At 64.4% G+C, this 55,841-nt stretch carries 54 protein-coding genes and 1 pseudogene; 28 read left to right on the forward strand and 27 right to left on the reverse strand.

What is annotated here, in order from left to right; genetic code table 11:
- A partial coding sequence (locus tag UB31_RS01195) for an IS5/IS1182 family transposase (protein WP_045009489.1) occupies positions 1 to 560 on the reverse strand: 560 nt, incomplete at its 3' end.
- A 214-nt stretch (positions 561 to 774) separates the two neighbouring features.
- On the opposite strand from UB31_RS01195, the gene UB31_RS01200 reads away from it, so the two are divergent.
- Together UB31_RS01200 and UB31_RS01205 are read left to right on the forward strand one after the other, a co-directional pair.
- Complete coding sequence (locus UB31_RS01200) at positions 775 to 1,692, forward strand: SDR family NAD(P)-dependent oxidoreductase (protein ID WP_045009510.1); 918 nt, start codon at positions 775 to 777, stop codon at positions 1,690 to 1,692.
- Positions 1,689 to 2,909, forward strand: coding sequence for a BaiN/RdsA family NAD(P)/FAD-dependent oxidoreductase (locus UB31_RS01205; RefSeq protein ID WP_082078368.1), 1,221 nt, complete (start codon positions 1,689 to 1,691; stop codon positions 2,907 to 2,909). Before UB31_RS01200 ends, UB31_RS01205 begins: the two co-directional genes overlap by 4 nt.
- 100 nt (positions 2,910 to 3,009) lie before the next feature.
- Here UB31_RS01205 and UB31_RS01210 read toward each other — a convergent pair whose 3' ends face one another.
- The 3 genes from UB31_RS01210 to UB31_RS01220 are packed head-to-tail and all read right to left on the reverse strand — an operon-like array spanning position 3,010 to position 6,404.
- On the reverse strand, positions 3,010 to 4,089 hold the full coding sequence (locus UB31_RS01210; protein WP_045009512.1) for a D-TA family PLP-dependent enzyme: 1,080 nt from the start codon (positions 4,087 to 4,089) through the stop codon (positions 3,010 to 3,012).
- 3 nt (positions 4,090 to 4,092) lie between these two features.
- Positions 4,093 to 5,898, reverse strand: a complete 1,806-nt coding sequence (locus UB31_RS01215; RefSeq protein ID WP_045009513.1) for an ABC-F family ATP-binding cassette domain-containing protein — start codon at positions 5,896 to 5,898, stop codon at positions 4,093 to 4,095.
- Positions 5,899 to 5,906: 8 nt separating this feature from the next.
- Positions 5,907 to 6,404 (reverse strand): YaiI/YqxD family protein, encoded by a 498-nt coding sequence (locus UB31_RS01220; protein WP_045000530.1) that lies wholly within the window; start codon positions 6,402 to 6,404, stop codon positions 5,907 to 5,909.
- A 155-nt stretch (positions 6,405 to 6,559) separates the two neighbouring features.
- Here UB31_RS01220 and UB31_RS01225 point away from each other — a divergent pair, with 155 nt between their 5' ends.
- Positions 6,560 to 7,360, forward strand: coding sequence for a hotdog family protein (locus tag UB31_RS01225; protein WP_045009514.1), 801 nt, complete (start codon positions 6,560 to 6,562; stop codon positions 7,358 to 7,360).
- A gap of 156 nt (positions 7,361 to 7,516) precedes the next feature.
- Here the strand turns inward: UB31_RS01225 and UB31_RS01230 are convergent, their stop codons facing one another.
- Complete coding sequence (locus tag UB31_RS01230; RefSeq protein WP_045009515.1) at positions 7,517 to 9,889, reverse strand: xanthine dehydrogenase family protein molybdopterin-binding subunit; 2,373 nt, start codon at positions 9,887 to 9,889, stop codon at positions 7,517 to 7,519.
- 212 nt (positions 9,890 to 10,101) lie between these two features.
- Here UB31_RS01230 and UB31_RS01235 point away from each other — a divergent pair, with 212 nt between their 5' ends.
- The gene (locus UB31_RS01235; RefSeq protein WP_045009516.1) at positions 10,102 to 11,175 is read left to right on the forward strand and encodes a Ppx/GppA phosphatase family protein; all 1,074 of its coding nucleotides are present in this window, start codon (positions 10,102 to 10,104) and stop codon (positions 11,173 to 11,175) included.
- A 1-nt stretch (position 11,176) separates the two neighbouring features.
- A complete protein-coding gene (locus tag UB31_RS01240; RefSeq protein ID WP_045009517.1) occupies positions 11,177 to 11,863 on the forward strand; it encodes an RlmE family RNA methyltransferase in 687 nt (228 codons plus the stop codon).
- Between the two features lie 155 nt (positions 11,864 to 12,018).
- On the opposite strand, the gene UB31_RS01245 is transcribed toward UB31_RS01240, so the two are convergent.
- On the reverse strand, positions 12,019 to 13,509 hold the full coding sequence (locus UB31_RS01245; RefSeq protein ID WP_045000520.1) for an MFS transporter: 1,491 nt from the start codon (positions 13,507 to 13,509) through the stop codon (positions 12,019 to 12,021).
- A gap of 404 nt (positions 13,510 to 13,913) precedes the next feature.
- On the opposite strand from UB31_RS01245, the gene guaB reads away from it, so the two are divergent.
- Entirely contained in the window at positions 13,914 to 15,404 is a 1,491-nt protein-coding gene (gene guaB, locus UB31_RS01250) for an IMP dehydrogenase (RefSeq protein WP_045000518.1), read from the forward strand.
- 12 nt (positions 15,405 to 15,416) lie between these two features.
- Here guaB and UB31_RS01255 read toward each other — a convergent pair whose 3' ends face one another.
- Positions 15,417 to 17,546, reverse strand: coding sequence for a methyl-accepting chemotaxis protein (locus tag UB31_RS01255; RefSeq protein WP_245305929.1), 2,130 nt, complete (start codon positions 17,544 to 17,546; stop codon positions 15,417 to 15,419).
- 137 nt (positions 17,547 to 17,683) lie between these two features.
- Here UB31_RS01255 and curA point away from each other — a divergent pair, with 137 nt between their 5' ends.
- Together curA and UB31_RS01265 are read left to right on the forward strand one after the other, a co-directional pair.
- Positions 17,684 to 18,706 (forward strand): NADPH-dependent curcumin/dihydrocurcumin reductase, encoded by a 1,023-nt coding sequence (gene curA, locus UB31_RS01260; protein ID WP_082078373.1) that lies wholly within the window; start codon positions 17,684 to 17,686, stop codon positions 18,704 to 18,706.
- 151 nt (positions 18,707 to 18,857) lie between these two features.
- Positions 18,858 to 19,169: a hypothetical protein gene (locus UB31_RS01265; protein WP_082078374.1), complete on the forward strand. Its 312-nt coding sequence runs from the start codon at positions 18,858 to 18,860 to the stop codon at positions 19,167 to 19,169.
- Between the two features lie 14 nt (positions 19,170 to 19,183).
- On the opposite strand, the gene UB31_RS01270 is transcribed toward UB31_RS01265, so the two are convergent.
- Together UB31_RS01270 and UB31_RS01275 are read right to left on the reverse strand one after the other, a co-directional pair.
- Complete coding sequence (locus UB31_RS01270) at positions 19,184 to 20,026, reverse strand: metallophosphoesterase family protein (protein WP_045009520.1); 843 nt, start codon at positions 20,024 to 20,026, stop codon at positions 19,184 to 19,186.
- 68 nt (positions 20,027 to 20,094) lie between these two features.
- Positions 20,095 to 20,730 (reverse strand): acriflavin resistance protein, encoded by a 636-nt coding sequence (locus UB31_RS01275; protein WP_045009521.1) that lies wholly within the window; start codon positions 20,728 to 20,730, stop codon positions 20,095 to 20,097.
- Positions 20,731 to 20,881: 151 nt separating this feature from the next.
- Here UB31_RS01275 and UB31_RS01280 point away from each other — a divergent pair, with 151 nt between their 5' ends.
- Together UB31_RS01280 and UB31_RS01285 are read left to right on the forward strand one after the other, a co-directional pair.
- Entirely contained in the window at positions 20,882 to 21,304 is a 423-nt protein-coding gene (locus UB31_RS01280; RefSeq protein ID WP_045000510.1) for an MAPEG family protein, read from the forward strand.
- Positions 21,305 to 21,339: 35 nt separating this feature from the next.
- The gene (locus UB31_RS01285; protein WP_045009522.1) at positions 21,340 to 22,641 is read left to right on the forward strand and encodes an RsmB/NOP family class I SAM-dependent RNA methyltransferase; all 1,302 of its coding nucleotides are present in this window, start codon (positions 21,340 to 21,342) and stop codon (positions 22,639 to 22,641) included.
- Between the two features lie 208 nt (positions 22,642 to 22,849).
- On the opposite strand, the gene UB31_RS01290 is transcribed toward UB31_RS01285, so the two are convergent.
- The 3 genes from UB31_RS01290 to UB31_RS01300 form a co-directional block, all read right to left on the reverse strand.
- Positions 22,850 to 23,059 (reverse strand): cold-shock protein, encoded by a 210-nt coding sequence (locus tag UB31_RS01290; RefSeq protein ID WP_045000506.1) that lies wholly within the window; start codon positions 23,057 to 23,059, stop codon positions 22,850 to 22,852.
- Positions 23,060 to 23,300: 241 nt separating this feature from the next.
- Positions 23,301 to 23,633: a DHCW motif cupin fold protein gene (locus UB31_RS01295; RefSeq protein WP_045009523.1), complete on the reverse strand. Its 333-nt coding sequence runs from the start codon at positions 23,631 to 23,633 to the stop codon at positions 23,301 to 23,303.
- A gap of 70 nt (positions 23,634 to 23,703) precedes the next feature.
- Entirely contained in the window at positions 23,704 to 24,990 is a 1,287-nt protein-coding gene (locus UB31_RS01300) for an MFS transporter (RefSeq protein WP_082078369.1), read from the reverse strand.
- A gap of 98 nt (positions 24,991 to 25,088) precedes the next feature.
- Here UB31_RS01300 and UB31_RS01305 point away from each other — a divergent pair, with 98 nt between their 5' ends.
- Complete coding sequence (locus UB31_RS01305) at positions 25,089 to 25,541, forward strand: winged helix-turn-helix transcriptional regulator (protein ID WP_045000502.1); 453 nt, start codon at positions 25,089 to 25,091, stop codon at positions 25,539 to 25,541.
- A 132-nt stretch (positions 25,542 to 25,673) separates the two neighbouring features.
- Entirely contained in the window at positions 25,674 to 27,269 is a 1,596-nt protein-coding gene (gene guaA, locus UB31_RS01310) for a glutamine-hydrolyzing GMP synthase (RefSeq protein WP_045009524.1), read from the forward strand.
- Between the two features lie 6 nt (positions 27,270 to 27,275).
- Here guaA and UB31_RS41115 read toward each other — a convergent pair whose 3' ends face one another.
- Complete coding sequence (locus tag UB31_RS41115) at positions 27,276 to 28,214, reverse strand: NHL repeat-containing protein (protein ID WP_156175127.1); 939 nt, start codon at positions 28,212 to 28,214, stop codon at positions 27,276 to 27,278.
- 121 nt (positions 28,215 to 28,335) lie between these two features.
- Positions 28,336 to 29,244, reverse strand: a complete 909-nt coding sequence (locus UB31_RS01315; RefSeq protein WP_045009525.1) for a TIGR02391 family protein — start codon at positions 29,242 to 29,244, stop codon at positions 28,336 to 28,338.
- A gap of 394 nt (positions 29,245 to 29,638) precedes the next feature.
- Between UB31_RS01315 and UB31_RS01320 the strand changes: the two genes are divergently transcribed.
- From UB31_RS01320 to UB31_RS01355, 8 genes and pseudogenes are all read left to right on the forward strand, one after another.
- Positions 29,639 to 30,124 (forward strand): hypothetical protein, encoded by a 486-nt coding sequence (locus UB31_RS01320; RefSeq protein WP_045009526.1) that lies wholly within the window; start codon positions 29,639 to 29,641, stop codon positions 30,122 to 30,124.
- A gap of 107 nt (positions 30,125 to 30,231) precedes the next feature.
- Positions 30,232 to 30,414 (forward strand): annotated as a pseudogene (locus tag UB31_RS01325) (GMP synthase (glutamine-hydrolyzing)); the annotation flags it as partial.
- A 79-nt stretch (positions 30,415 to 30,493) separates the two neighbouring features.
- A complete protein-coding gene (locus tag UB31_RS42990; RefSeq protein WP_045009528.1) occupies positions 30,494 to 30,646 on the forward strand; it encodes an integrase in 153 nt (50 codons plus the stop codon).
- Complete coding sequence (locus UB31_RS01335) at positions 30,646 to 31,029, forward strand: hypothetical protein (RefSeq protein WP_045009529.1); 384 nt, start codon at positions 30,646 to 30,648, stop codon at positions 31,027 to 31,029. Before UB31_RS42990 ends, UB31_RS01335 begins: the two co-directional genes overlap by 1 nt.
- Before the next feature lie 77 nt (positions 31,030 to 31,106).
- Positions 31,107 to 31,517 (forward strand): SMI1/KNR4 family protein, encoded by a 411-nt coding sequence (locus tag UB31_RS01340; RefSeq protein WP_045009530.1) that lies wholly within the window; start codon positions 31,107 to 31,109, stop codon positions 31,515 to 31,517.
- Positions 31,518 to 31,615: 98 nt separating this feature from the next.
- Positions 31,616 to 31,915, forward strand: coding sequence for a PIN domain-containing protein (locus UB31_RS01345; RefSeq protein WP_045009531.1), 300 nt, complete (start codon positions 31,616 to 31,618; stop codon positions 31,913 to 31,915).
- A 93-nt stretch (positions 31,916 to 32,008) separates the two neighbouring features.
- Positions 32,009 to 33,262, forward strand: coding sequence for a serine hydrolase domain-containing protein (locus tag UB31_RS01350; protein ID WP_045009532.1), 1,254 nt, complete (start codon positions 32,009 to 32,011; stop codon positions 33,260 to 33,262).
- 203 nt (positions 33,263 to 33,465) lie between these two features.
- Positions 33,466 to 34,344, forward strand: a complete 879-nt coding sequence (locus tag UB31_RS01355; protein WP_045009533.1) for an AraC family transcriptional regulator — start codon at positions 33,466 to 33,468, stop codon at positions 34,342 to 34,344.
- 24 nt (positions 34,345 to 34,368) lie between these two features.
- Here the strand turns inward: UB31_RS01355 and UB31_RS01360 are convergent, their stop codons facing one another.
- Positions 34,369 to 35,283, reverse strand: coding sequence for a LysR family transcriptional regulator (locus tag UB31_RS01360; RefSeq protein ID WP_045009645.1), 915 nt, complete (start codon positions 35,281 to 35,283; stop codon positions 34,369 to 34,371).
- Positions 35,284 to 35,496: 213 nt separating this feature from the next.
- Here UB31_RS01360 and UB31_RS01365 point away from each other — a divergent pair, with 213 nt between their 5' ends.
- Complete coding sequence (locus UB31_RS01365; protein ID WP_045009646.1) at positions 35,497 to 35,859, forward strand: hypothetical protein; 363 nt, start codon at positions 35,497 to 35,499, stop codon at positions 35,857 to 35,859.
- Positions 35,859 to 36,989 (forward strand): alpha/beta fold hydrolase, encoded by a 1,131-nt coding sequence (locus UB31_RS01370; RefSeq protein ID WP_245305930.1) that lies wholly within the window; start codon positions 35,859 to 35,861, stop codon positions 36,987 to 36,989. The genes UB31_RS01365 and UB31_RS01370 overlap by 1 nt, the downstream gene beginning before the upstream one ends.
- 15 nt (positions 36,990 to 37,004) lie before the next feature.
- On the opposite strand, the gene UB31_RS01375 is transcribed toward UB31_RS01370, so the two are convergent.
- Positions 37,005 to 37,514, reverse strand: coding sequence for a GFA family protein (locus tag UB31_RS01375; protein ID WP_045000479.1), 510 nt, complete (start codon positions 37,512 to 37,514; stop codon positions 37,005 to 37,007).
- Between the two features lie 2 nt (positions 37,515 to 37,516).
- Positions 37,517 to 38,014 carry a peptide deformylase gene (locus UB31_RS01380; RefSeq protein ID WP_045000477.1) on the reverse strand — a complete coding sequence of 166 codons (498 nt, stop codon included), beginning with the start codon at positions 38,012 to 38,014 and terminating at the stop codon, positions 37,517 to 37,519.
- Positions 38,015 to 38,090: 76 nt separating this feature from the next.
- Here UB31_RS01380 and UB31_RS01385 point away from each other — a divergent pair, with 76 nt between their 5' ends.
- Together UB31_RS01385 and UB31_RS01390 are read left to right on the forward strand one after the other, a co-directional pair.
- Complete coding sequence (locus UB31_RS01385; protein ID WP_045009534.1) at positions 38,091 to 38,675, forward strand: TetR/AcrR family transcriptional regulator; 585 nt, start codon at positions 38,091 to 38,093, stop codon at positions 38,673 to 38,675.
- Positions 38,676 to 38,775: 100 nt separating this feature from the next.
- Positions 38,776 to 39,354, forward strand: coding sequence for a membrane protein (locus UB31_RS01390; RefSeq protein ID WP_045009535.1), 579 nt, complete (start codon positions 38,776 to 38,778; stop codon positions 39,352 to 39,354).
- Between the two features lie 17 nt (positions 39,355 to 39,371).
- Here UB31_RS01390 and UB31_RS01395 read toward each other — a convergent pair whose 3' ends face one another.
- Positions 39,372 to 39,833: a cupin domain-containing protein gene (locus tag UB31_RS01395; protein WP_045000471.1), complete on the reverse strand. Its 462-nt coding sequence runs from the start codon at positions 39,831 to 39,833 to the stop codon at positions 39,372 to 39,374.
- 219 nt (positions 39,834 to 40,052) lie between these two features.
- Between UB31_RS01395 and UB31_RS01400 the strand changes: the two genes are divergently transcribed.
- Positions 40,053 to 43,409: a DEAD/DEAH box helicase gene (locus UB31_RS01400; protein ID WP_050044710.1), complete on the forward strand. Its 3,357-nt coding sequence runs from the start codon at positions 40,053 to 40,055 to the stop codon at positions 43,407 to 43,409.
- 288 nt (positions 43,410 to 43,697) lie between these two features.
- Positions 43,698 to 44,918, forward strand: coding sequence for an MFS transporter (locus UB31_RS01405; protein ID WP_045009536.1), 1,221 nt, complete (start codon positions 43,698 to 43,700; stop codon positions 44,916 to 44,918).
- Between the two features lie 6 nt (positions 44,919 to 44,924).
- On the opposite strand, the gene UB31_RS01410 is transcribed toward UB31_RS01405, so the two are convergent.
- The 3 genes from UB31_RS01410 to UB31_RS01415 all read right to left on the reverse strand — a co-directional run bounded on the left by UB31_RS01410 (position 44,925) and on the right by UB31_RS01415 (position 46,333).
- Positions 44,925 to 45,803 (reverse strand): bifunctional helix-turn-helix transcriptional regulator/GNAT family N-acetyltransferase, encoded by an 879-nt coding sequence (locus tag UB31_RS01410; RefSeq protein WP_045009537.1) that lies wholly within the window; start codon positions 45,801 to 45,803, stop codon positions 44,925 to 44,927.
- Positions 45,804 to 45,861: 58 nt separating this feature from the next.
- Positions 45,862 to 46,014, reverse strand: coding sequence for a hypothetical protein (locus UB31_RS42015; RefSeq protein ID WP_197087110.1), 153 nt, complete (start codon positions 46,012 to 46,014; stop codon positions 45,862 to 45,864).
- Positions 46,015 to 46,120: 106 nt separating this feature from the next.
- Positions 46,121 to 46,333 (reverse strand): tautomerase family protein, encoded by a 213-nt coding sequence (locus UB31_RS01415; protein ID WP_045000465.1) that lies wholly within the window; start codon positions 46,331 to 46,333, stop codon positions 46,121 to 46,123.
- 126 nt (positions 46,334 to 46,459) lie between these two features.
- Here UB31_RS01415 and UB31_RS01420 point away from each other — a divergent pair, with 126 nt between their 5' ends.
- The gene (locus UB31_RS01420) at positions 46,460 to 47,353 is read left to right on the forward strand and encodes a LysR family transcriptional regulator (protein ID WP_045009538.1); all 894 of its coding nucleotides are present in this window, start codon (positions 46,460 to 46,462) and stop codon (positions 47,351 to 47,353) included.
- Positions 47,354 to 47,368: 15 nt separating this feature from the next.
- Here UB31_RS01420 and UB31_RS01425 read toward each other — a convergent pair whose 3' ends face one another.
- The 6 genes from UB31_RS01425 to UB31_RS01450 all read right to left on the reverse strand — a co-directional run bounded on the left by UB31_RS01425 (position 47,369) and on the right by UB31_RS01450 (position 55,133).
- Positions 47,369 to 48,550 carry a VWA domain-containing protein gene (locus tag UB31_RS01425; RefSeq protein WP_045009539.1) on the reverse strand — a complete coding sequence of 394 codons (1,182 nt, stop codon included), beginning with the start codon at positions 48,548 to 48,550 and terminating at the stop codon, positions 47,369 to 47,371.
- Complete coding sequence (locus UB31_RS01430) at positions 48,547 to 50,772, reverse strand: DUF5682 family protein (RefSeq protein ID WP_045009540.1); 2,226 nt, start codon at positions 50,770 to 50,772, stop codon at positions 48,547 to 48,549. Before UB31_RS01430 ends, UB31_RS01425 begins: the two co-directional genes overlap by 4 nt.
- A 13-nt stretch (positions 50,773 to 50,785) precedes the next feature.
- Positions 50,786 to 51,862 carry an ATP-binding protein gene (locus UB31_RS01435; protein WP_045009541.1) on the reverse strand — a complete coding sequence of 359 codons (1,077 nt, stop codon included), beginning with the start codon at positions 51,860 to 51,862 and terminating at the stop codon, positions 50,786 to 50,788.
- Positions 51,859 to 53,289: a DUF5691 domain-containing protein gene (locus UB31_RS01440; protein ID WP_045009542.1), complete on the reverse strand. Its 1,431-nt coding sequence runs from the start codon at positions 53,287 to 53,289 to the stop codon at positions 51,859 to 51,861. The genes UB31_RS01435 and UB31_RS01440 overlap by 4 nt, the downstream gene beginning before the upstream one ends.
- The gene (locus UB31_RS01445) at positions 53,282 to 54,670 is read right to left on the reverse strand and encodes an SWIM zinc finger family protein (RefSeq protein ID WP_045009543.1); all 1,389 of its coding nucleotides are present in this window, start codon (positions 54,668 to 54,670) and stop codon (positions 53,282 to 53,284) included. Before UB31_RS01445 ends, UB31_RS01440 begins: the two co-directional genes overlap by 8 nt.
- A gap of 97 nt (positions 54,671 to 54,767) precedes the next feature.
- Complete coding sequence (locus tag UB31_RS01450) at positions 54,768 to 55,133, reverse strand: MmcQ/YjbR family DNA-binding protein (protein WP_045009649.1); 366 nt, start codon at positions 55,131 to 55,133, stop codon at positions 54,768 to 54,770.
- A gap of 69 nt (positions 55,134 to 55,202) precedes the next feature.
- Here UB31_RS01450 and UB31_RS01455 point away from each other — a divergent pair, with 69 nt between their 5' ends.
- Entirely contained in the window at positions 55,203 to 55,754 is a 552-nt protein-coding gene (locus UB31_RS01455) for a carboxymuconolactone decarboxylase family protein (protein ID WP_045009544.1), read from the forward strand.
- Positions 55,755 to 55,841 lie beyond the last annotated feature (87 nt).

Consider the following 55,841-nt stretch of genomic DNA (forward strand, 5'->3'; position numbering starts at 1 on the left):
ATTTTATAGCCGAACACGCTCTTTTTGCCTTTCCGGCCCCAGCGAGCATCGCGATCCGCAGATGGTTTGGGTGGCGTATCCTCGCCATCCTTGCGTGCCTTGCGGGGCGGAGTGGCTCGTGCCGCGATTAACGAGGCGTCGACCAGCGTTCCCTGCTTGAGGATCAGCTTCTTGGCCTCCAACTGCCGATTGATCTCAGTGAAGATCTTCTCGATCAGACCGTCCTTGGCGAGTTCCTGCCGAAACCGCCACAATGTCGTGTGATCCGGGGTCTGATCGTGCAGGCTCAGACCAACAAAGCGGCGGAACGACAACCGGTCTGCAATGGCCGCTTCCAGCGCGGGATCAGACAGATTGTGCCAGATCCCGGCGAGCAAGCAGCGAAGCAAGACTTCCGCCGGATAGCTGCTGTTGCCGGCACCATCGCCGCCCCGCTTGCCAAGCAGCGAGCGCAGCGGCGCCCAATCCACAACAGCCTCCACCTCATCCAGGATGCTGCTTCGCGGTGCCCGAACCAGGCCATCCGCCAAGCTCATCTGACCGACATTGCGCTCAACCATGGCTCCCCTCGCTAGAATCAGCCATGATTCAAAGAATCACGTGCAGCCGATTATGCAAAGCCCTCCTTGCGGGAGAGGGTGGCGAAATCGAGCGGAGCGAGATGAAGCCGGGTGAGGGGTCTCTCTCCACACGCTCATCTGCTGAGACAGACCCCTCATCCGGCGCTTCGCGCCACCTTCTCCCACAAGGGGAGAAGGAAGAAAGGAAGCACTCATGGCAATCAGGTTTGACGGACGCGTCGCCATCGTCACCGGCGCGGGCAATGGCCTCGGACGGGCGCATGCGCTGGGATTGGCGAGCCGCGGCGCCAAGGTCGTGGTCAACGATTTCGGCGGCGCGCGCGACGGCAGCGGCGGCTCGCTCTCGCCGGCCGAAGCCGTGGTCGAGGAGATCCGCAAGGCCGGCGGCACCGCGATGGCCGATGGCGCCGACGTCTCGAATTTCGAGCAGGTCACCGCGATGGTTGAGCGCGCCACCAGGGAGTGGGGCAGCGTCGACCTGATGTGCGCCAATGCCGGCATTTTGCGCGACAAGTCGTTCGGCAAGATGGAAGCGGCCGATTTCCAGAAGGTGCTCGACGTGCATCTCGTCGGCACTTTCTATTGCTGCAAGGCAGCTTGGGCCGGCATGCGCGACCGCAACTACGGCCGCATCGTGCTGACGACGTCGTCCTCCGGCCTCTACGGCAATTTCGGCCAGGCCAATTACGGCGCGGCGAAGTCCGGCATGGTCGGGTTGATGAATGTGCTCGCGGAAGAAGGCCGCAAGACCAACATCCGCGTCAACATCATCTCGCCGACGGCGGCGACCCGCATGACTGAAGAGCTGCTGCCGCCGCAGGCGCTGCAACTGATGAAGCCGAACGCGATCACGCCCGCGGTCGAATATATGCTCAGCGAGGACGCGCCCACCCGCACCATCATGGGCGCCGGCGCAGGGTCCTTCGCCGTGATCAAGATTGTTGAGAGCGAGGGCATCAACCTGCCGGAGGCCGAATGGACGCCGGATGCGGTCGCCGCGCATTTTGCCGAGATCAGCGACATGTCGAAGGCCAAGGCGCTGACGGGCGCGTTCGAGCAGACACAGAAATACGTCGCACAGGCCGCGGCGCGCGCGGGAGTTAAGCTCTGACGGACGTCGCCGTCATCGGCGCCGGTCCCGCCGGGTTGATGGCGGCCGAGGTGCTGGCGCAGGGCGGCGCCCGCGTCACCGTCTACGACGCCATGCCGTCCGCGGGTCGCAAATTCCTGATGGCTGGCCGCGGCGGTCTCAATCTTACCCACAGCGAACCCCTGCCGCAGTTCTTTGCGCGCTATCGCGAGGCCGCACCAAAGCTGAAAGACGCGATCGAGGCATTTCCGCCCGATGCGTTGCGCGCCTGGAGCGAGGCGCTGGGTGAGCCGACCTTCGTCGGCTCCAGCGGCCGTGTGTTTCCAAAAGCGTTCAAGGCCTCGCCCTTGCTGCGCGCCTGGCTTCGCCGGCTCGATGCCGCCGGGGTCCGCTTTGCCTTTCGTCATCGCTGGACCGGCTGGGACGAGCAGGGGCGGCTAAGATTTCAAACAGCCGATGGCATGCTTGCCATCGCCACCAAGGCAACGGTGCTTGCACTCGGCGGCGCAAGCTGGCCGCGGCTGGGCTCCGATGGCGCATGGATCGATTATCTCGCTGCGAGGGGCGTTGCCATTTCAAAACTGCGGCCGGCGAATTCCGGTTTCACGGTCGCATGGTCCGATGTGTTCCGTGATCGTTTCGAGGGCCAGCCGCTCAAGGGCGTGGCGTTGACGATCGGTGCGCACACGGTGCGCGGCGAAGCCATGATCACCCGCAGCGGCATCGAGGGCGGCGCGATCTATGCGCTGTCGTCGGAGCTGCGCGAGGCGGTGCTGAGTGTCGGGCAGGCGCGGCTTACGATCGCATTGCGGCCCGACCTCGACGTCGCCATGCTGACGACGCGTCTATCGGGCACGCGCGGCAAGCAATCACTCGCAAATTTCCTGCGCAAGGCTGCGCAAGTGTCGCCGGTCGGCATCGGCCTGATGCAAGAGGCCGCCATCGCATCCGGCCGGCCGCTGGCCTCGTTCTCACCGGCCGATCTCGCAGAGCTGATCAATGGGATTCCGGTTCAGCTCACCGGCGTCGCGCCGATCGCCCGCGCGATCTCGACCGCAGGCGGAGTGACGTTCGGCGAGATCGACGAAGACTTCATGATCCACAAACTGCCCGGCGTTTTCGCCGCCGGCGAGATGCTGGACTGGGAGGCGCCAACCGGCGGCTATCTGTTGCAAGCGTCGTTCGCGACGGGGGCCGCTGCGGGCAGGGGTGTTTTGGCGTGGCTAGCCAAATCGTAGGGTGGGCAAAGGCGCGAAGCGCCGTGCCCACCATGTCACCGCTTGTGTTGATCGCGATGGTGGGCACGCTTCGCTTTGCCCACCCTACGAGAGCGCATCCTTACCGCAGCTTCCCCCGCGCCGCCACCGGCAGCGTGCCGATGATCTCCTCGCCGCGCACCATCACGACCTCGTCCATCATGTTGACGACGACGCAAACATGATTGGGCACGATGCGCACGACATCGCCGACATTCGGCCGCGTGTTGCTGCGGGACAAGTCGAGGAAGCCGTGCTCCTCGGCGAAGCGCGCGATCTTGGCTTCGGGGTGCTCGAGGATCAGGCCGTGGCCATCGAGGCCGCCGGTGTCCGTTGTCAGCGTCTTCGAGCCGGCGTCGAGGATTCCGCGCTCGGGCGCGGCGCGGCTCACCACCGTCGAGTAGATGTGCAGCGCGCAGTCGTCCCAGGTGGCGGAGCCAGCGGCGACCTGCATGCGGTCGTTGTAGATATAGGTGCCGAAGCGATGCTCGGTGCCGCCCTTGAGCTTGCCGATATTGACGAGGTTCGGTGTGCCGCCGGTGGAGACGATTTTTGCATCGAGCCCGTGCGCGCGCACGCCGGCGAGCGCCTCGTCGTAAAACTTCTGCGCGTCGGCCCAGCCGGTCTCTGTCGGATACAGCATGAAGCCGGCGAACTCGAGTCCCTTGGACCCGGCGATCTCGCGCGCCAATGCAATCGCCTCGGCCGGCGTCTCGACGCCCGCGCGCTTGCGGCCTGTGTCGCATTCAACGACGACGGACAGCGGTCGGCCTGAAGCGGCCGCAGCCTTGGGCAGGCCGGCGACGACGGTCGAATTGTCGGCGGCCACCGTCATGTTGGCCTTGGCTTGCAGCGCACCGAGCCGCGCCATCTTCTCTTCTCCCAGCAGATTGTAGCTGATCAGGATGTCGTCGATGCCGGCATTGGCCATGATCTCGGCCTCGCCGAGTTTCTGGCAGGTGATGCCCTTGGCGCCGCCCGCGACCTGCATCTTCGCGATCGTCGGGTTCTTGTGCGTCTTGATGTGCGGCCGGTTGGCGACACCGGCGTCGTCGCAGGCCTTCTGAATCCGCGCGATGTTGCGCTCGACCTTGTCCATGTCGATGACGGCGCAGGGCGTGCCGTATTCGCGGGCGATCTTAGCGGCGAGGGGAGTTGTCATGGGTTAAGCCTGTTCTATCTCTTCGCGGAGCACTTCGAGCTCCAGCCATTTGTCCTCGGCCTCGGCCAATTCCTTTTGCGCCTTCGTCAGAGCGTCAGAGGCCTGGTCGAAGCGCTTGCGATCCTTGCGGAAGAGATCGGGGTCGTCAAGGAAGCGCTGCTGCTTGGCGATTTCGGATTGCAGCTTGGCGATGGTCTTGGGCAGCGTCTCCAGCGCATGCTGCTCGTTGAAGGTCAGTCGTCGTTTGGTCACTCTGGAAGGCGTCACTGACCGTGACTCTCTCTTCTCTTCGGCGGCCTTCGCCGTCGCGCGCTTCACGTCGGCGCCGCGCTGGGACAGCATGTCGGTGTAACCGCCGGCATATTCGAGCCAGCGTCCGTTGCCCTCGGGCACGATCACCGACGTCACCACGCGGTCGAGAAAATCGCGATCATGGCTGATCAGAATCACCGTGCCCTCGTAGTCGCCGAGCATTTCCTCGAGGACGTCGAGGGTCTCGAGGTCGAGGTCGTTGGTCGGCTCGTCCAGCACCAGCAGGTTGGAGGGCTTTGCCAGCGCGCGTGCCAGCATGAGCCGGCCACGCTCGCCCCCGGAAAGCACCTCCAGCGGCGTGCGCATCTGTTCCTGGGCGAACAAAAAGTCCTTCATGTAGCTGACGACATGCTTCGGCTTGCCGCCGACCATGACATGGTCGCCGCGACCGCCGGTCAGCGCCTCGGCCAGCGTCGACTTGGGATCGAGACTTTCGCGATGCTGGTCGAGCGTCGCCATCTCGATGTTGGCACCGAGGCGGATGCTGCCGCTGTCCGGTGCGGTGCCGCCGGTCAGCATCTCGATCAGCGTGGTCTTACCGGCGCCGTTCGGGCCGACGATGCCGATGCGGTCGCCGCGCTGGACTCGGATCGAGAAGCCGTCGACGATCTTTCGCTCGCCATAGGACCGGCTGATATTCTTGGCCTCAATGACGAGTTTGCCGGACTTGTCGGCTTCGGCGGCCGCGAGGTTGGCGTTGCCCGTCGCGCCGCGATAGTCGCGCCGCTGGTCGCGCAGCGCGTGAAGATTGCCGAGCCGCTTGACGTTGCGCTTGCGGCGGCCCGAGACGCCGTAGCGCAACCAGTGCTCCTCGTTGACGATCTTGCGGTCGAGCTTGTGCTGGTCGCGCTCTTCTTCCGCGAGCACCTCATCGCGCCAGGCCTCAAAGGCACTAAAGCCGCGGTCGATCTGCCGGATCTGGCCGCGGTCGAGCCAGGCGGTGCTGCGAGACAGGTTGGACAGGAAGCGCCGATCGTGGCTGATGATCACCAGCGCGCAGCGGCGGCTCTCCAGTTCGCCCTCCAGCCATTCGATGGTCGGAAGATCCAGATGGTTGGTCGGCTCGTCCAGTAGCAGGATATCGGGTGAGGGCGCGAGCACGCGCGCCAGCGCGGCGCGGCGCGCTTCGCCGCCGGAGACATGCGCCGGATCTTCTTCGCCGCTGAGACCGAGCTGTTCGATCAAATAGCGCGCCTGATAGTGATCGTCGCCGGCATTGAGGCCAGCCTCGACATACGCCAGCGTGGTGGAGAAGCCGGAAAAATCCGGCTCCTGCGGCAGGTAGCGGATGGTGGCGCCGGGCTGCACGAAACGGCTTCCGCCATCCGGTTCGACCAGGCCGGCGGCGATCTTGAGCAGCGTCGATTTGCCGGAACCGTTGCGGCCGATCAGGCAGACGCGCTCGCCGTTCGAAACCGACAGCTCGACGCCCGCCAGGAGCGGCGTGCCGCCAAAGGTCAGCTTGATATCGCGTAGTTGAATCAGCGGTGGCGCCATGCGGTGTCTCAGTCCTGTCTTGTTGCGGCCTGGTCGGCGCTGCGGCGCTGGATGCGGCGGATGGTTTGGTCGAGCATCGACAGGAACGTCGAGCGGTCGCGCGGTGCAAACGATCGCGGACCGCCGGTCACTTCGCCGGCAGAGCGCAAATCCGTCATCAAATTGCGCACCGCGAGCGTCATCCCGATCGACTCCTCCGTGAAAGGTTTTCCATTCGGCGCGATCACGTCGGCGCCGGTCTTCACGCAACGGCTTGCGAGCGGGATATCCGCGGTGATGACGATATCGCCGGGCCCGGCGCGTTCGGCGATCCAGTCGTCGGCCGCATCCATGCCGGCGCCGGCCGCGATGCGCTCGATCAGGGGATCCTGGGGTACGCGGATGAAATTGCCCGCGACCACGCTCACGGGCAAGCCGTGCCGGCCGGCGACGCGATAAATCTCGTCCTTGACCGGACAGGCGTCGGCGTCGACATAGATGCGAGTGGTGCTGAGAGGGTTCGTCATTGTCCGTAAATGGGGCATGCGAAGCGGTTCCGCAGCACGCGCGTGGTACCCCATTCGGGCGCCAAATGCGAGGGGATTGACCCCGGTTCCTCAGGGCCTACGATCGGCCTCGAAATAACAAGAATACAGGGCAAGAACTTAGGGAAAGCGCAGCCATGCCGAACCGGCTCGAAACCTACCGCGTCGAGGCCTACAACACCGCCAAGCAGTCCGAAAACAAGATGCATGACCACACGGTGGCGCGCCGCTTCGGCTTTTCCGGCGGGCTGGTCCCGGGCGTCGATGTCTTCGCCTACATGATGCATGTGCCGGTCGCCCGTTGGGGCCGCGATTTCCTGTCGCGCGGGCTGATCGAGGCGCGGTTCACCAAGCCGGTCTATGACGGCGAGACCGCCGATGTCGATGCGACCGAGCACAACGGCCTGCTCACGATCGAGGTGTTCAGCCGCAGCGAGCTCTGCGCCACAGGCACGGCCACGCTCCCGGAGACGGCATCCGCGGTGTCGCTGAGCGACTATGTCGAGGTATCGCCGGTCGCCGACCGCAAGCCGGTCAGCCCGGCCATCTTCGAGGTCGGCAAATGGCTCGGCACGATGCCGCGCCGCTGGGCCGGGCAGGACGCGTCTGGCTATCTCGCCGACATCCGGGAAGCCGATCCGATCTTTGCGCGAGAGGGGCTCGGCCATCCCGGCCTGATCCAGCGCGTCATGAACCGCGTGCTGGTCGACAACACCATTCTGGGCCCGTGGATTCACGTCGGCAGCCGCATGCAATTGCTGTCGCCGGCGCAGGCGGGCGACGAGATCACCGCGCGGGCAAAAGTCACCGCGAACTACGAGAAAAAGGGCCACCGCTTCGTCGAGCTCGAAGCGCTGGTCGTCGCCAACGGCACGACGCCGCTCGCGCACTGCCAGCACATCGCGATCTACCAGCCGCGCGAGCAGGCGGCGGCGTAGGGAAGGGGCACAGCGCGTCATTCGCTGTCATTCCCCGCGAAGGCGGGGAATCCAGTACGCCGCGGCCTCGCGGTCTATCACAAATGTCTCGGAGTACTGGATCGCCCGCCTTCGCGGGCGATGACAGCTACTGTTGTCGAAGCGGAAGAGCGCCCCTTACGCCGCCTTGCCTTTCGCGTCCTGGATCGCGCGCCAGACGCGCTCCGGCGTCAGCGGCATGTCGATGTGCTTGATGCCGCACTCGGAGAGTGCATCGATCACCGCGTTCACCACGGTCGACAGGCTGCCGGCGCAGCCGGCTTCGCCGCAGCCCTTGGTGCCCAAGGGATTGCTCTTGGCCGGCACCGGATGGTCGCCGACCGCCATGAACGGCACGTCCTCGGCGCGGGGCAGGGCGTAGTCCATCAGCGAGCCCGTGATCGGCTGGCCGCTCTCGTCGTAGCGGACGTGCTCCATCAGCGCTTGTCCAATGCCCTGGACGACGCCGCCATGGAGCTGACCCTCGACCAGCAGCGGATTGATCACGGTGCCGAAATCGTTCACCGCGCTGTAGCGCACGATCTGCACCACGCCGGTGTCAGGGTCGACCTCGACCTCGGCGACGTGGCAGCCGTTCGGAAAGGCCGACGGTACCGGCTCGCTGGTGTGGTCGACGTCGAGGCTGTCAGGCACGCCGTCCGGCGTCTTGCCGTCATGCAGGCGTTTGGCCAGCTCCATGATGTCGATGCTGCGGTCGGTGCCGGCGATGGTAAAACTGCCGTCGGCGAATTCGATGTCGGCCTCGGAGGCTTCCAGCATGTGCGCGGCGGCGCGCTTGCCTTTTTCGATCACGAGTTTCGAGGATTCCACGATGGCCTGTCCGGTCGCCGTGATCGAGCGCGAGCCGCCGGTGCCGTTGCCGGTGTGGACGATGTCGCTGTCGCCCTGCACGAGCTTGACGCTCTCGAAGGGCACGCCGAGCTGCGCGCACAGCACCTGCGCGAACGGCGTGGCGTGGCCCTGGCCGTAGTCGAGCGTGCCGGTGATGAGCTGCACGCTGCCATCGGGATCGAACACGATCTTGCCGAGCTCGGGGCTCGGCGGCGCTGTGACCTCGAGATAGGAGCCGACCGCGATGCCGCGCAGCTTGCCGGCCTTCTTGCTCTCTTTCCGGCGCTTGGCGAAATTCTCGTGGTCGGAGATGTCCAGCGCCTTGTTGAACACCGCCTGGAAATCGCCGCTGTCATAGGTGACGCCTGATGAGGCCGGGAACGGCATCTGATTCGGCTTGATGAAGTTGCGCTTGCGCAGGGTCAGCCGGTTGATGCCCATCTCGTCGGCGGCACGGTCGATCAGCCGCTCCATGTAGTAGTTGGCTTCGGGCCGGCCGGCGCCGCGATAGGCGCCCATCAGCGTGGTGTTGGTCAAAACCGTCTTGATGTCGACGCCCATCAGCGGCGTGCGGTAGACGCTGGAAAAGTTCTTGCCGGTGTTGAGCGAGAGCGGCCCCGGCGAAACACCGGTGATGTAGGCGCCGAGATTGCCATAGCCCGAGAGCTTTGCCGCGAGGAAATGGCCGTCGGCATCGAGCGCGAGCTCGGCATGAATTTTTTGCGCACGGCCGTGGCTGTCGGAGAGGAAGCTGGTCGAGCGCTCGTCGAGCCACTTCACCGGACGTCCCAGTTCCTTCGCCGCGTACAGGATGCACATGTATTCGGGATAGTTGACGTTCTTCATGCCGAAGGAGCCGCCGACATTGGCGGTGAGAATCCGCACCTTCTCGTTCGGCACCTTCAGGTTCTTGGCGAGATTGGCGCGGTTGCCGGCGACACCCTGCGTCGGCATTTGGATGGTGTAACGCTCGGTGGTCTTGTCGTAGGAGGCAAGACCTACGCGCGGCTCCATCGAGACCACGGCGACGCGGGTGTTCTCGATGTCGACCTTGGTGACATGGGCGGCGCTGGCAAAGGCCGCGTTCACCTTCTCCATGTCGCCATAGTGGTAGTCGAGCGCGACGTTGTTCGGGATGTGGTCGTAAAGAAGCGGCGCGCCGGGCCGGGCGGCTTCCTCGGGGTCCGTCACCGCCGGCAGCGGCTCGATATCGACCTCGACCGCCTCGGCTGCGTCACGTGCCTGCGCCAGCGTTGCCGCCACCACGAAGGCGATGGGATCGCCGACGAAGCGGACCTTGTCGGTCGCGAGCGGCTGGCGGTTGGTCTGGAGCAGGGGCGAGCCGTCGCGGCTCTTCAGCGGCAGGCCGCAGGTGAAGGGGCCGTAGCCGGCCGCATCGAGGTCTTTGCCCGTCCACGCGCCGAGCACGCCCGGCATCGCCCTGGCGGCGTCGGTGTTGAGGCTACGGATGATTCCATGGGCATGGGTCGAGCGGACGACCACGGCATAGGCCTGGCCGGGCAGGTTGAAATCGTCGGTATAGCGGCCCTTGCCGCGTACCAGCGTGTCGTCCTCCTTGCGGCGGACCGGCTGCCCGACGCCGTACTTTTGCAGTGCAATAGCGTTTTCGAGCGTGGAGGATTTGGTGTGTTCTTGCATGGAAATGACCTGAAAGGCCGGCAATTGCGCGTTTTGTGGGCGCCCTGGGGCAACCGGGTCCCTTCAAATAACCCACCGACCCGTTCACGACAACGCACGAATGGACATGGTCCCATGTGATGCGTTGTTGCGCAGGGCTGACGCGCTGCTAATGTTTCAGGCGAAAAAGCAATTCCAGATCGGCCCAACCGGCCGCGGAAAGACAGTTTTGTATGAATGACCACACGCGGCTCCGCGACGGCCTTGCGCCGCACGGTGAGCTCGAGGGGTCGATGGCGGCGGTGGCGTTGGCCCCCGAACCGGCCGTCGTCGCGCAAGCGCCGGGAACCGGCGTCTACGCGGCGCTGGACCTCGGCACCAACAATTGCAGGCTCCTGATCGCCTGTCCGACCAGCGACGGCTTTCGCGTGGTCGATTCCTTTTCGCGCATCATCCGGCTCGGCGAGGGCGTCTCGGCGACCGGATGCATCAGCGAGGCCGCGATCGAGCGCGCCATCGTCGCGCTCAGCATCTGCCGCGACAAGATCAATCTGCGCAAAGCACGAAGGCTGCGGCTGATCGCCACCGAAGCCTGCCGCGCGGCCTCGAACGCGGAAGGCTTCCGCAGCCGCGTCGCGGCCGAGACCGGGATTGAGCTCGAGGTCATCAACCGCGAGACCGAGGCGGCCCTCGCCGTGCTCGGCTGCTCGCCGCTGGTCGATCCGAGGGGACGGGGCGCGATCCTGTTCGACATCGGCGGCGGCTCGACCGAGCTGGTGCGGATCGAACGCGATCCCACGAATCCGGAACCGCGGATCAAAGCCTGGATGTCGATCCCGCTCGGCGTGGTGACGCTGGCCGAACAGTTCGGCGGCCGCGACGTGACGCCGGAGATCTATGCTGCGATGGAGCAGGAGGTCGCCAACCATGTCGCGCCGTTCGCGCAAGCTCACGGCGGCGATCTCACCGACATGCATCTGCTCGGCACCTCCGGCACGGTGACGACGCTCGCCGGAATCCATCTCAACCTCGCGCGCTATGACCGCCGCCGCATCGACAGCATCTGGATGAACGATACCGACATCACCGCGACCATCAGCAAGCTGCTCGGCATGAGCTATGAGGAGCGCGCCAACAACAGCTGCATCAGCATCGAGCGGGCCGACCTCGTGCTGGCCGGCTGCGCCATTCTCGATGCGATCCGCCGCGCCTTTCCGCTGCCACGCCTGCGCGTCGCCGACCGGGGCCTGCGCGAAGGCATGCTGGTCGAGATGATGCGCGAGGACGGCGCGCTCAGGAGCTGGTGAGATGGCCAAGGACACCACCGGCCGCTTGCACGTCCAGGTCAAGACCGGCGGCAAGCGCAAATTGTCGTCAAAGCTCTGGCTGGAGCGGCAACTCAACGATCCCTATGTCGTCAAGGCCAAGGCGCTCGGCTATCGCTCGCGCGCCGCGTTCAAGCTGCTTGAGATCGACGACAAATACCGCCTGCTGAAGCACGGCATGGCTGTGGTCGATCTTGGTGCTGCGCCGGGCGGCTGGAGCCAGATCGCGGCCAAGCGCGTCGGCTCGATCGACGGCAAGGGCAAGGTCGTCGCGATCGACCTGCTGGACATGCCCGAGATTGCCGGCGTCGACTTCGCGCAGCTCGACTTTATGGACAACGACGCTCCGGAGAAGCTCAACGCCATGCTCGGCGGCGGCGCCGACGTCGTGATGTCCGACATGGCCGCCAACACCACCGGTCACCGCAAGACCGACCAGCTCCGCATCGTCGGCCTGATCGAGACCGCAGCCGCGTTTGCCTGCGACGTGCTCAAGCCCGGCGGGACGTTCCTGGCCAAAGCGTTCCAGAGCGGCGCCGACGCCGAGCTGCTCGCCCAGCTCAAGCGCGATTTCGCGAGCGTGCGCCATGTGAAGCCGGCCGCCAGCCGGGCGGATTCGTCCGAGCGCTACGTGCTCGCGACGGGATTTCGGGGCGAGGTGAAGACATAACCGCCGTCGTCCCGGCGAAGGCCGGGACCCATAACCCCAGAGAGCAGTTGTTGCACGAGAACGGTAACTCCGAGTCCCTGTAACCACATCCGTCGTTGGCTATGGGTCCCGGCCTTCGCCGGGACGACAGCCAGTGTGTTGCGCCGTTTGCGTAACTACCCCAGCCGCTGATCCCGCGCGTCCTGCGTATCCTCCGCCGCCGCCTTGACGGCCGCACTCGCCGCGCTTTTGGCTGCGCCCTTGCGGCTGGAGATCTCCACCGCCTTGCGGCCGGAAATCTCGTGGCCGGCGTCGTCGGGCATCTGCCAGAAGAACCAGCTCGACGCCGCCGAGGTCAGCGCGACCACCACGAAGGCCGGCGCGAACACGGTGGCATTGAGCTCGCTGACATGGCTGAGCCACATCGTCGTCTCCACCGACGCAGCGCCGACGGCGACGCCGGCCGAGACCGCGAGCTGCTGGTTGACGCTGACGAGCGTGGTGGCACGGCTCATCTGCGGCGGCTCGACCTCGGCATAGGCCACCGTGTTGATCGCGGTGAACTCCAGCGAGCGGAAGAAGCCGCCGACCACCAGGATGACCAAGATGATCAGCAGCGGCGTCGTCACCGTGAACAGCGCGCAGACGCCGAGGAAGAACGCGCTGATGATCGCGTTCACCGTCATCAGATTGCGGAAACCGAAGGTGCGGATGATCCGCGCGGCCAGCGTCTTCATGCCCATCGCACCGAGCGAGGAGCCGAAGGTGACGAGGCCGGAATGGAACGGCGACAGACCGAAGCCGATCTGCATCAGCAGCGGCAGCAGGAACGGCAGCGCACCGATGCCGAGACGGAACAGGAATCCCCCGAGAACGGCTGCGCGCAGCGTGGCGAGGTTCAGCAGCGAGAAGTCGAGCACCGGCGATCCCGTTCGCCGCGCGTGAAGCACATAGAGCGTCATCGCGATCGATCCGCCCACGACCAGTGCGGCGATCGTGCTCCAGGGCAGCAGATTGAGACCGGCGACCGACAGTCCGAACGCGATGCCGGCAAGCCCGAGGCCTGCGAGCACCATGCCGTAGAGATCGAACGGCTCCGGCTCCTCGCTCTTGATGGGATCGATGAAGCGGAGCGCCATGAAGATGCCGAGCAGCCCGATCGGAATGTTGATCAGGAAGATCCAGTGCCACGACGCGTAAGTCGTGATGAAGCCGCCGAGCGGCGGACCGATCACGGGACCTATCATGGCCGGGACCGTCACCCAGGCCATCGCATTGACCAGCGCGCTCTTGTCGACCGAGCGCAGCAACACCAGGCGCCCGACCGGCGTCATCATCGCCCCGCCCATGCCCTGCAGGATGCGCGCGAACACGAAGTCGGTGACGGAGGTCGAGAGGGCGCAGCCGACCGAGCCGACCATGAAGACGCCGACGGCGATCGCGAACACCATGCGCGCGCCGAAGCGGTCGGCGGTCCAGCCGCTCGCCGGGATGAACACCGCAAGCGACAGCAGGTAGGAGGTGATCGCGAGCTTGAGCGTCAGCGGGCTCGTGCCGATATCGGCCGCGATCGCCGGCAGCGAGGTGGCGATCACCGTCGAGTCCATGTTCTCCATGAACAGAGCAGTGGCTACGATCAGCGGAATGACGCGTTGCTTGTCGACCATGACGGATTGGTAATGAAAATCGGAAGGAGGGGTGGAATTGCGGCTTATCACCGCCGCCCGGCGGGGACCATTGCGGATCGACGCATAGCACCTAAATCCTGCGCTCGCTCCCCCGTCATTCCAGGGCGCGCCTCTTGGCGCGAGCCCGGAATCCATTGGGCCCGGAGGCCGCTACGGAATGACAATGGGTGGCCCGCCGCCGGGCTTTCCACGCTGAATTTACGTAAAAAGCCTGTGCATGGCTGGCCAGCGATCCGAATTGCTTTGATTCGTCATCCGGCCGTGCTATCGACCCGCGTCAACCCCACCGATGGGCTCCGATTCTCCGGCGATGCCGCAAGGCACGCCGCAGGCGGCGCTCATCCATAGCTATTTGCGGCATCGCCGCAGGAAGGAGTTGGCATATGGCCACGGTGCAACAAGGCATTCGCGAAGCCTTTACATTCGACGACGTGCTGTTGAAGCCGGGCCTGTCGGACGTCATGCCGGGCGAGGTCGACATCCGCTCCCGCGTCACCCGCGCCATTCCGCTCAACATCCCGATCATGGCCTCCGCCATGGACACCGTCACTGAGGCCCGCATGGCGATCGCCATGGCGCAGGCCGGCGGCATCGGCGTCATCCATCGCAATTTCGATCCCGAAGGACAGGCCGCCCAGGTGCGGCAGGTCAAGAGATTCGAGTCGGGCATGGTGGTGAATCCGCTCACCATCAGCCCTGAAGCGACGCTCGACGACGCGCTCAAGCTGATGAGCGATCACGGCATCTCCGGCATTCCCGTCGTCACCGGCGCGGCCAAGTCCATACCGGGCAAGCTGGTCGGCATCCTCACCAACCGCGACGTGCGGTTTGCGACCAATCGTCAGCAAAAAATCTCCGAGCTGATGACGCACGAAAATCTCGTCACGGTGCGCGAAAATGTCAGCCAGGACGAAGCCCGGCGATTGCTGCATCAGCACCGCATCGAAAAGCTGCTGGTCGTCGACGAGCAGTATCGCTGCGTCGGCCTGATCACCGTGAAGGACATGGAGAAGGCGGTCGCCCATCCGCTCGCCTGCAAGGACGCGCAGGGCCGCCTGCGCGTTGCCGCCGCGACCACCGTCGGCGATACCGGCTTCGAGCGTACCGAGCGGCTGATCGATGCCGGCGTCGATCTCGTCGTCGTCGACACCGCGCACGGCCATTCCCGCCACGTGCTTCACGCCGTGAACCGCATCAAGCGTCTCTCCAATTCGGTACAGGTCGTCGCCGGCAACGTCGCGACTGCGGAAGGTACGCAGGCGCTGATCGACGCGGGCGCCGATTGCATCAAGGTCGGCATCGGCCCGGGCTCGATCTGCACCACGCGCATCGTCGCCGGCGTCGGCGTGCCGCAACTCACCGCGATCATGGATGCGGTCGAGGCGGCGAAGAAGGCCGACATTCCCGTCATCGCCGACGGCGGCATCAAGTTCTCCGGCGATCTCGCCAAGGCGCTCGCCGCCGGCGCCGACATCGCCATGGTCGGCTCGCTGCTCGCCGGCACCGACGAGACGCCCGGCGAAGTGTTTCTGTGGCAGGGCCGCTCCTACAAGGCTTATCGCGGCATGGGCTCAGTCGGCGCGATGGCGCGGGGATCTGCCGACCGCTACTTCCAGCAGGACATCAAGGACACGCTCAAGCTCGTGCCTGAAGGCATCGAGGGCCAGGTGCCCTACAAGGGCCCGGTCGGCAACGTCATGCACCAGCTCGCAGGCGGCCTGCGCGCCGCGATGGGTTATGTCGGTGCCCGCGACCTTACCGAGCTGCACAACAAGGCGCAGTTCGTCCGCATCACCGGCGCGGGCCTGCGCGAAAGCCACGTCCACGACGTGACCATCACGCGTGAGGCCCCGAACTATCCGGGCGGGGGTTAGTCCCGCGCAGCCTCAGGCCGCGCGCACGGCCTCGAGAAATTTCCCGACCTCTAGCTTGAGGCGGCTCGAGTCCGAGGCGAGCAATTGGGCGGCGGTCAGCACTTGGGACGAGGCCGAGCCGGTCTGGCTGGCGCCCTGCTGGACGTCGTTGATGTTGGCGGAGACCTGCTGGGTGCCGTGCGCTGCCTGCTGAACGTTTCGTGCAATTTCCTGCGTGGCTGCGCCCTGTTGCTCGACGGCTGCGGCAATCGTCGAGGAGATTTCCGACAGTCTCCCGATCGTCTCGCTGATCGCCCTGATGGCGCCGACGGACTCCTGCGTCGCGGTTTGGACACTTCCGATCTGTTGATGGATTTCCTCGGTCGCCTTCGCGGTCTGCTGTGCCAGCGCCTTTACCTCCGAAGCGACCACCGCGAAGCCGCGGCCGGCATCGCCGGCGCGCGCGGCCTCGATGGTCGCGTTCAGCGCCAGCAGATTTGTCTGGCCTGCAATCGAGTTGATGAGCTCGATGACGTCGCCGATCCGGCTGGCCGCCTGCGACAGTTCGCCGACGCGTTCATTGGTGCGGCGAGCTTGCTCGACGGCATCGCCGGCCACGCGCGCTGATTCCTGGACCTGCCGGCTGATCTCGTTGACCGACGATGTGAGCTCTTCAGTCGCGGAAGCGACCGATTGCACGTTGGCGGATGCCTCCTCGGACGCAGCCGCGACGGCCGTCGTCAGTGTCTGCGAGCGATCGGCTGTCGTGTTCAAGGTGCCTGCCGAACCCTCGAGCTTGGTGGCTGCCGACGACACTGTGCTCACGATCTCGCCGATCACGGTCTCGAAATCGCGCGTGATGACGTTGACGCGGCGGCCGCGCTCGATCTGCGCTTCGGCGTTACGGGCAGCATCCTCGTCGGCGAGCTTTTTCGCGACCAGCGCGTCCTTGAAGATCTGCAACGTATTGGCCATGGTGCCGATCTCGTCCTTGCGATGGCCGTCGGGGATTGCAACGTCGAGTTCGCCGTCGGCAAGCCGCAGCGTCGCTCCGGTCAGCCGCACCAGCGGACCGATCACCTGGCGCATCACGGCGATGACGACGGCGACCGAGGCGATCAGCACGACCAGCAGGGCCGTGAGCGCCCAGGTCAGCCGCATTTGCGCCTGTGCAATCGCAGCGTCGTTGGCCTCGTGAGCAAAGGCCAAGGCGGCGTCCCGCAGACCCAGCACGCTGTTCAGGACACGACTGATCCAGCCGGGCCACTCGGCCTCGCTGACCGGGCAGGGGCGGCCCTCGCGGGCTGCTGCGACCACCTCCCGGAACCGCGGCTCCGCTTCAGTGATCATTGTCGTGCGCACCTGGCTGAAGACGGTCACCAGCGCCGGCGCATCTCCGGCATTGTGAACTCCCTGCTCGATCTGCTTCCAGATCAGCGCGATCTGGCCGGTCAACTCGGTCACGTCGACGCGCTGGGCCGGCGACAAGGGCTGATTGCGGGCGAACAGGCCGAGCACGGCGGCGCGTGCGCCATTGATGGCGCGCATGCTCTGCGCACTTTGCGCCAGTTCCGCCGACGGCAGGAGATTCTCGATGTCGCTGCCGGTGTGCGACAGGCTGATCAATGCTTCGCTTGTCGCCGCAGTGAGAGCGTCGACGGCGCGCGCAAGTCCATCCACGATCGCCGTCTGGCTGTCGGCGGGGCGTTGCTGCTTGGGCAGGACCACCGCCTGGCGTCCGGCGCTGCGAGTCTGCAGCAACGCCTGTTCGGCTGCTTCGATCGACCTGGCTGGCAGCTCCGCCGCGCGAACGGCCGCCTTGGCTACGCTGATGGCGGTATCCGTGTTGGCGATGGTCTTGTCGAGGGCGGACAGCTTCTCGGGTGTGGCTGGGTCGGCCGGGGTCGCAACCGCGAACCAAGCGGTACGTTCGACCGGAATGAGGCTGTTGGCCTTCATGATCAGCTCGAAGGCGGTCAGTGAGCGCGCGGCCGCCTCTCGGCTACGCAGATCGCCCCATCCGCCCCAGGCGACCGCCCCGGCGAAGGCTACGGCCAGGAGGCTCGTGATCAGATTGCCTGCCAGGACGCGCCAGCGCAGGCTGATACCGCCCTTCGCGCCGATCTTGGAGGAATGTTCAGACGGCAGGGAAAGCTCTGGCACCGGATAGGCTCTTTGGTCGTGAAATCGTTGCGTAATTTTAGTTCGCAATCGCGACCAAAGCCTTAATTGACCGAGAGTTTGCTTCGGCGCGACGCTCCTCCTAAATCATGGCGATAACCAATCTGGAGGAAGCCATCATGTCCCAAGGCAAACGCATCGTTCTCGCCGCACGTCCCGTCGGCGAGCCAAAGTCATCTGATTTTCGCCTGGAGGAATTCGCGATTCCCTCGCCCGGCGCAGGCGAGGTCCTGCTGCGGACGGTCTGGCTGTCGCTCGATCCCTATATGCGCGGCCGCATGAGCGACGGTCCGTCCTATGCGACGCCGGTGCCGGTCGGAGGTGTGATGGAAGCCGGCACGGTGTGCGAGGTCGCGGCCTCCAGCAATCCGAACTTCGCCAAGGGCGACATCGTGCTCTCGCGCGCGGGATGGCAGACGCATGCGATCTCGGACGGCAAGGGGCTCGCGAAGGTCGATCCAAAACTTGCGCCGATCTCAACCGCCGTCGGCGTGCTCGGCATGCCCGGCATGACCGCCTATACGGGCCTGCTCGACATCGGCAAGCCGCAAGCGGGCGAGACGGTTGTCGTCGCCGGCGCGTCCGGCGCAGTCGGCTCGGCCGTGGGCCAGATCGCGAAGGTCAAGGGCGCACGCGCGGTCGGCATTGCCGGCGGCAAGGACAAGTGTGACTACGTCGTGAAGGAGCTCGGCTTCGATGCCTGCATCGACCACCGCGATCCCGATCTGGCGGCGAAGCTGAAGGACGCCTGCCCGAAGGGCATCGACGTCTATTTCGAGAATGTCGGCGGCGCCGTGTTCGAGGCGGTGTTCCCGCTGCTCAATGCGTTCGCCCGCGTGCCGGTCTGCGGCCTGATCGCCCATTACAACGACACCGAGGCCAAGCCGCCGAAATGGGCGGCGTCGATGATGCGCGCGACCCTGACCAAGCGGCTGACCTTCCGTGGCTTCATCGTCTCGGATTTCGCCGCCCGCCATGGCGACTTCCTGCGCGACATGTCCGGCTGGGTCCGCGACGGCAAGGTGAAGTACAAGGAGTTCGTCACCGAGGGCCTGGAGAGCGCGCCCGGCGCCTTCATGGGCCTCCTGAAGGGCGCCAATTTCGGCAAGCAGTTGGTCCGGGTCGGACCGGACAAGGCTTGATCCGCCACTCCCGGCCCTCTCGGGGGCTGGGAATGGTTAACAAAGAGTGACCGATCGGCCACACCCGCCCGTAAAAGCCGCAGGTGTGACCGTCGGTTCATTGACCGATCGGCGAAGGCATTGAATCATTGCGCATATTTCAGGTGCGATGATGTTAGAGATTGTTGTTTTCTGCGTAATCCTGCTGGCTGCCGGTTATTGGGCGACCATGTTTCTCATGGGTCGTCGCGACGACGTCATCCATGGCAAGTTCGTTCACGCCGACCACGAGGGTGCGTTCACGCAGCCCGCGATGCCTGCGCCGACGCCGCCATTTCCGAAACGTCCGGTCAAGGCTGCGCAGCCTGCCAATGTCGAGCTTGCCAATGTTCAGCCTGTAAAGGCTGAGGCGAAGCCGGTGAACAGCGAGGCGCTGCAATCCTTGCTCGCTGCGATCCAGCAGGATCTGAAGAGCGTCGCCTGACGATCGTCGCGAGGCTAGTGCTCGCCGCCCATCTGGGCGAACAGCTCTTCGATATCGATGTCGGCCTGGCCCGCCGCCCTGAGGTGGCGGACCTCGAGACTGTCGGGCTGGAAGCGGTACTCGACGAGGCCCGTTTCCTTGATCGCGATCCGGTCCTGGCGTGAATCGTTGATCTTGAAGCCGGCCGACGGCGCCCAGACGTGGCGCGTGTGGCGATAGGTGAAGTCGCGACGCTGATGCACGTGACCGCTGGCGATGAGGCGCAGATCGACATCCGCAAACATCTCGATCAGCCGTGCCCGCGCCGGCTGCGGCACATAGCGGATTGAGGTCTCCGGCGTTTCAACATCGTTGGGCAGGTTGAGAAACATCGGCTTGTGCAGGAACAGCGCGACCGGTTTGCCGTTCGTGCGCGATATCTCCGCGGCCAGCCAGTCGAATTGCTCGGCCTCGAAGGCGAGCCCTGAATTCATCACCAGCGAGTTGAGGCCGATGAAGCGCCAGCCGGCGGCCTCGAACGACCAATGATCTTCGCCGATGATCTCGCAAAATTGCTGGCGGTGCGTCTCGCGGACCGGCGGCTTGGGCGCAGGCCCGAGTGCAGTCGGATTGTCGCCGATGTCGTGATTGCCCGGCAAGTAGCGGCAGGCAACGGGCAGGGCGTCATGCAGGCTCTTGGCGAATTCGACATCGTCGCGGCTGGTCGGCCCGTCGAAGGAGACATCACCTGTGTTGATGACGAGATCGGGTCTGTTGGCGTCGATATGCGCGCTGACGCGGTGGAAGTTCGCGACCAGGCCGGGAAAGCGCCGGCCGAGATGGGTGTCGGAAATCTGCGTCAGGCGAAATTCGGACATGGGCAAAGGGTAGCCCGGCCAGGCGTCGGTACGATGACGACGCGCGCACGTCCGCGATCGAACAAAGTTTAAAGCACGCGATAGCGGATCGTGTAGGCATCTTGCGGCGCGACGTCGCCGGCGAGCGGCGAGGCGATGCGATCGGCGAGATGCCAGGGGCCGAATTGCTCGGAGCGATGCGGCTCGGCGGGCAGGCGCAGGCGGAATTCGAACGTGCCTTTTCTCGGCAGGTTTACGACCAGCATCCGGTCGGCGGTGCGGTAGTTGAGTGCGACCGCGCCGCGCAGCAGCGCGCGGCCGTCGGCGAGGTCCCTGACACCGTCGACCAGAGCCAGGGTCTGGTTGCGGTCGGTGTGCAGCTCGATCTGGGTGTCAGACGCCGTCGTCAAGGTCTCGCGCGGCATCCGGATCTCGAACTCGACCGCGGGCTTGGTCGGGTTGAGGCCGAGATAGGCGAGCGCGGCGTGACGCATGTCGTAGGCGGCAAAGGCGAACAGCGCGGCCGCGGCGAGTGCCGCCAGGCCGTGCCTGAGCATGTCACGCCAGGTCCGGTAGGCCATGCGGAAATAGACCGTCAGCGTCAGGGCGACCGCGAGCGCCGCCGCAACGCCGGCCAGCGCCGACATCAGGATGCCGAGCTGACCGTCAGCGGATTCGGTCAGCAAGCCGATCATGCTGGCGATCTGGCTGAAGAGGGTGTTCATGGCGGCGTCTCGTCAGGCCCGAAAGGCCGAAATCGCTTTAACTATCGATATTTGGTCGCGAGAGCGGGAACGCCGGTTCAAGTCGCTGATTGTCAGGGCCAGGAGTCGCGGCTAATGACGGCCGGCGACGCTTTGTCCGCGGGAAAATCCAATGTCCGTTCAAATGGTTTTGCTGCCGGTCTTCGTGCAGATCGGGCTCACCTTCGCGCTCCTGATCGGCATGGTGTTCGGGCGCCGGCAGGCGCTGGTCTCGGGCGAGACCAAGAGCCGCGACATTGCGCTCGGCGAACCGAACTGGCCGAAGGGCGCCACACAAATCGCCAATTGCTACCGCAACCAGTTCGAGCTGCCGGTGCTGTTCTACGCCCTGATCGCGCTGGCACTGCCGCTCCGCCATGCCGACCTCTTCATCGTGCTGATGTCCTGGGTGTTCGTGGTGACGCGCTTTGCCCATGCCGGCATCTTCGTCACCGAGAACAATCTCGGCCGGCGCTCGTCGGTCTGGCTTGCCGGCGTGCTGGTGCTGCTGGCGATGTGGATCTACTTCGCACTCAAGATTTTGTTGCTGATCTAGGCGCTTGCTCGCCGATCCTGATCTGAAAGATTCAAATGACCCCCGCTGCCCGGCTGTCCGCAGCCATCGAACTGATCGACACCATCGAGAAAGACCGCGTGCCTGCGGCGAAGGCGCTGAAGGAGTGGGGCACCGCGCACCGCTTTGCCGGCTCCGGCGACCGTGCGGCGATCGCCGGCCTGGTCTGGGACGTGCTGCGCCGCTATTCCTCGAGTGCGTTCCTCATGGATGCCGACACTGCACGCGCGCGGCTGATCGGCATGCTCCGCCTCGAGCGCGACATGGACACCGCCACCATGGCCGCGATGTTCGACGGCAGCCGGTTTGCACCCGAGCCGCTGACGGACGCCGAGCAGGCGGCGCTCAGCCATCGCTCCCTGAAAGACGCGCCTGCCGCGATCGCCGGCGACTATCCGGAATGGCTCGATTCCCACCTGGCCAAAGCCTTCGGCGAGGACCGCGTCGCGGAGGCGGTCGCGATGGCGAGCCGGGCCCCGCTGGACCTGCGCGTCAACACGCTAAAATCCAATCGCGACAAGGTGCTGAAGGCGTTGGCTCATCTTCATGCGAAACCGACGCCTTGGTCGGCAAACGGCCTGCGCATCGCGCTTTCGGCCGATGCACGCAACCCCGGCATCCAGGCCGAAGAGGATTTCATCAAGGGCGGCGTTGAAGTGCAGGATGAAGGATCGCAGCTTGCGGCACTCTTCACCGCGGCAAAACCCGGCGAGCAGGTGATTGACCTCTGCGCGGGGGCGGGCGGCAAGACGCTGGCGCTCGCCGCGATGATGCAGGGCAAGGGCCGGCTGATCGCGACCGACAGCGACAAGCGTCAGCTTGTGCCGATTCACGAACGCCTGTCGCGCGCCGGTGTCCACAATGCCGATGTCCGTACGCCCAAGGGCGATACCGATCCGCTTGCCGACATCCGCGCCTCCGCCGACCTCGTCGTCATCGACGCGCCCTGCACGGGAACCGGCACCTGGCGCCGCAACCCCGACGCCAAATGGCGCATGCGCCCGGGTGCTCTGGAGATCCGCCTCAAGGACCAGGCCGAGGTGTTGGACCGCGCCGCGCCGCTGGTGCAGGCGGGCGGCCGCATCGCCTACATCACCTGCTCGGTGCTGCCGGAGGAGAACGGCGAGCAGGTGCGAGCGTTCGTCGGTCGCCATCCCGAATTTTCGGTCGTGCCGCCGGAGCAGATCGCGAGCGTGCTCTGGGACAAGGCCGAAGCGTTTGCGCAGGCCGCGCTTCAGTCGGACGAAGGCTGGCTGATGACCCCGCGCCGCACCGGCACGGATGGGTTTTTCGTGTCGGTGCTGAAGAAGGCTTCGTAGGGTGGGCAAAGGCGCGAAGCGCCGTGCCCACCATCGCCCCGCGATTCCGATAGAAAGTGGTGGGCACGCTTCGCTTTGCTACGGCATCCCACGTGAGGCGGCGCCGTTCCCAAACAAAAACCCCGCCACCGAGATCTCGGTGGCGGGGCTTCTGTAATCCTACGATCTGCCGGTACGTCCGTGGTCAGATCGCGAATTGCGCGGTCAACTAGCCGGCGCGGAGGTTGTCAGCCGAGGACTTGCCGCTGCGGCGGTCCGCGACGATGTCGAACGAAACCTTCTGGCCCTCGTTGAGGGTGCTCAGACCAGCGCGCTCAACGGCGCTGATGTGAACGAAAACGTCCTTGTCGCCGTTGTCCGGCTGGATGAAGCCGAAGCCCTTTTGGTTGTTGAACCACTTCACGGTGCCCATTGCCATAGTCTCATTTCCTTTCAGAGGATGCATTCAGGGGGACATGTGTCCCGATTGGTCGATTTTGGAGAAATACCTGAAACGTGCTCACCCATTGGAAATGAGTCGGAGCGGCCCAGTCGTTCGGCCAAGGATCGATGATCACAATGTAGCGAATTATTGGGGCAAGTTCAAGGCGCCACGCGCTCGTGGCGAGCCCCGCTGGATTTGCTATTTTGCGCTGCAAAAAATGGTGTCGAAAGCCAAATCAATCCACGATAAACAGCGTCGCGCCGACAGCCGTCGAGGAGCGATGCGCGGCATCGCCGAAATCGGAGACCTGGTAGCTCATCCCTGGCGTCAGCTTGAATTTGCGCCCGTCGCGCAGCTCGCTGTCGAGCTCGCCTTGCACCACGTAGATCACGTGGCCGCGGTCGCACCAATGATCGGCGAGATAGCCCGGCGAATACTCGACCATCCGCACCCGGAGATCGCCGATGTTGAGCGTCCGCCACAACGCCTGGCCGGTCTCGCCCGGATGCGTGGTCGCCTCGATCTTGCTCCAGTCGGTGACGGTGAAGGGGGAGGTGGGGAGCTTCATGGTGGTGGTCCTGTGTCCGAGCCGGCGGTGCCGTTGTTAGCGTATGCTTCCGCCGCGGTCCTCATTTTTGCTAGTGCGTCAGTGCACAATCGGCCGGCAGCTGCGTCCTGCTTGCGATGATGACCCAGACCAGCAGGGCGGCGGCGCTGATTCCGGCGCCGAGCATGCAGACGCCGGTCCAGCCGGCCGTCGCATACACCATCGTCGACGCGATCGCGCCGACCGCGCTTCCGATCGAGTAGAACACCATGTAGCCCCCGACCAGCCGGCTCGCCGCATCGGGTCGCGCAGCGACGATCAGGCTCTGGCTCGTCACGTGCACGGCCTGGAGGGCGAAATCCAGCATGATCACGCCGGCAACGACGAACCAGAGCGAGGACTGCAGGCAGGCGATCGGAGCCCAGGCGGCGAGCATCAGCATCAGCGACAGTCCCGTGGTGCGCTGGCCCCATCCGAGATCGGCAAGGCGCCCGGCATGGCGCGCCGCGAGCGCTCCGGCGAATCCGGCGATGCCGAGCAATCCGATCGTGGTGTGCGACAGCGCGAAGGGAGGCGCCGCGAGCGGCAGCACGATCGACGTCCAGAACACGTTGAGATCGGCGAAGATCAGAAACGCAAACAGCGCACGCTCGCGTAGGATCGGCTCATCGACGAACAGCGCCGCCGTCGAGCGCAGCAGCGACAGGTAGGAGGATCCGGCCGGCGCCGATGGCCGGCCGCGCGGCAGCACGCGCAGGAGCAGGGCAGCCATGGCGAGCATGAGGCCGGCCGAGATGAGGTAGACCATGCGCCAGCCGCCGATATCGGCCAGCGCACCCGAGGCGAACCGCGCCAGCAGGATTCCCGCGACGACGCCGCTGGTGACGGTGCCGATGGCGCGTCCGCGCTCGGCCGGCGTCGCCAGCGTCGCGGCAAAGGCGACGAGGACCTGGACGACGACGGCCAGCACGCCCACCAGCGCCATTCCCGCGAGCAGCACGGCTGCGTGCGTCGCCGTGCCGACGATGACGAGACCGATCGCCGACAGCACGGTCTGGCCGACGATCAAGCGGCGGCGATCCCGGAGGTCGCCGAGCGGCACGATCAGGATCAGGCCGAACGCGTAGCCGATCTGGGTGAACGTCACCACCATGCCGATCGCGGCGGGCGCGATGCCGAGATCCTGCGCCATGGCATCGAGCAGCGGCTGCGCGAAGTAGATATTGGCGACGCTCAGGCCGCAGGTCAGCGCGAACAGCAGTGCCATCGCGGAGGAGAGCCCGCGCCCGGCCAAGTCGCCGGCCAAGTCGGCGGCCTTGTTGGTGGTCTTGTCAGCGGTCTTGGGCGGTCGAGCTGTCGCGGTGGCGTCGTTCGTCATTATGGTCTCCGGCGCATCCAAGCTGGTTCTAAAATAAGACCAGTTGCGCTAAGCGCTGTCTAGTCCTATTTTTGAACCAGTCTGGAAGGGAATAGCGAATGAAGCGGAGCGGTTTTGCCGAGGCTGAGTGCCCGGTGGCGCGCGCACTCGATGCCATCGGGGATGTGTGGTCGCTGCTGATCGTGCGCGATGCCTTCGATGGCTTGCGCCGGTTCGGCGATTTTCAGAAGAACCTCGGCATTGCCAAGGGCATGCTCAGTGCGCGTTTGCGCAGGCTGGTGGAACTCGGCGTGCTCGAACCGGTCCCGGCCTCCGATGGCAGCGCCTATCAGGAATATGCGCTGACGAAGAAGGGACGCGACCTGTTTCCGGTCGTCGTCTCCTTGCGCCAATGGGGCGAAGCGAATCTCTACGCCAGGGGCGAAGCGCATTCTGACCTGGTGGACGAGGCAGGCCTGCCGGTCGGGAAGCTCGTGCTTCCGTCGCGGGCCGGCCGGCCGCTGGCATGGTCCGAGACCAGGGTGAGGAAATCAGGCGCGCGCAAGCGCTGATGAAGCCGCCGAGCGGGTACCCAAATTAAGTCAATAATACTTACCTATATTCATTTGTCCATGCCCAAAGAAGAATGTGGGTGCGTGCCCCGCGCGGTTGCGGGAAAAGCCCCCGTCGCGTATCTGCTTGCCATGACAGCAGCACAGAACCGCGAGTCGTCGACGCCCTCATTGGCCTCGGCGCATGACAAGATTCTCATCGTCGATTTCGGCAGCCAGGTGACGCAGCTGATCGCGCGTCGTGTCCGCGAGGACGGCGTCTATTGCGAGATCGTCCCGTTCAACAAGGCCGAAGAGGCCTTCAGGGAGATGAAGCCGAAAGCGGTGATCCTCTCCGGCGGCCCTGAGTCGGTGCACGAAGCAGGCTCGCCCCGCGCACCGCAGCTGATCTTCGCCTCCGGCGTGCCGGTGCTCGGCATCTGCTACGGCCAGATGGTCATGGCGGAGCAGTTAGGGGGCACCGTCGAGGGCGGCCATCACCGCGAATTCGGCCGCGCCGATGTCGAGGTCAAGGCGCCGAGCAAGCTGTTCGAGGACGTCTGGTCGCCGGGCGGCAAGAACCAGGTCTGGATGAGCCATGGCGACCGCATTACCAAGATGCCGCCGGGTTTTTCCGTCGCCGGCACCTCGCCGAACGCGCCGTTCGCGATCATCCAGGACGAGACGCGCAAATATTACGGCCTGATGTTCCACCCCGAAGTGGTGCACACGCCCGACGGCGCAAAACTGATCCGCAATTTCGTGCGCAAGATCGCGGGCCTCTCCGGCGACTGGACCATGCGCGCCTTCCGCGAGGAGGAGATCGCCAAGATCCGCGCGCAAGTCGGCAAGGGGAAGGTGATCTGCGGCCTCTCCGGCGGCGTCGATTCGGCCGTCGCCGCCGTGCTGATCCACGAAGCCGTCGGCGACCAGCTCACCTGCGTGTTCGTCGATCACGGCATGCTGCGTCTTGATGAAGCCAAGACCGTGGTCGATTTGTTTCGCCACCACTACAACATCCCGCTCGTGCACGTGGACGCGTCAAAGCAATTCCTCGGCGAGCTCGAAGGCGTCACCGATCCCGAAAAGAAGCGCAAGACCATCGGCCGCCTCTTCATCGAGGTGTTCGAAGCGGAGGCCAAGAAGATCGGCGGCGCCGATTTCCTTGCGCAAGGCACGCTCTATCCCGACGTGATCGAGAGCGTCTCCTTCACCGGCGGCCCCTCGGTGACGATCAAGTCGCACCACAATGTCGGCGGACTGCCCGAGCGCATGAACATGAAGCTCGTCGAGCCCTTGCGCGAGCTGTTCAAGGACGAGGTGCGCAAGCTCGGCCGCGAGCTCGGCCTGCCCGAAATCTTCGTCGGCCGCCACCCGTTCCCGGGCCCCGGCCTCGCCATCCGCTGCCCCGGCGACATCACCCGCGAAAAACTCGACATCCTGCGCCAGGCCGACGCCGTCTACATCGACCAGATCCGCAAGCACGGCCTCTACGACGACATCTGGCAGGCCTTTGCGGTGCTGCTCCCGGTCAAGACCGTCGGCGTCATGGGCGACGGCCGCACCTACGACTTCGTCGTGGGCCTGCGCGCCGTCACCTCAACCGACGGCATGACCGCGGACTTCTACCAGTTCGACATGAAGTTCTTAGGCGAGACCGCCACGCGCATCATCAACGAGGTGAAGGGCGTGAACCGGGTGGTGTACGACGTGACGAGCAAGCCGCCGGGGACGATTGAGTGGGAGTAGGGGGGATCAATAGATAAGTGAGATCCTATCGCCTCCGAAATCGGAAACATAAATCCGATCGAGGGAATCCAAGGCGATCCCACCTAGTGTTCCGAATGTGCCAGGGAGAAGAGTTGGCGTTCTGGACCCTTTTGGTAAGACGAGCACTCGTCCCGAGTGAAATAGTGCCAAGAATAGAGTGCCTTGATTGTCGATAGTTATATCGGACACGCTGTCAGCTGAGCCATGCGATATCGGTTCGATAAATGTGCCGTCTCCTCTGAATACGTCGATGCATTTGGCTCTGCGGTTGTCGACGTAAATGTTGTCTTGGCTGTCGATAGCTATCGAAGTCGCAAGACTTCGTAGCGAAAATTCAACTTCGGTCCCGTCAGGATCAATCCGGGCTACAGTTCCGGTATCAATTGATCGGCCGAAGATTGTAATGAAGGCTTGGCCCAGGCTATTGGTTGCGATCGATTGTTTTGAACCTATGGACTTTGTGGCCAACAGCGTCCCGCGAGCGTATTTTTTTCCGTCCCATTCAAATCGATGGCAAGCATTCCGCGTGAGGTCGTTTACGTAAAGTCGGTTCTGTGCGTCCACAGCCAAGCGGGTGATAGCATACACTGCTGTGTCGGCCACGGGTAGGCGCAGAACTGTTTCGAATCGACCGCTAGGATCAATTCGGTAAACCTGAGCAGATTGATTGCAGATAAAGAGATTGCCGTCTGTAGAGAATCGAAGTTGTTGCAGTCTGCGCAAACCTTGAAAAAATATGACTGAATCCTGCTTTGGAATGCTTTCTATTGTAACTGTAGCCGTCGCTTCGAAATTATCCAGATGGCAGGAAATTCTGGTTTTGCCGAGTGCCTTCGAAATTAATGTTGGGCCCGATGCATAAGCGATGCTCGTATCTGCAATTGTCCAAGTAACGCGATCGGTTACATCAACTTCACGTCCCATTGGGCCATGGTTTTCCCAAGCGATTGCTCTAAGGGATCTTCGTTCTCCGACCTGGGTGCGGATTGAGTCCGGTCTTATGGAAATGCCTCCAACTAAGTAAGGAGTGCTTTGGCCGACAATTTCAGGCAATGCGATCGTTGCGGAATCCCAAGCCTTCTCTAGCGCCGTTTGTCCCGGAGGGCGATACCCAGTTTTGACCGATGATGGGCGCAGAAAACGGTCCGTGTGTTACGAAGTCTCCGTCTTGATAGCGCCCCTTTAATGTCGGTTGGATGCGGTGAAATTCTGTGCCTGACTCGTTTGCTAGCAACAGCATGCCGACCACGTCTTCTCGTTTCGTCGTCCCGGTTTCGTCTTCAAACAGAGTTAGATCTGTCGCGATTATTCGATACGAATTTTCTCGTTCGGTCGTGAGGAGCCTCGTGTCGCAATGGACGACGTTGCTTGTGTTTTCGCCGGATTTCACGAATAATTCGCCACAAAAGCCCGGCGGCAAAGATATCTCCAGCAGATCGTTTTGCCATCGTCGGACGTTAAAGTTAGTGGTCTCGTTCAAGACTTCGGAGGCTTTATCAAAATTTCGGCCTCTCAGTTCCAACAAAGGGGAATCTGGTGTGCCGAATACGCGCAGTCTCGTGATCGAGGGGAACGTGTTGCGGTCTTTTTTTAGGAGCTCGAGCAGCAGTGTTGCGAACTGCAGATATAGGAGGCATTCACGGTTGGTCCGACACGGAATAAGCGGGGCCTTCTTGTGCCCGCGATCGTTTCGGATGTTTCCTAAAGCACCTGTAAACAGCTGTTTCATCGCCACGCGATCGCGTGCATTAGGGGAGATGTCTATCTTGGGACTCGATCCGTCAAATGCCTCGTCAAGCAAGGCTTGACCGATGCTAGAACTATCAATGCGTTGTTGAATTTCAGCTTCGAGCAAGCGAAACGCGGCGAATATAGCATCGTCAAATTTTCCGGCTTCGGCGATGGCAGCTGAAGCGTCCCAAATTTCTTTGTCGATTCCGGCCCAGAATGACATATTGTTTGTCCGCTTATGCTGGTAGCTCTTCGATATTCCCAAATGCTACCAAATGTAGATATGCGAGCAGTGAAGATGACTCTGCGGGCACAAGAGATCAAGCCGACCAGCAATTCATTGGATGCTTATTGTACCTAGCGACGGACAACAGAACTAATGCGTCTCACGTTGCGACGTCCAACGCCAGATGTATGCGACTGAAATCTCGGCGCAAACGATGGATGTGCACCGCGCTCCCGCATGCTACGACATCCGCATCGCCTTCCAGAGCCAGTAAGTAGGATGGGTAGAGCGCAGCGAAACCCATCGTGGTCGGGTTGATGGGTATCGCTTTGCTCCACCCGTCCTTCGAACTCTGGCAGGCAGGGAATGTCGACAGTAGCGGAGGGGTTGCATGGGTGAGGACGACAAGAAGAAGGAATTCGTTGAGCGGGTACGGCGGCACTTTCAGGAGATCACGCCTCAACTGAATATAGAAATGGCGATGATCGCAGAACTGTCATGGGAAGAGGAGACGAGCTTCCTGCTGATTGAATACGACGCGTCAGAGTTTAGCGATGAATTTTTTGTGGCTCTGTGGCCGATGGATGCCGATGGCGAACCTGTCGACCGGGAGGGGCACTGGTTTCTCAAGGGCCGGACGGTCGTCGTTCCCTCCGAAATTTATGATGATGAGAAATATGAGGCGATCGAACAGGGGGAAACGGCTTCAGAGCTTCTGGAGCAGTGGTTCGCCCAGGCATGGCGTGCCCATGGGCCTAAGGCGCTTCCCGCCTATATCGGCCACCACGACAGCTATTTCAAGATCGATCTGGCCACCAGCGGACAGGTGAATTGGGACGGCATCCTTGCGCAAGCAAAGGCTGGGCTCGCCTCATAGTCTCGCTATTCGTGAGCGCGCAGGATAGGGGAGCCTAAGGGGATTACGGTGCCGGTGTATGAAACTTGCAATGCACGACCCAGGCCCCCATCATGTCCAGGCGCCTGCCTGACAAGCTCGACATCCTGCGTCAGGCCGATGCCGTCTATATCGACCAGATCCGCAAGCACGGTCTCTACGACGACATCAGGCAGGCCTTCGCTGTGCTGCTGCCGGTCAAGACCGTCGGCGTCATGGGCGACGGCCGCACCTACGACTTCGTCGTGGGCCTGCGCGCCGTCTCCTCCACCAGGGCACGTTTTTAGGGGCTCCGTTTCAGTCGGTCATGTACCATGATGGTATCTGGCGGCGAACCGAACGGAGAATACCTTGTTGACCGATACGGGACTTCAGAAGCTCAAGCCTGGCGAGAAGCTTTACAAGCGCGGCGACCGCGACGGCATGTACGTTGCCGTCCTGCTCATCAATAGGCGCAAGCAGATCTGGGAAAGTGGCGACCACACCATCAAGGTGGTGCATTGATGCGCGCCGCGTTGAAAGTGGTGATGGCCGCAATATTTGTGATGCCGGCTGCGGTGGCTCTGGCGAAGTCTCCGGACTGCGCGAGTTGGCCCACCAACATGGCACTCGTGCACCTCAAGAACGCCGGCCTGATTGATATCCCATCAGTGATCGAGGCGCAGACCAGGGCCGTTCGTCTCGCATCCGAAAAGATCGGCAAAGACCTCCACCGGCAGGTTTACGACATCACGTTTTACACCAAGGATGGCAAGACGATCGAGGTCATCACGAACAGCCGAGCATCAAGCGAGGAATGCTCGATGAGCGCCGTCGACGTCTACGTGGTCTCGAAGAAAATCGGCGGGTCGGCAGAGCAGCCATCTGAGGGCACGACTAAAAAGTGATCCGGCTGCACCGAAAGCTCAAGAACTAGGGCGGGATGACGATTGATCCAAATCGGATCGAGCCCTAGCATCGCGTCATGAACGCCGAACAACGAATTGAGAACTTGGAAGCAGCGCTTGGGGCCAGCTTGCCCGTGGCGTATCGCGCCTTCCTGCGGTCACACAGGGAAAAGCCGTCTGGTCCGGTTCAGGTCGTCTCGACCAATCCAGACTACTGGGATGTGAGCTGCATCTTCGAAATCGGCGCCGCTGAAAGTTACCTCCAGGTCGATCATTGTTATGAACTGGTTGGCGACGTCCTTCCCGAAGGGATGTTGCCAGTTGCCGACGACCAGGGTGGTAACCTCTACCTTTTGGATTGCCGCACGGGTCCGAGCACCGGAGCCGTGTATTGGTGGGATCATGAACAGGAGCTTGGCGAGGATCGCGTGGAGTTGGTCGCGACGAGCTTCCCGGAGTTTCTCGCTGTTCTGGTCCCCGATTCGTAGCGCGTAGGATGAGTTGAGCTCTTCGCGAAACCCATCGCGTTCGCAAATGGCGTTGATGGGTATCGCTTCGTTCCACCGATCCTGCGAGCCGCTCGCTCTTGCCGCTCGAGCTCGGATTGAAGCGCCCGGAGTTGCTCGATGTCCTCGACGATCTGGCAGAGTTGCTCACGGTCATTCCCATCGCCGCGTTGGAGCCGGTGCTTGTCCGATGCGAAGAGGCCCTTCGCGACGTCGTGCCGAGCCGCAACGGTTCAATGCGCGACGCCCATGTGCTGGCGCTGGCCTGGAGTGTCGAGGCGGATGTCTGGACCACGGATCGCGACTTTGCGGGAACGGGTGTCGCGACCTGGTCGACGCCGAACCTCATGCGAGGGCTTGCTGACGTCGGCGCGGGGTAGGGATCATCGCGTGGCTCCCCGGCACAAACGCTGGATCTCCACCGCATGCTCCCATGATACGACACCGGCATCGCACCTCCGGAGCCAGCGTTCATGTCCGTCGTTCCCAGCCAACAGCCCGCAACCGCCGCCGAAACCGATCCCGAAACTCTCGGCTGGATGCGCGGCTTCCCGCCATCACCCGACCGCACCATCACCTTCCAGAACGGCTCCTTCCGCAGCTTCCCCGAACTCCGCTGGGCCTGGAGCAACATCCGCCAGCTGGTGCCGACGGTGAACGTCTGGCGCGGGGCGGGATCCGTGTCGTCGCTGCCGCGTGAGGACCATGACATCGGCGCGTCGGCCTCGATCACCATGGACGGCCGGCCCATGACGTTCGCGAAAATGCTGGAGGAGACCTACACCGACGGCATCGCCGTGCTGCATCGGGGCAAGCTGATCTACGAGCGTTACTTTGGTGCGCTGAAACCGCACAAGCCGCATATCGCGATGTCGGTGACGAAATCGTTCACCGGCGTGCTGGCCGGCATTCTGGTCAACGAGGGCAAGATCGATCCGCAGGCGCCCGTCACGGATTATGTGCCGGAGCTGAAGGCGAGCGCGTTTGGTGACGCACGCGTGCGCGAGGTCATGGATATGACCACGGGGCTCGAATACACCGAAGTCTACACCGACAAGAATTCGCACGTGTGGGGCTTGCGTCGCGCCAACGGCATGGCGCCGATTCCGCCTGATTATGATGGCCCGACTAGTATTTTCGATTTCCTCGTCGCGCAGAAGAAGCAGGGCCAGCACGGCAAGGCGTTTTCCTACAAGACCGTCAACACCGACGTGCTCGCCTGGATCTGCCGGCGCGCCAGCGGCATGACATTGTCGGATCTTCTGTCGGAGCGCATCTGGACGCCCATGGGCGCGGAGGAGGACGCGCATTATCACGTCGACCGCATCGGTACCGAAAGCGGCGGCGGTGGTCTCTCGACGACGCTGCGCGATCTCGCCCGCTTCGGCGAAACCATGCGCAATCACGGCCGCTTCAACGGCCGCCAGATCGTGCCGTCATCGGTCGTCGAAGACATCGCGCGCGGTGGCGACCCCGAGAAATTCAAGCCGGCCGGCTACACCACCTTGCCGGGCGCCTCCTACCGCAACCAATGGTGGGTCACGCACAACGCCCACGGCGCCTACATGGCGCGCGGCGTTCATGGCCAGGGCATCTATGTCGATCCCAAGGCCGAGATGGTGATCGCCCGCTACGCCTCGCATCCGGTGGCGGGCAACGCCGCCAACGACCCCGTGACGCTGCCGGCCTACATGGCGCTGGCGAAGCAACTGATGGCCGGCGGGTAAACGCGCTACTTGGCATCCTCGTAGCCCGGATGGAGCGCAGCGTAATCCGGGGCGAACCAACCCCATCGCGTTACTGCCCGTGTGGTGAGAATCCCAGATTGCGCTGCGCTCCATCCGGGCTACGGATGCATTCGAAACCGCAAGATCGGTCGAGCACGTCACAGCCATCCGCACCTAACTGGAGCCGCCACGGAGGAGGGACGATGAAGGCGGCGCTGCAAAACTATCGGGACCGGATGCGACGGGTGCTGGACCATATCGACCGGCATCTCGACACGGATCTGGACCTGGACACGCTGAGCGGTGTAGCGGCCTTCTCAAAATTTCATTTCCACCGGCAGTTCGCGGCGACCTTCGGACTCTCCGTGCATCGCTATGTCCAGCTGGCTCGTATGAAGCGCGCTTCCTACTGGCTTGCCTACAGTGACGCCCAAAGCGTCACGGAGATCGCGATGGATGCCGGTTACGATGCCCCGGACGCCTTCGCCCGCGCCTTTCGGCAACGGTTCGGGCAATCGCCGTCGTCGTTCCGCAACTCTCCCGACTGGGAGCCGTGGCTTGCGGCCTTCGGGCCTCTCGACAACGCGAGGAGCAAGCTCATGAAGACTTTTACCACTGATGACGTGACGATACGCGATGTCCCCCCGACGCGGGTGGCGATCATGGAGCACCGGGGCGATCCGGCGACGCTCGGTGCCACCATCCAGCGGTTCATCGCGTGGCGCAGGGCCGCCGGCCTGCACCCCAGGACAAGTCCGACCTTCAATGTCTGGCGGTCCGAGCGGCGTCCTTCCTCGCCTGCCGCTTACAGCACTGACCTCTGTGTCGGGACCGACCAGCCGATCGAGGCGAACGGCGAAGAGATCAAGGCCAGCGAGATTCCCGGCGGACGCTGCGCGGTGCTGCGCGTCGTCGGCTACACCGACAATCTGGAGCCCGCCGCGCTCTACCTCTATCGCGACTGGCTTCCGGCCAGCGGCGAGGAAGCACGCGACTTCCCGATCTATTGCCAGCGGCTGAGCTTCTTTCCGGAGGTGCCGGAGCACGAGACGGTTGCGGACGTGTTTCTGCCGCTGAAATAGTGCCCTCTGACGGCGGCCTGTCGCTCAGCTGGCCTTACGCGGCGCTTCCCCTTGCTCCAGGGTACGCCGCTCACGGCGGAACGCTTCGGCGATTGCGTTCGACACGGCCTTGATGCGCGCCGCGCGCCGCATGTCCTGGTGCGTGATCAGCCACACCGGGCGTCGGGCCGGCGCCCGGTCGGGCCAGACGCGGACGAGGTCGGGCGCGACATCGCCGAGAAAGCAGACGGCCTCGGCGATGCCGCCGTGGCTCGCCGCGGTGCGCAGCTGGACGAACGGGCTGTCGCAGCGAAGCGCGATCCGCGCGCCTTCAAGCTGCTCGCCCATGAAAAACGGGCCCATCGCGGCCGGCGCGCCGGTAAAGGTGATCAGGTCGTAATCCGCCAAGCCCTGGCCCTGTTTCGGAACGCCCTTGCTCGCCAGATAGCGTTTCGAGGCGTAGAGCGAGAAGGCGATGTCGCCGAGCTTGCGGCAGATCAGGTCCGACGCCTGCGGCCGCGCGAACCTGACGGCAAGGTCGGCCTCGCGCCGCGCAATGTCGAGCGTGCGGACGCCGATGATGAGATCGACCCGCAGCTCCGGATGAGTCTTGCGCAGCGCTGCAATTGCGGGCGCGACCAGCTGATAGGCGAGCGCCTCGGTGGTGGTGACGCGGACCGTGCCCTTCAACAGCGCGTCGTGGCCTGCGACGATGCGTTCGAGATCCGTCGCGGCGCTCTCCATCGCCGCGCATTGGCGCAAAATGGCTTCGCCGGCCGACGTCGTCACGAAGCCGTCCGGGCTCCGGTTCAGAAGGGTCACGCCGAGCTGTTTCTCGAGCAGCGCAATCCGCCGCCCGACCGTGACATGACCGACGCCCAGCGTGCGCGCCGCCGCCGACAGGCTGCCGGCGCGCGACACGGCGAGGAAGAAGCGGATGTCGTCCCACTGCCAGTCCATGCGCGCGCCCCTGTTCATTTCCGAACAACATATGTGAACAAATCGACCATACAAGCCGCCGTCGCAGCTTCTATGTGAACCGGGCGCCGCCAAAGCGGCCGCAAACCGACGTTTCGAACAAGGACGCCCGCCATGATCGCCAACACTGGAACGACGGGCGCTCTGCGCAGCGCTGTCGTCGCACTCACGCTCGCTCTCACAGGAGTTTTGCTCATGACCAATCCGACCGCCGCCCAGACTCAAGTGCCGTCGCCAGCAGTGACTGGTGTGCTCGTCATGCTCACGGTGAAGGCGGGCGTTACCCGCGAACAGGTCATGGCCGTGATGCCGGCTGAAATCCGCGCGACCGTGCAGCTCTATCTCGGTGGCAAAATCCGCGAATGGTATTCGCGCGGCGACGGTCGTGGAGTCGTCCTCTTGCTGAATACGAAGGACGTCGCGGAAGCGGAAGCGATCATGGATGGACTGCCACTCGGCAAGGAGCACCTGATGGATCACGACTACATCCCTGTCGGTCCGCTCCAGCCGCTTGGCCTGCTTTTGGCCAATCCCGCCGCCATGCAGGGAGCCAAGTGATGTCGAGAGAAGTGATGTCGAGAGAGCCGACACTATCCCGGCGCGACATGCTCTGGGCGGCAGGCGCACTCACCGTCGGTGCCGCATTCGCGCAACCGTCAAGCGTCGTCGCGGCCGAACGGGCCGCGGCAAACGCCGAACCGTCCTCCTGGGTGGATCCGGCGATGCCCGAGGTGAGGCATCGCATGATCGAGACCAACGGCATCCGGCTGCACGTGGCCGAGCAGGGTGAAGGTCCGCTCGTCATTCTCTGCCATGGGTTTCCCGAGTGCTGGTATTCCTGGCGGCATCAGCTTGGGGCACTTGCGAAGGCCGGATACCGTGCGGTAGCGCCGGACCTGCGCGGCTATGGCCGCAGCGACCGTCCGGAGGAGGTGGAGAAGTACACGATCCTCCACGACATCGGCGACATCGTCGGTCTTGTCGATGTCCTGGGCGCGAAACAGGCGGTGATCGCCGGCCACGACATCGGGGCGGCCATCGCGTGGCAGGCCGCGCTGTTGCGGCCCGATCGCTTCAGCGCCGTGATTGCCATGAGCCCGCCATTCCGGCCGCGCGCATTCGGCGACAGCGCGGCGCCGCCGACCACGCTGATGCCGCGCAATGAGGATGCGGTGTTCTATCAGCTCTTCCTTCAGACGCCGGAGGCCGAAGCCGGAATGGGCCGCGATCTTCGCCGCACATTCCGCTCCCAGCTCTACCTGCAATCCGGCGACAGGCCGGCGTTGGCGGCCGGCGGATTTGCGGCGGGCATGGTGCCGCGAAAGGGGAACGTGCTGGCCGATCCGCCGTCGCTGCCGCCCTGGATCACGGAGGCCGACGTCGATGTCTATGTCGAGGCCTATGCGCGGAGCGGATTCCACGGACCGCTCGCCTGGTGGCGCAATGTCGACCGCGGTTGGGAGCTGATGGCCGCCTTCAACGGGGCGAAGGTCACCGTGCCCGCGCTCTATCTCGTCGGCGACCGCGATTTCGTCGCCGCCGCGTTTCGCGAGGACATCGCGAAGCAGACTGCATTCGTTCCAAAACTTCGGCCCCCGGTCGTGTTGCGCGACTGCGGACACTGGACCCAGCAGGAACGCGCGCCCGAGGTCAACACCGCCATGATCGATTTCCTGCGGAGCGTGTAGCGGGCGCGGGCCGTCCTATCGTCCAAGCGCCATCGCGATCCGCGCCGCGAGTAGCTTGACGATGAGGCCCGAAGGAAAGCTCCGCGAACTCGGAACGTCGTCGGGGAGGACGACGCCGTCCGGCTTGGATTTTGTGCAAATCCGGTACTGGAGCGGCGGCAGCTCTCCGTGCAAGCGCGCACGGTAGGCCGAGACCCAGTGCGGGCCTCGGTCGAAATTCACAAACATCGCCGAGTTGCAGCAGGTCGCGACAACCCGGTTTGTCGGCGAAGTGTCCTTGAGCTTGTAGGGCTTCAGCAGCTCGGCCCCCTCCGAGCATTCGAACCGGTCTTTCCGATAGAGGCTGTAGGCGGTCCCGCTATCGGGATCGCGCACAGCGCTGGCGTTGGGCAAAGCTTCGATCTGCGCCGCCCCCTTACGGCAGTCGCCGCAATAACAGACCGCACTGACGATCGGTGCGCCGAACGCCTTGAGTTGGACGCGGCCGCAGGCGCATGTCGCGGTCATGATGGGAGCGTGCGTCATTTTCAATCCCGCGCCATTTTCTCGAACTTCTTCACCAGCCGCTCCCGCTTCAGCCGCGACAGCCGCTGGATCCAGAACATACCATCGAGCTGATCGATCTCGTGCTGATGACAGACGGCGCGCAAGCCGTCTGATTCCTCAGTGTGCGCGTTGCCGTCGAGATCCTGATAGCTGATCCGCACGCGGGCGTGGCGCTGCACCTCGTCGGTGACCCCAGGCATCGAGACGCTGCCTTCGCGGTGCATGATCAATTCGGGCGAGGCCCATTCGATTTCCGGATTGACGTAGGTCCGCGCGCCATCCTTGGCGTCGAGTTCGAGCACCACGACACGCAAGGGCACGCCGATATGCGGCGCGGTGATGCCGATGCCGGGCGCGGCGCGCATCGTCTCGAGCAGGTCCGCTGCGAGCTCACGCAAGGCGTCGTCGAATGCGGTGGCGGGGCGAGCGGGGACCGAGAGGCGGCGGTCAGGATACCGGAGGAGGGGACGAATGGTCATGCAACCTCCTACCACTCACGGATGGTTGAAGCATCCCGTTCTTGACGCCCTACCAACTGGAAGGTAGTTAACGTGCATGACCAACGTTTCCTCGACCGCCGACGATATTCTCGCCTGCGCTCGCACCCTGATCATTGCGGGCGGCTATAACGGCTTCAGCTATGCTGACGTGGCCGAAGTCGTCGGCATACGCAAGCCGAGCATCCACCACCATTTCGCCAGCAAGGTCGATCTGGTCCGCACCCTCGTGTCGCGATATCGCGAGGACGCGGAGGCGGGACTTGCAGCGCTCGAGCGCAATATCCCTGATGCGCGCGACCAGCTCAAAAGCTATGTCGGGTATTGGGAGGCGTGCATCTCCGACGCGACGGCTCCTTTCTGTGTCTGTGCGCTGCTGGCCAGCGAGCTTCCGATCCTGCCGGAGGAGGTGGCGCTTGAGGTCCGCGCGCACTTCCGCTCGCTTGCGTCGTGGCTGACCTCGGTGATGGAGCGCGGCAAGCGGAAGGGTCGGCTCAAGCTCTCCGGCACAGCCCGGGTCGAGGCTGAAGGATTCATGGCGACCGTTCACGGCGCGATGCTGTCGGCGCGCGCGTATGGCGATCCAAAAATGTTCGGTGTGATCACCGCACCGCTGCTGGATCGGCTGTCCACCAAGCACTGAGAGACGTCGGCGAGACGACATCGACACCCCGGAGGAAAGCCGGGGTGAAGGCGGTCTCGCTGCGCGCAAAACTACCAACTAGTAGGTCAAGGAGACTATCATGGCGCATGATCAATTGAACCTCGTTCGTGCCGATCGAGAGCGTTGGCTGAAATCCTACTACTTCATCCGGGCGGCGTTCTCGGTTGCCTGGGTCGTCGCTGCGTTTGTGCTCGCGCCATCTTCTGCGGCGATCGCCGGCGCCTTGCTCGTGCTCTATCCGGCATGGGACGCCGCGGCCAATCTCGTGGACGCATTGCGCAGCGGTGGGCTCAATCAAAACCGCACGCAGGCTCTGAATGTTCTGGTCAGCCTGGCGACGGCCGTCACGGTCATTGTCGCCTTGCAGACGAGCATGAATTGGGTGCTCGGTGTCTTCGGTGCGTGGGCGATCCTGTCCGGATTGCTCCAGCTCGGAACGGCAATCCGGCGCTGGAAAAGTTTTGGCGCGCAATGGGCCATGGTGCTCAGCGGTGGTCAGTCCGCACTCGCAGGCGGGTTCTTCATCGTCCAGGCTGCGACGCCTGCGGTTCCGTCGATCGCCAATGTCGCGGGCTATGCTGGCGTTGGCGCGCTCTACTTCCTGGTCTCGGCGGTCTGGCTTACCGTCAGCGAGTGGCGCCAGCGCGCCAGGACGTAGCGCTGCGTCGCTTCCGGTCACGCGTCTGGATAGGGCGTGCCGTCTTTGTGCACGAACCTTCCGTCCGAATTTGCGCTCATCATGTCGATGTCCGAGCAGGTCGTGAGGTCGTCGGGCGAGCGCGAGCCGATCTCGAGATAGACGGCTACCGCGTCCGACCGGTTGATCATGTGATGGCCGTTGCCGCTGCCTTTCGGGAAGGCGGCGCAATCGCCTGCGCGCAGTACGGTTTCGGCGTCTTCCTCGATCAGCACCACCTCGCCTTCGAGTAGGTAGACGAACTCGTCCTCGTGCGAATGCCAGTGGCGCTGGCTCGACCAGTTGCCCGGCGGCAGACGCATGAGATTGACGCCAAAATCGGAAAGGCCTCCGGCATTGCCGAGCCGCTTGCGGATGCGATCGGCGCAAGGAGTATTAAAGGGGGCGGGATAGCCGGAGCCCATCCGGGCCGGCACGGCAACGATCTCGATTTTTGGCATGGGAGTATTCCGTTCGTTCGCAGTCGAGGCGAAGGCGCATCTTGTTGGCTTGGAGCATCGACGTCTGGACCACGAACCGCTATTTTCCTGGAACCGGCGTGGGAACTTGGCGGCGTCCGATCTCATACGGGGCTTTGCCGAAATCTGGCCATTGGCAGCGCGCCAGCATCGGCGGCGCGTTCGAAGACTACAACGCTCTGGTCGAAACGGCTATGCTGCATGCCGATAATCTGGGTCGCGGAATCGCTGCAAGTGCTGTCGGACGTTCTCAAACGAAAAGACATCTATAGTTACTTCAGCCGATCGGCGATGGAGAAGGCGCACGTCTATCAGGCGCAGGACCGCGTCTCGGCGGTGGATGTCAGCGACGACCTGACCCGCGTCACCTCCCGGGTGCGAGGCAGCGAGTCCAGGAATTATCGCGTCGACATCCAGTTGGAGTTCGACGGCGGCAGGCTCACCGACATTGAAGGCGATTGCAGTTGTCCGATGGCCCTCAACTGCAAGCATGTCGCCGCGACCCTGCTTGAAGCGCTGAGCGACAAAGAGCCGTCGAAGCTGCCGCCCGCGCCACCCCCACAGGCAGACAAGCCTGCCAAGGTGCAAGCGCCGTCGGCTCCCCCGGTCCTGGGCCTTGAGGTCAACACCTGGATCGACACGGTCGGCCGTGCGGCACGGAGCAGCGATTATGCCGCGGAAGAGAGCCCGCGGTTGCTGTACTGCCTGGTGCCGTCGAGCGACCCGATGCCTTATCTCACGGTGTCCCTGCGATCGGTCCAGCCGCGCAAGGGCGGGGCGTATGCCGACAACTACAACAGTCCGAGCCCCTACGAGTTCAAGCCGGAGCGAGCACCGAAATATTTTCTCGATGTCGATGTCGACATCATGACGGCGGTGAAGGCTCGCATCCGCGGCTATTCCGACCAGGGGCCGCACACGGAAGAGGTGTTGCGCCGCATCGTTGCGACCGGCCGCGCATTCTGGCGCGACCACAAGCGGGCGCCGCTGAGCTGGGGCGAAGCGCGCGAAGGCAGGATCGAATGGCGCCCGGGGCGCGGCAAGGGCGTTGCACCGAACCTCGTCGTCTCGGGGGCGGTCGCGTTGAATGCTGAACCGCCGGTGTATGTCGACGAAGCCACCGGTGTGATCGGGCCGGTGCAACTTGGCTTGCCGCCTCGGCTCGCCTCCCAGTTCCTGGCTGCACCCTCCATTCCCCGCGCGCAGCTCGAAGAGGTGTCGCGCCGCCTGAGCCAGAAGCTGCCCGAGCTTCACCACGGTCTGCTGCCGGTGCCGCCAACGGCTGCGGTGCTCATCGACGAGGATCCGCGTCCCGTTCTGCGGCTGAAGCTCGGACATGTCGGCGCAAGCTATTATTACTATAACAACAAGAGCGAACGGCCCGGTCCCGCCGGCGTGGCCAGCCTCGGTTTTCGCTACGGTGGGTTCGACATCGATCCAACCCAGAGAGCGAGCCGGCTGGAGCTGTTTCAAGGCGGGCAGGTCTATGCGATCGCACGCCGCCTGGCTAAGGAGAGGCAGGCACGCAAGCGCCTTGCCGACGCGGGTTTCGCCGATGCACGGTCGGTGCATCGGATGCTCGACTTTCGCCATGCCATGGATCTGACGCTGAGCAACCAGCAGGGCTGGTTCGATTTTCTCGCGCTGCACGCCGGGCAATTGCGGTCGGAGGGGTTCGAGATCCTGATCGACCACGATTTTCCGTTCAATCTGGCGGAGTCATCAGGTGATTTCGATGCGGTGCTGGAGTCCAGCGGCATCGACTGGTTCGAATTGTCGCTCGGCATCGAGATCGAAGGCGAGCGACGCGATCTCGCGCCGCTCTTGGCCGCGCTGGTTTCGACACCCGGCTTCAGCCCCGAATTGCTGACGCAGCTCGCGGACAAGGGCGAGCGTTTCCTTCTGCCGCTAGCCGACGGCCGGCACGTTGCGCTGGCTGCCGATCGCTTCCTGCCGCTCGTGCTGGCGCTGCATGGCCTGCACATGAGCGGCGCTTTCGAGGACGCCTCCAGGAAGATCAGACTGTCGCGCGCGGACCTCGTTCCGCTGCTCGGCGTAGAGAACGAGAGCTTCGCCTTTCAGGGAGCCGACAGTCTTCGCCGCCTCGCAGGCCTGCTTCAGGCGCGAGGGTTGACCGCGCCGGAACTGCCGCCGACCTTTCGCGCCACGCTTCGGCCTTATCAGGCGCAGGGTGTGGCATGGCTCGATCTGCTCCGCGAGAGCGGGTTGGGCGGGATCCTCGCCGACGACATGGGGCTGGGCAAGACGGTCCAGATCCTGGCCTTGATCGCGCTGGAGAAAGCGCGAGGTCACCTGGCCAATCCCGTGCTGGTCGTCGCGCCGACCAGCCTGATGACGAATTGGTCCGCCGAGGCGCAGAAGTTCGCGCCGGAGCTGAAGGTGCTGGTCCTGCACGGCGCAGATCGCAAGCACAAGTTTCCTGCCATCGCAGAGCACGATCTGGTCCTGACCACCTATCCGCTGATCGCGCGGGACCGCGAAATTCTGCTGGCGCGGGAGTGGCAAATGGCCGTGCTGGACGAGGCGCAGACGGTCAAGAATCCCGATGCCGCCACCACGCGATGGCTGCGCGAGACGAAGGCACTGCATCGCTTCTGTCTCACGGGCACGCCGATGGAAAATCACCTCGGCGAACTCTGGTCGATCATGAGCTTCGTCAACCCGGGCTATCTCGGCGACAAGGCCGCCTTTTCGCGCCAGTGGCGCACGCCGATCGAAAAGCGGGCCGATAAGGAGCGGACCGCGGCCCTGGCGCAGCGCGTCAAGCCATTTTTGTTGCGACGTACCAAGACGGAGGTGGCGACCGAACTGCCCGCCAAGAGCGAAATGGTGGAGAGCATCGCGCTGGAAGGGCCGCAACGCGATCTCTACGATTCGATACGGCTCACGATGTCGCGCAAGGTTCGGGAGGCCATCGCAAAGCGTGGCCTTGCCAAGAGTCATATCGTGGTGCTCGAAGCCCTGCTTCGGATGCGGCAGGCCTGTTGCGATCCGGCCTTGCTGAAACTGAACGACGGCGTCGAACGGCCGTCGGCCAAGCTCGATCGCCTGATCGACATGGTGGGGGAGCTGCTGAGCGAGGGACGCAAGATCATCATCTTCTCGCAATTCACCTCCATGCTCGATCTGATCAGGACGCGCCTCGACACCGGAGGCTTGCGCTACAGCATTCTCACCGGTCAAACCAAGGACCGAAAGACGGCGATTGAAGCCTTTCAGGACGGCGCGGCTGAAATCTTCCTGGTCAGCCTGAAGGCAGGTGGTGTAGGCCTCAATCTGACCGCCGCCGATACCGTCATCATTTTCGATCCCTGGTGGAATCCCGCTGTCGAGGAACAGGCGATCGATCGGGCCTATCGGATCGGACAGGACAAGGCCGTCTTCGTTTACAGGTTAGTGGCCGCCGGAACGATCGAAGAAAAGATGGACGAACTCAAAGCCAGAAAGCGCGCGCTCGCCGACGGCCTGTTCGACCGTGACGGCGGGATCGCGTCGGCCCTCACGGAGGGCGATGTGAACGCGTTGTTCGACGCGTAGCCAGGCGCAGAGTGGCACGCGCTTCGGGATGATGCGATCGAGGTCTGCGGGATGATGACATATTGCCCGTGTTTTGCCCGACGAGTCAAATCGCTTTCTGGCATTGTGAGCCGCTCGTAAGTCATTGATCCGGCAGCGGCCGGCTACTGTGCATGGGGTTGTTTTCGACGTTTTCGACGTTTTTGATGTGGAAGCACCATATTCGCAGGGCACGAATAATCACGCTATCCTGTCGGCCCCGGCCGTTCCCATTCGTCTTCCACCAGACAGACCTGACGGGAGACCAAAATGACCGCTTCCTCTTATCGCTGGGTGATCGTCGCCGCCGGCGGCCTGCTCGGCTGCGTCGCGATCGGCGGCATGTTTTCGCTGCCGGTATTCCTGCAGCCGATCGCAAAGGATACCGGCTGGTCGGTGACCGGCATCTCCAGCGCGATGACGATCGGCTTTCTCGCGATGGCCTTCACCAGCATGGCCTGGGGCACGCTGACCGACCGGTTCGGGCCGCTGCCGGTGGTGCTGACGGGATCGACGGTGCTGTCGCTGAGCCTGTTCGCGGCGAGCCATGCGACCTCGCTGATTGCGTTCCAGTTCATCTTCGGTCTGCTGGTGGGCGCCTCCTGCGCCGCGATCTTCGCGCCGATGATGGCGACCGTGACCGGCTGGTTCGACACCCATCGCAGCCTGGCTGTGTCGCTGGTGTCGGCCGGCATGGGTGTGGCGCCGATGACGATGGCGCCGCTTGCGGCGTGGCTCGTCTCCAACCATGATTGGCGCACCGCGATGCAGATCGTGGCGCTGGTGGTCGGCGCCATCATGATCCCGGTGGCGCTCCTGGTGCGCCGTCCGCCGGCACTGGCGCATCCGCCGGTCGCGCCGTCAGGTGAGAGGGCTGCGCAGGCCGAGATGTCGATGGGCGAGGCGTTGCGCTCGCCGCAATTCATCATCCTGCTCGCCACCAATTTCTTCTGCTGCGCCACCCATTCCGGCCCGATCATCCACACCGTCAGCTATGCCGTGAGCTGCGGCATCCCGCTGATCGCTGCAGTGACGATCTACAGCGTCGAGGGCCTTGCGGGCCTCGGCGGACGCGTCGCCTTCGGCCTGATGGGCGATCGCTTCGGCGCCAAGCGCGTACTGGTCTCGGGGCTGCTGTTGCAGGCCTTCGGTGCGCTCGCTTACGTCTTCGCCCATCAGCTCGCAACGTTCTATACGGTCGCCGCCGTCTTCGGCTTCATCTATGCCGGCACCATGCCGCTCTATGCCGTGCTCATTCGCGAAAACTTTCCGCTACGGATGATGGGCACGATGATCGGCGGCACCGCGATGGCCGGCAGTCTCGGCATGGCCACGGGCCCGCTTGCCGGCGGCCTGATCTACGATGCGTTCTCGAGCTACGCCTGGCTCTATATCGGTTCCTGGGCGATGGGCCTCGGTGCGTTCCTGATGGCGATGAATTTCCGCCCGTTTGCGAAGCCGCAAGGCGAGGCGGCGCCGGTGACGGCGTGACGAGGTCTATGACTGGATGCGCTTCTCGAAAAACAGGTCCGGGTAGGGATCGTCATTGAAGCGCGGGATCTCGCGCCAGCCGGTGCTGCGGTAGAGCTGGCCGGCCTCTGGCAGCGCGCTGTTGGTGTCGAGCCGCAACAGCTTGATGCCGAGCTCGCGCGCCGCGCGCTCAGTCGCGTCCATCAGGCGCCGGCCGAGCCCCAATCCGCGCGCTGATGGGGCGACCCACAGCCGCTTGATCTCGGCATAGCCGTGATCGGTTCCCTTCAGCCCGACGCAGCCAAGTGGCAGCGTATCCGACATCGCGACGATGAACGTTCCGCGTGGCGGGCGCATGTCCTTGGCATCGGGGTCGCGCGACAGCGAGACGTCAAACCCCTGCTGGAAGCGGCGGCCGAGCTCGGCATAGTACTCGCCGAGGCAGTAGCGCGACTCGTCGCCCTGCGGATCCATCTCATCGAGCGCGATGCGCTCGCGTGTCAGCGCGGAGGCAATCAGGTCCATCGCCGCAAGCAGCGCCTCGCGCTGCGAATGGCGGGCGAGGAAGCCCTCCGCTTGCGTGTTCGACATGGTCTCGTAGGCGGCGAACTCACGCCGGCCCGCGCGCGAAAGCCGGGCGACACGGCGCCGTGCGTCATCCTCATGCGACGTGGTTTCGATCAGACCTTCGTCCTCGAGACTTCGCAAAAGCCGGCTCATCAGCCCGGAATCGAGGCCGAGATAGTCGCGGATCTCGGCCACATCGGTGCGCCCATGCCCGATCGCATTGAGCACGCGTGCCGCCCCAAGCGGCCGGCCGCGTCCGAGGAACGAAGTATCGAGCGCGCCGACGGCAGAAGTCACGGCACGGTTGAAGCGGCGGACGCGCGAGACGGGGTCGAGCATTTAGCTGACTTTAGTCAGATATATACTCCAGTCAATGGCGCCGAGCTTGCCGGCCGTCCTAATCGCAGACGGCGCGCGGAATCATCCAGGTCGCAAAGGTCTGCCAGATTCCGTTCTCGCTGCGGCGCTGGTAGGTGACGAAGTCGACGCCGTCGCCGTGAACGAACTCGTAGCGATGGGTTTTCGTGGAAGCGTTGCTGGACTTGCTCATGGAAATCTCCATCTCCAATGGACTTTCCTTTGAGGTAGTTGCGGTGCAGCAGTGCTCCAATGGGAGGATGGAAATCATCCAATCACGTTGTGGCGAGGGACGCGCGTCAGTCTTTCGCCCGATAAGCCTCGGGGATCACGAACACTTCATCGGCGCGGCCGTAGCCGCCGTCGGGCACCTCTTCGATCAGCACCATCGTGTGCGGGCGCGCCGCTTCGCTGAAATAGTCGACGAACATCGCGGTGATCCGATGCACGATCTCCGCCTTCTGCGCTCTCGACAGTGCGGCCTGCGGGACCTTGATGTTGGCGAACGGCATGGTTGCGTCTCCGTGAAACCGGCCGCCGGTCGTTCCGTGCGACATGCACAGGGAATAGCCGATCACCCGGCACGGATAATCCGGCGGCACTTGCCATCACCTGTCGGCTATGTTGAACAATCCGGCATGGACCGCTTCGAGACCATGCGCCTGTTTGTCCGCCTCGTGGAAAGGCGCAGCTTCACGGCTGCCGCGGCCGATCTCGGCCTGCCTCGCTCCACGGCGAGCGAAGTCCTGCGCAGCCTCGAGGCACATCTCGGGGTTCGCCTGCTCGAGCGCACCACCCGGCATGTGACGGCCACGCTCGACGGCGAGGAATATTATCGCCGCTGCGTCGCGATCCTGTCGGAGGTCGAGGAGGCGGAAAGCGCGATGCGCGACGCGCAGCCGCGCGGCCTGTTGCGCTTCGATGCGCACCCGCTGCTGACGCGTACCTTCATCCTGCCGAACTTGCCCGAGTTCCTGGCGCGTCATCCGTTGATCGAATTGCAGATCGGGCAGGGCGATCGCCTGGTCGATCTCGTGCGCGAGGGGGTCGACTGCGTCATCCGCGCCGGCCAGCTAGAGGACAGTGGCATGATCCAGCGCAGCCTCGGCACCATTGCGGAGATCACGGTGGCAAGTCCGGCGTACCTTGCCAAGCACGGCACGCCCAAAACGCCGGATGCGCTCGACGGGCACCAGATGGTCGGCTTCATCTCGTCGCGGACCGGCGACGTGTTGCCGCTGGAGTTTTCCGTCGGCGGCGCCTTGCGCGAGATCGTGCTGCCGAGCCGGATCAGGGTGAACAATTCCGACACCATGGCGGATCTGGCGCGGCTCGGCTTCGGCCTGATGCAGGCGCCGCGCTATCGCTTTGAAGAGGACCTGGCCAGTGGCGCGCTGGTCGAGGTGCTGCCGAACTTTCCTCCGTCGCCGACGCCATTGTCGGCCCTTTATCCGCAAAACCGCCAGCTCACGCTGCGCCTGCGCGTGTTCCTCGATTGGATCGGTCGCATCTTTGCCGAAGCGAAGATCTAGCCGGACTCAGAGCATTCATCCTTCGGGCCGGATCAGCTTGATATCCTGGTCGGCAGCCCAACCGGCAACGTCCTCGCGTTTCAGCGCGGTTGCCATCAGATCCGGAAACTGGTCCGGCGTGCAGGCGAAGACGGGAATGCCGAGGCTCGCGACCCTCGCTGAGAGCGCGGGGTTGTAGGACGGCCGCCCAGTATCGGTCAGCGCCAGCAGTACGATCACGTTGATCCCGCGCGTGGCGAGCCTGCCGAGGCGATCGACCAGCGCATCTGCGTCGCCGCCCTCATAGAGGTCGGTAATCAGGATCAGATGCGCCTTTGCCGGCCGCTCAATGTGGTCCTCGCAATAGGCGACCGCGTGGTTGATATCGGTGCCGCCGCCGAGCTGGACGCCGAACAGCACCTCGACCGGATCGGCGAGTTCCTCGGTCAGGTCCACGATAGCGGTGTCAAAACAGACGAGCTTGGTCGCGACCACCGGCAGCGAGGCCATCACCGCGGCAAAGATCGAGGCATAGACGACTGAGGTTGCCATCGATCCCGACTGGTCGACGCACAGGATGACCTCCTCCAGATCGACGATGCGACGCTGCTGGCGCAGGAATCCGATCAGTCGTTCGGGCACCACGGTGCGATGCTCCGCCTGGTAATGGCGCAGATTGGCCTTGATGGTGCGTGGCCAGTCGATATCGGCAAAACGCGGGCGATTGGTCCGCAGCGAGCGGTTCAAGGCGCCGCGGACCGCGTCCGCAGTGCGCCGTTCGAGCCGCTCCATCAGCTCGGCCACGACCTTCGCGATCACGACGCGGGCAGTGTCTTTGGTCTTCTCCGGCATCACGCCGCGCAGCGCGACCAGATCGGCGATCAGGTTCACATCCGCTTCGACGGTCGCGAGGAACTCGGGCTCGAGCAGCATCTGGCGCAGGCCCTTGCGCTCGAATGCGTCCTTCTGGATCACCTGCACCACAGGCGCAGGGAAGAACTCCCGGATATCGCCGAGCCATTTCGCCACGCGCGGGGCCGAGCCGCCAAGCCCGCCGCGGCCCTTCTTCGGTGCGTCGTCGCCATTGCCGTAGAGCGCCGTCAGCGCCTCGGACATGCGGCGATCGCTGTCGGACAGGGCGGGGCCGTTCCCGGCTCCGTCGGCATCGGCGCCGAGGGCAAGCGTCCAGCGGCGGCTGCGCTCTTCGCTCTCGCTCATCGCGCCGCTCCCGACGTGAAGAGTTCGATCACACGTGACTGATGTGCCGGCCAGATGGCGGCTGCGTCCGCGACCAGCCTGTATCCTTTCGAGCCGCCCGAGTGGCGCGCGAACAACGCGTCCATCAGGCGCCGGCGCTCGGTGCGATCGAGCGCCGAGAACACGCGGCGAAACAGCGGGAGGTTGGCGGTGAAGGCATCCTCGTCGAGAGCCATCAACCATGCATCCACCGCGCCGCGCAGCTCCGCGTCATGGATCAGCCGTTGGCCCGCGCCGTCAAAGAAACCTTCGAAAAAGCCGGCTGCTTCCGCGACTGGCGTGCCGGGCGACAGCATCCGCGCCATGAGCTCGGCGGCGCGATCGGCGGCGAGCAGCTCGGCTTCGTAGAGCAGCCGCGCGGCAGTGCCCGCGATCAACCGCGTCGCCTGGTCATCGTGCAGCAGAGCTGACAGCGCGTCGTGCCATGTGGTGACGATGTCGCCATCGAGCTGGGCGAGCTGAATCGCGGCATCGGCTGCGATGATCGCCGCGCGCAGCTTGGCTGCGGCGGGCGCGTCGAGATTGCGCGCGGTGTAGGGCAGGGCGAGGGCCGCCTGCACCACAATGCGGGGCATCAGCGCGGAGAGATGCTCGACCGTGCCGGCGCGCGCCTCGCCATAGCGCAGGATGTCGGCCATCGGCGGCAATGCGCCGAGCAGGGCCTGGCCGTCGCTGGTGAGCGCTGCCTTGGTCTCCAAAGCCGCGATGCCGCGTTCGGTGGCGCGCGGCAGATCGGCGATCATGGCGTCACGCACGAGGCTAGCCAATACGCCGAGCTCGGCCTCCTTGCCCATCGCCTCGATCAGGCGGCCGGCGGCGGCTTCCGCAATCGTCGAGCCGTAGAGCAGGTTTTCGACCAGCCGCACGGCGAATTCCGGCTCCCAGCGCAACTGCCAGTTCTCGCGAAAGGTGCCGCGGCTGCGGCCGGCATCGGTCAGCCGTCCCCAGGGCACGTCGAGCGCATTCAGGCGATGCAGCAGCGTCGAGCGTATCAGCCCGCTCTCGCTGCGCAGATCGAGCGTCAGCGGCCGCTCCAGCGCTTCCGGTTTGAGCCGTGTCGCCTTCTGCTGGCGCTGAAGGTCTTCGAGCAGCGGCGCAAGCGGTGTCGCCGCGGGAATTGCGCCGACACCCGCGCCGACCAGGAGTTCGGCGGCAATATCGTTCCACAGCGCGCGCTCGCCGTTGCAGAGGCACGCGATTGCCGCCTCACGGAGCTCGGCGAATCCCGGCGCGGGTCGGCCGCGCAGCGCGGCGAGCGCGGTGCCGAGCCGCTGCGCCTCGATCACCGAGGCGGTCGAGACGAAATGGCCGTGATCGCGCAGTACGCGACTCACCTTGGCAAGCCAGATGGCCGTACGATCGCCCTCGCGCGTCTCCCAGAGATGCGCGCACCAGCCGGGCGCAACGACGCCTGCGCCATAGCCGCTCGCGCGCGACAGGCGCGGCGCGGTCCAGGGCGCCCAGGTTGCCTTGATCTTCGTCTTCGGCCGGCCCTTGAGCAATTCGCGGTCCGCTGCAAGGCTGCGGCGTTCCGCGAGCGCGGGCACGTGCCAGGCGCCGCAGACGACAGCAACGGCGCCGTCGCATTCCTTTGCCGCTCTTGCGATCTCGATCCGCATATGCGCCTCGCGCGCGGCCTCGCGGGCCGACAACGGCTTTTCGCCCGTGCGCAGCGCCGTCATCGCGTCGGCGACCGCTGCGAACACGGGGCCTGTTGCTGGATTTTCCTCGATGACGTCCGACCACCAGGATTCGCCGTCGTCATATCCGGCCGCGGTCGCGAGCGCGCCGATCGGGTCGCGGCTGACTGGATCGTCTTCGGACCTCGCCGCGCTTTCCTCTGCGATGTCTGCGGCCGAGGCGCCCAGCCGGTCCGATGCCGGCAGGTCGATGAAGCGCAAGGCTGCGCCGTGGCGCACGGCCCAGCACGCGGCCTGGTATTCCGGCGAATAATCCGCAAACGGAAAGAAGCTGGCGTTCGCCGGATTGTCCTCGGCGTAAGCGAGCAACGCCACCGGCGTCACCATGTCAGGGGCGGCGAGCATCGGCAGCAGGTCCGACGCATCCGCAGGCCCCTCGATCAGCACCGCGACGGGCTTGAGCGCGTCGAGCGCTTCGACAAGGCGCCGCGCCGATCCCGGCCCGTGGTGCCGGATTCCGAACAGTGAGATTTGGCCCGTCATGCCAGCCCCGGTCTCAGATCCGATCGGTCAGCGAAGCATAATAGCCTTCGAAGCCGCGCTTCTTCTTCAATACCGTCTCCAGATATTCGCCGAGCACGGCCGTGTCCTGCACCGGATCCTTCACGACCGCGCCGATCATGTTGCTGGCGAGCGTTTCCGGCGTCAGCTTGCCGTCGTTGAAGAAGGTCGCCTGGCTGATCCCGCCAATCATCACCGCGATCGCTTCGGCCGTCGAGAGCCCGCCCGAGGGCGACTTCAGCGCGACCTTGCCGTCCTCGGTCGAGCCGGAGCGCAGCTCGCGGAAGATCGAGACCACCCGCGCCACCTCGTCAGCGACGTTCTTGGGCGCGGGCAAATCGAGGTTCTGCGCCATCTCGCCGACGCGCTTGACGATGATCGCGACTTCCTCCTCGGCGCTATCGGGCAGCGGCAGCACGACGACATTGAAGCGGCGCTTGAGCGCGGAGGACAATTCGTTGACGCCCTTGTCGCGGTTGTTGGCGGTCGCGATGATATTGAAGCCACGTTGCGCATAGACCGCGGTGTTGAGCTCCGGGACCGGCATCATCTTTTCCGACAGCACCGTGATCAGCGTGTCCTGCACGTCGCTGCCCATCCGCGTCAGCTCCTCGAAGCGGCAGAGCTTGCCGCCTTCCATCGCGCGCATCAGCGGGGTCGCGACGAGAGCGTCGCGGCTCGGCCCATGTGCGAGCAGCTGGGCATAGTTCCAACCGTAGCGGATCTGGTTCTCGTCGGTCCCTGCCGTGCACTGGATCACCAGCGTGGAGTCCCCGGTGATGCCCGCGGCGAGATGCTCGGAGACCCACGATTTGGCGGTGCCGGGGACGCCGAGCAGCAGCAGCGCGCGATCGGTTGCAAGTGTCGCAATGGCGGTCTCGATCAACCGCTTGTCGCCGACATATTTTGGTGTGATCACTGTCCCGTCGGCCGCCTTGCCGCCCATCAGATAGGTCACGACCTGCCGCGGCGTGAGCGCCCAGCCGGGTGGGCGATGCCCGTCGCCCGCGGCAAGTGCCTTCAGCTCCGCCGCATAGCTCTGCTCGGCCGGCAACCGCAGTTTTTCGCTCATGGCTTCGCTCCCTTGTCGTCCAACGCGGCGTTGAGCCGCAGCATGTCGAGGCGCGGGTCGCCTTGCAGCAGGCCCGCAGCCGTCAGGCGTTCCAGCGATCGTCGCGCGCCTTCGCGCGAGGCAATCAGGCCCAGCGCGTGGAGTTCTGCGACCTGGTCGGAAGGCTTTGCATCGTCGCTTCGGAGCGCTGCCAGTAGCGCCTTGCCGGCCGGCGCAGACAGCGGATCGTTGAGCCGCGCTGCGGGTCCCGCCATCGTTTGCGCCAGCTCGAAGCGGATGCCGTGTGTGTTCAAGGCGGCCTCGGCCTGTCTTGCGCGCTCGGTGGGCGCGATCCGCGGTGCGAGCGCCACGATGAGGCCGGTCGCATCGTGCTGGCCGATAGCCTTCGCCACGTCCGCGACTTGTGTATCGGTCCCGGTTGCCACGACCAGGTTGATCAGCGCCATGTCCGCGGCCGGATCCACGTTCCAGTCCCAGGCGGCGATCAACTCCTGTGGCGTGATACCGAGCGCTCCCGCAAACGATGCGAGATCGGCGCCATCGAGCAGCGCCTTGCGGCGTTGCCATTGCGCCGGCGTCTTGGGACGCTCGGCCTCGATGACGCGCGCGCGGCGCAAGATTCCCCTGGTCTTCACCGAGAAGAAGCCGGCGAGCTCGGCGGCATCCTCGCCGATCACTTGACCGCGGCCGAGACGCGCGAGCAGCGAGGTGGCAAGCGCCTTGACCTTGGGCGCGCGGTCATTGGCCACGATGGCCTCGAGGAAAGCGATGTCGTCGTCGGACAGCCGCTCGGACAACAGCGATAGCAAACGCAGTCTTGTGTCGGCGCCCTCGTTACCGAGCTTCGCCTCCAGCACCGCGCGTGCCGCGGACGGATCGCGTCGCCGCAGCTCGGCCAGTGCGACTTTGCGCGCGGCAGGCCAGAAATCGTCCCAATTGCCGACGGTGATGTGGTCGTTCGTCTGCTGCCGCGCGGCGTTGTTGGACGCTGCAATCTCCGCCCAGTCGCGCCACGGTGCATAGACGTCGGGCGCGTCATCATCGCCGGCCTCGGGCATCCAGTCGGCAGGATGCGTCGTCCAGCCGCGCGCCGCGAGAAAGTCGACGAGCTCGGTCTTGCCCTGCGCCTGTTTCTTCGCCGCGAGCATTCGGCGCGCCAGCGGGCGCAATGCCTCAGGTAAGGTCGGCAAGGCGAGTGCGGGAATGTCGGGCAGGACGCGGAGCGTTGACGCCGGCTCGGCCGTCACCGCGATGCCGAGGAACTGGCCCGACAAAGCGAGCAGCCGCAGCTCTGCTTCCGCTGGATCCTCGCCAAGCTCGGCGCGCCAGAACGGGGCCGCCGCTGCGGCCGCCGATCCCATGGTCCAGCGCGTCAGCACCGTGCCCATTGCGTCGTAGATTGCCTCGGCCTTGAGCGCGTCAGTCATGGCTGCCGATCCGTCCCCACGGGGTCTGCGCGGCGAGGATCGTGAGCCGGCTGCCTGACCAGATTGCAGCCGCGCGCGTGAGGTCGGTGCCGCACAGCAGGCCCTCCGCATTGCTCGCGATCGGCAATGTCGCGGTGCCGTCGCCGGATTGCCACCACACTTGCCCGGCATCGTCGCGCGCGATCCGCCCCTGCGGCAGCAGCAGCGGAATGTCGATCGTCCACGGCTCGGCCAGCAGCGGCCGCGTCAAGGCGTCGGAGAGCGCTTCATCCGGCGCAGGCCATTCGGGCGCCAGCGTCTCCTCGGCGGCGCCGCGCCGGACGAGCAGGGCGCGAAGCGGCTGCTGTGACGGATAGAAGACCAGCTCGCCCCGGAAGCGCTCGCCTGGCGTGAAGACCGAACCGCGTCGTCCGACACTTGCCGGGAAGAAGTCCAGCAGCATGGCAAAGCGTGGCCCCGACGCGGCGAGATTGAGCAGCCATGTGGTCTGCGACACCAGCCCGTCGCGGCGCGTCTGCACGTGTTCGGCGAGCACCTCCCATTGCGTATCGACCCGCACGGCTTGCGGATCGGCCAGTACCGTTTCGCGGGTTTCGGAGGTTGCGACGGCGCGCCTGACCTCGGCATCGCGCGGCGTGGCGCGGAAGGCGCGCGCGAGCATCACCAGCTTGCCGAGCTCGACGACCGCGCCGCGTGGCCGATCGCCTGCGGCAAGCGCGAGCAGGCGAGACGGTAGTTCGTCGACACGGCCGGCGAGCACTGCGGCCTTGCCATCGACCAGGCGCGCCGCGATCCGCCGGCATCGCGCCGTAGCATCGTCGATGAAGCCTGCTAGTCCCAAGCGCAGCTGGTCGCCGATCCATTGTTCGAGCGCATCCAGCGCATCGAGGATGGCGCGCTCTGTCTCTTCGTTTCGCCTGGCGGCCTGGGCCTCGCGCCGTGCCGCATCCTTCGGGTCTTCGGCGACCTCCGGTTCGACAATGCGTGCGGCACGCAAATCTTTCGCGTCACCGGACGGTGCATTGTTCGCAGGCTTGGCTGCGGATGTGCCACGCCGGCGACCGAGCCAGTCGCTGACCCATGCCGGCGTATCGGCTGGCGCGAACGGCACGATGGCTTCGGCGTTGAGCCACAGCAGGCCGAGCACGTGCTTGCAGGGGAATTTGCGCGATGGGCAGGTGCACTTGTTGCCGAGGTCGCGCAGGTCGGCCATCACGCGGTAGGGATTGGCGCCGGAGCCCGCGCATTCGCCCCAGATCAGCGCGCCATCCGGGCTGCCGCCGATGCCGGACCATTTGGCCGGCTTGGCAAGACCGGCGGCCGCCTTGAGCGAGGATCGATCGGTAGCGAGTTGCTCGACCGCCTTCAGATCAATCGCCACGCCGATATCCTAAACCGATTCCAGGATGCGCAGTATATCGGGGGAGGATGAAAGCTCAATGTCACCGCGAGTGGCCGGCGGCTGCACGCGGTGATCGCTATCTCGGCGCCGCTTCAGGCGAGGCAAGCCCGAGCTCCTTGCGGGCCTTGCGTGTGAGCTTTGCCACGATCAGGGCATGGGCTTGCGTGAGATAGGCCGTGAGTTCGGCATCCGGCAAAGCGTTGTTGCTCACGAGCTGCAGCCATTTGGCGCGCGCCAGATACGGCGCCGGCCGCGCCACGCCATGCTCGATCAGCATCGCATAGGCCATGTTCGAGGTCTTGAACATGTAGCTCGACGTAAAGCCACCGCTCAGCGCAAACATCTTGCCGCCGACCTTGAACACGGAGGTGCCCTCCCACTGCACCACCCTGGTGGCAGCGGGCAGGCGAAGACAGCGGGCTTCAAAGGTCCTGGGTGTCATGCGGTTGCAACAGCGGACATCGGCGCGCCCTTGTGGCAGCATGCACGTTCCAACCGAGGATGGCATGCCATGTCGCGAGTTTCGATCAAGACCAGGGACGATCTGCCGGAGACACTGAGACCGCTGTGGGACAAGATGACGACCTATGGCGCGTTCGAGAACCAAGCCGGTGTCATGGCGCACAGGCTGCCGATCTTCAAGCACATGTGGTCGCTGCTGGTCGACCTCGCCAGCGAAGGCCTGGTGTCGAAGCGTCATCTCGAGCTGGCGCTGGTCACGGTGTCGCTGCTCAACAAATGCGACTATTGCGTCTCGCACCACGCGCCCAAGCTCGCCGTGCAGGGCGTGTCGGAGGCGGGAGCAGCGCGCCTTGTCGACTACAAGGATCACCCCGAGCTCGATGAGCTCGACAAGCTCGTCGTCGAATATTCCATCGCCGTCACCAACAACTGGAACAAGACGCGCGACGAGATCTTCGCGCGTCTCCGCACCCATTTCTCCGAATCCCAGATCGTCGAACTGACCTGGCGCATCGCGCTGTGCGGCGCTTTCAACCGCTTCAATGACATCCTCCAGCTCGAGGTCGAGCAGGGCGTCCCCCACAGCGAGGCCGCTGAGTAAAGCCGGGCGGCCCGCCCCCGGCCGGCGGCGATCACGGACCCGTGATTTGCGCTTCGACTATCGCAAACTATATCGTAAGATATGTTT

Origin of the sequence: Bradyrhizobium sp. LTSP849 (assembly GCF_000938255.1) — a bacterium.
Classification (GTDB): domain Bacteria; phylum Pseudomonadota; class Alphaproteobacteria; order Rhizobiales; family Xanthobacteraceae; genus Bradyrhizobium.

Coding starts and splice junctions, on each gene's coding strand:
- UB31_RS01275 (WP_045009521.1), bottom strand. CDS start 20,730: ATGAACACCCTCTTCAGCCAGATCGCCAGCATGATCGGCTTGCTGACC.
- UB31_RS01295 (WP_045009523.1), bottom strand. CDS start 23,633: ATGAAGCTCCCCACCTCCCCCTTCACCGTCACCGACTGGAGCAAGATC.
- UB31_RS01400 (WP_050044710.1), top strand. CDS start 40,053: ATGCCGATAATCTGGGTCGCGGAATCGCTGCAAGTGCTGTCGGACGTT.
- UB31_RS01410 (WP_045009537.1), bottom strand. CDS start 45,803: ATGCTCGACCCCGTCTCGCGCGTCCGCCGCTTCAACCGTGCCGTGACT.
- UB31_RS01450 (WP_045009649.1), bottom strand. CDS start 55,133: ATGACACCCAGGACCTTTGAAGCCCGCTGTCTTCGCCTGCCCGCTGCC.
- UB31_RS01270 (WP_045009520.1), bottom strand. CDS start 20,026: ATGTCCGAATTTCGCCTGACGCAGATTTCCGACACCCATCTCGGCCGG.
- UB31_RS01430 (WP_045009540.1), bottom strand. CDS start 50,772: ATGACGGGCCAAATCTCACTGTTCGGAATCCGGCACCACGGGCCGGGA.
- UB31_RS01315 (WP_045009525.1), bottom strand. CDS start 29,244: ATGTCATTCTGGGCCGGAATCGACAAAGAAATTTGGGACGCTTCAGCT.
- UB31_RS01210 (WP_045009512.1), bottom strand. CDS start 4,089: ATGACAACTCCCCTCGCCGCTAAGATCGCCCGCGAATACGGCACGCCC.
- UB31_RS01280 (WP_045000510.1), top strand. CDS start 20,882: ATGTCCGTTCAAATGGTTTTGCTGCCGGTCTTCGTGCAGATCGGGCTC.
- UB31_RS01425 (WP_045009539.1), bottom strand. CDS start 48,550: ATGAGCGAGAGCGAAGAGCGCAGCCGCCGCTGGACGCTTGCCCTCGGC.
- UB31_RS01290 (WP_045000506.1), bottom strand. CDS start 23,059: ATGGCAATGGGCACCGTGAAGTGGTTCAACAACCAAAAGGGCTTCGGC.
- UB31_RS01235 (WP_045009516.1), top strand. CDS start 10,102: ATGAATGACCACACGCGGCTCCGCGACGGCCTTGCGCCGCACGGTGAG.
- UB31_RS01415 (WP_045000465.1), bottom strand. CDS start 46,333: ATGCCGTTCGCCAACATCAAGGTCCCGCAGGCCGCACTGTCGAGAGCG.
- UB31_RS01435 (WP_045009541.1), bottom strand. CDS start 51,862: ATGAGCGAAAAACTGCGGTTGCCGGCCGAGCAGAGCTATGCGGCGGAG.
- UB31_RS01335 (WP_045009529.1), top strand. CDS start 30,646: ATGCGCGCCGCGTTGAAAGTGGTGATGGCCGCAATATTTGTGATGCCG.
- UB31_RS01440 (WP_045009542.1), bottom strand. CDS start 53,289: ATGACTGACGCGCTCAAGGCCGAGGCAATCTACGACGCAATGGGCACG.
- UB31_RS01220 (WP_045000530.1), bottom strand. CDS start 6,404: ATGACGAACCCTCTCAGCACCACTCGCATCTATGTCGACGCCGACGCC.
- UB31_RS01300 (WP_082078369.1), bottom strand. CDS start 24,990: ATGACGAACGACGCCACCGCGACAGCTCGACCGCCCAAGACCGCTGAC.
- UB31_RS01365 (WP_045009646.1), top strand. CDS start 35,497: ATGACCAATCCGACCGCCGCCCAGACTCAAGTGCCGTCGCCAGCAGTG.
- UB31_RS01240 (WP_045009517.1), top strand. CDS start 11,177: ATGGCCAAGGACACCACCGGCCGCTTGCACGTCCAGGTCAAGACCGGC.
- UB31_RS01340 (WP_045009530.1), top strand. CDS start 31,107: ATGAACGCCGAACAACGAATTGAGAACTTGGAAGCAGCGCTTGGGGCC.
- UB31_RS01320 (WP_045009526.1), top strand. CDS start 29,639: ATGGGTGAGGACGACAAGAAGAAGGAATTCGTTGAGCGGGTACGGCGG.
- curA (WP_082078373.1), top strand. CDS start 17,684: ATGTCCCAAGGCAAACGCATCGTTCTCGCCGCACGTCCCGTCGGCGAG.
- UB31_RS01360 (WP_045009645.1), bottom strand. CDS start 35,283: ATGGACTGGCAGTGGGACGACATCCGCTTCTTCCTCGCCGTGTCGCGC.
- UB31_RS01420 (WP_045009538.1), top strand. CDS start 46,460: ATGGACCGCTTCGAGACCATGCGCCTGTTTGTCCGCCTCGTGGAAAGG.
- UB31_RS01285 (WP_045009522.1), top strand. CDS start 21,340: ATGACCCCCGCTGCCCGGCTGTCCGCAGCCATCGAACTGATCGACACC.
- guaA (WP_045009524.1), top strand. CDS start 25,674: ATGACAGCAGCACAGAACCGCGAGTCGTCGACGCCCTCATTGGCCTCG.
- UB31_RS01405 (WP_045009536.1), top strand. CDS start 43,698: ATGACCGCTTCCTCTTATCGCTGGGTGATCGTCGCCGCCGGCGGCCTG.
- UB31_RS01385 (WP_045009534.1), top strand. CDS start 38,091: ATGACCAACGTTTCCTCGACCGCCGACGATATTCTCGCCTGCGCTCGC.
- UB31_RS01390 (WP_045009535.1), top strand. CDS start 38,776: ATGGCGCATGATCAATTGAACCTCGTTCGTGCCGATCGAGAGCGTTGG.
- UB31_RS01225 (WP_045009514.1), top strand. CDS start 6,560: ATGCCGAACCGGCTCGAAACCTACCGCGTCGAGGCCTACAACACCGCC.
- UB31_RS41115 (WP_156175127.1), bottom strand. CDS start 28,214: ATGGGACGTGAAGTTGATGTAACCGATCGCGTTACTTGGACAATTGCA.
- UB31_RS01380 (WP_045000477.1), bottom strand. CDS start 38,014: ATGACCATTCGTCCCCTCCTCCGGTATCCTGACCGCCGCCTCTCGGTC.
- UB31_RS01455 (WP_045009544.1), top strand. CDS start 55,203: ATGTCGCGAGTTTCGATCAAGACCAGGGACGATCTGCCGGAGACACTG.
- UB31_RS01370 (WP_245305930.1), top strand. CDS start 35,859: ATGTCGAGAGAAGTGATGTCGAGAGAGCCGACACTATCCCGGCGCGAC.
- UB31_RS01215 (WP_045009513.1), bottom strand. CDS start 5,898: ATGGCGCCACCGCTGATTCAACTACGCGATATCAAGCTGACCTTTGGC.
- UB31_RS01200 (WP_045009510.1), top strand. CDS start 775: ATGGCAATCAGGTTTGACGGACGCGTCGCCATCGTCACCGGCGCGGGC.
- UB31_RS01395 (WP_045000471.1), bottom strand. CDS start 39,833: ATGCCAAAAATCGAGATCGTTGCCGTGCCGGCCCGGATGGGCTCCGGC.
- UB31_RS42015 (WP_197087110.1), bottom strand. CDS start 46,014: ATGAGCAAGTCCAGCAACGCTTCCACGAAAACCCATCGCTACGAGTTC.
- UB31_RS01355 (WP_045009533.1), top strand. CDS start 33,466: ATGAAGGCGGCGCTGCAAAACTATCGGGACCGGATGCGACGGGTGCTG.
- UB31_RS01245 (WP_045000520.1), bottom strand. CDS start 13,509: ATGGTCGACAAGCAACGCGTCATTCCGCTGATCGTAGCCACTGCTCTG.
- guaB (WP_045000518.1), top strand. CDS start 13,914: ATGGCCACGGTGCAACAAGGCATTCGCGAAGCCTTTACATTCGACGAC.
- UB31_RS01230 (WP_045009515.1), bottom strand. CDS start 9,889: ATGCAAGAACACACCAAATCCTCCACGCTCGAAAACGCTATTGCACTG.
- UB31_RS01350 (WP_045009532.1), top strand. CDS start 32,009: ATGTCCGTCGTTCCCAGCCAACAGCCCGCAACCGCCGCCGAAACCGAT.
- UB31_RS01305 (WP_045000502.1), top strand. CDS start 25,089: ATGAAGCGGAGCGGTTTTGCCGAGGCTGAGTGCCCGGTGGCGCGCGCA.
- UB31_RS01265 (WP_082078374.1), top strand. CDS start 18,858: ATGTTAGAGATTGTTGTTTTCTGCGTAATCCTGCTGGCTGCCGGTTAT.
- UB31_RS01375 (WP_045000479.1), bottom strand. CDS start 37,514: ATGACGCACGCTCCCATCATGACCGCGACATGCGCCTGCGGCCGCGTC.